Below are 53465 nucleotides of genomic sequence, written 5' to 3'. Positions count from 1 at the left end.
GGCAGTCGAACCCGCGTCCGCTCCGACACGAGATCGGCTCGGTGCATCACCTCTCGTTCTCGGTCGATCCGGAGCGGTTCGTCGAGACGAAAGAAGCGCTCGAGGAGGCGGGACGCGGCTACAACGAGTTCGATCGCGGCATCTTCCACTCGCTGTACACGCGCGACCACAACGGGCTGACGATCGAGCTCTCGACGGACAAGTTCTCGATCCCGGACGATCGCCGCGGCGAGGTGCTGGCGACGGCCCAGCGGCTCCGCGAGGAGGACGGCGTCGAGTTCGCCGAAGAGCGCCACCTCGAGGCCGCGCTCGAGGAACTCGGCATCGAGGTCGAAAAACACGAGTTGCCGGACGCGCCGACCGGAAGCGGCGTCTGAGGCCGTGCGGATCGGTTCCATCGTCGAGGCGGCCGCGCGCGACCCGATGGGGAAGCCGTCACCCGGCCGCGGGAACGATCGGCGTCGACGCGGTATCGCCGGCGCGCCGCGCGACGGTCGATCGGCTTGATCCGGCCGTCCGATAGATCCGCTTTTCTACCGATCGTATTTGTTCGGAACCACGAGTTCGGGGCCGTTTTCGACGGTCTGTCTCCCTATCTTCCTATTTTGTCCCATCCGACTCCGAAAGCGGGTCCGAGGGCCAAGCCGACGGCAATGCCTATCGCCAGGTTGTCCATCAAGACGCCGATCGCAATCCCGACGGAGAGTCCGATCGCAACGCCGTATCCCATCGAATCTCGGGTATCGTCGTTCGCTATCCTACTGTGCATTGCTACGTATTCGCCGTATCAGGTGATAAGTCTTTCAGCGGTCCTGATTCGCACGCCGACACCGCCGGCGCGTGCGGACCGGTGTACGACGGCTTCACGCGATCTACGACGCGGCCGGTCGCAGTTCGCCCGGGTTCGCGGGCTCCCCGATCGCGGCCGCCCGTCCCGGGGCGCGAGTCGATTCGGCGGTCGGAGGCTCCGAGTCGGACCGGGAGGCGTTCTCCGGCGTTTCCTCGATGACATACCGCTGTCCCAGCATCGGATCGAGTAAGCTATCCACCTCCCCCCGATCGTCCGTCAGCAGGGGCGCGTCGGCCGTGTTCGGCTCCGAGAGCTTGTTGTCGATCGCGGCCGAGAGGTCGACCCCCAGGTTGCGCTCTTCGTTCCGGGCTTCGAACTCGGCCTGCGAGAGGTCGGTCTCGTCGTTCGTCGCCACCAGTTGGATGTTCTGGATCTCGGTCGAGTCGGACGTGCGGAAGGCGTACACGTCGGGGAAGACCTCGTTCATCGTCTTGTACTGGGCGCGGTAGAATTCGGCGGCCGGGCCGTTCGGGGACGAGATGACGTTCGCGTGGACGACGCCGTCCTCGCTCAGCCGATCGGAGAGGAGTTCCATGAACTCGACCGTCGTCAGGTGGAACGGGACCTGCTCCTTCTTGTAGGCGTCGAGGACGATCACGTCGTAGGTCTCGTCGGTTCGCTGGAGGAACTGCCGGCCGTCTTCGGTGTGGACGTTGACCTCCCCGCGATCGAGTCCGAAGTACGTCCTGGCCGCGTCCGTCACCTCGGGGTCGATCTCGACGACGTCGACCGTCGCGTCGTAGCGCTCGGCGTAGTCCTGCGGCCCGGTGTAGCCGCCTCCGCCGATGAACAGGACCCGATCGACGTCCTCGTGATCGTCGGTCGCGAGCATCGGCAGGTGGAAGTACTTCGTGTAGGTGAAGACGTGGCGGTCGGGATCGTCGAGATCGATCGCGCTGTGACGCGCGCCGTCGAGGTACATGACCCGCTCGTCGCCGTTGTCGATGACCTCGAGTTGCTGGTAGGGCGTCTGGGTCTCGTAGACGACGTCACCGCGGTGGTCGAAGTCGACGGGGCTGCCCACGACGGCGCCGACGAGCAACGCGGCGACGATCGCGCTCGCGATCGCCGGTCTCGCGGACACGTCGGGAAGCGTCAGCGCGAGCGCCGTTCCGACCAGGGTGAATCCGAAGAGGGCACCGATGACCGAGATGGTCAGCGCGGGGACGAGGACGAACGTGGTCAGCGCGGAGCCCAGGATGCTGCCGATCGTGCCGAGCGCGTAGACGCGACCGGACGCTTTCCCGGTGCTCTCCGCCGCCGACAGCTCCGCGGCGTACGGACTGATGAATCCGAGCAGGTACGTCGGCGGGCCGAACAGAACGATCACCGACGGCAGCGAGGCGTACCGCGCCGGCAGCGGCAACGTCGACGTGGCGGTGAGCAAGATGTCGCTCGCGTAGACGACGACCGCGACGTAGGCGGCCGTCGCGAGCAGAAGCCGACTCATCTGGCGGTTCGTCGCGTACCGCGCCCGGTCGCCGCCCTGCCAGTAGCCGAGACTCAACCCCGCGAGGAAGACCGTCAGGATGCCGCCGACCGTGTAGATGTGGCTCCCAAACTGCGGCGCGACGATCCGCACCGCGAGGATCTCCAGCCCCATACTGACGACGCCCGAGACGAAGACGGCGAGTTCGGGTTTCGTGAGCCGATCGGTCGAAAACGATCGCACGCCCATTCGTATCGGCACTGAGTCGATCCACCGGTGAGTACCTATCGGCTTCGGCAGGCGAGGGATCGAACGCACATTCATCCGTTCGGACGTTGGACAGTCGATCGATGTCGAACTCCTCGACCGATCGCGTTCGCGTCTGGCTCGTCGAGCGGACCTACTCCGATGACGAGCAGAACCTGATCATCCTCACGTATGCCACCCCGGATGGCGAGCGGTACTTCCGCAAGGAACGGGCGCTCACATCGTTCACCGACGTCCGCGACACGACCGCCGCGATCGATGCCGATCCCGGAAATCTAGGAACCGTCGACGATCCCGACCTGCGCGAGCAGTACGCCGCTGAGGCGAGCCGAATGGCCGACGTTCACGATCCGGACGACGTCATCTGATCCGCCGCTGCGTCTCGAAACCCCGACCGGTCGGCGATCGAAACCGGCTGACCGGATCGACGGTCCGGCGGCGGTCAGTTTGTCGTGATGACTTCGATCACGTCCCGCGGCTCGACCTCGTAGTCCTTCCCGAGTTGGCGGTTGGTCCGGCAGTCGATCGCGTGCAGGAAGCCGTCGCCGATGTCGGAGTGGAGGCTGTAGGCGAAGTCCTCGGCGGTCGCGTTCGGCGGGATCAGGTAACAGTCGGGGAGGACCTCGCCGCGCTCGTTGCCGAGGCCGTTCGCGCCGCCGGGGAACACCGGCGTGACGCCGAGGACGTCGAACAGGGCGGTTTCGAGGGCCGCCTGGACGCCCGTCGCGCCGTACTCGCCGAGGAAGTCGCGGATCTGCTCGAGCCCTTGCTCCTGGTCGTCCGAGACGTCGCCCGTGATTTCGAAATCGTCGTCCCCCGGCCGGTACTCCACGGCGCCGGCCTTGTCCGCCGACTTGAGCGCCTTCTCGGCGTGCGCGCTGCAGGGGACGATCGTCAGGTGGTCGTAGTCGGGATCGTTCGCGATCTCCTCGTAATTGGCCTGCCCCTCGGGCGTGTCCAGTTTGTTCGCCGCGATCACCATCGGCTTGGTCTCCGTGCGGATCTCGCGGGCGAGTTCGAGTTTGTCGTCGTCCTCCCACGCCTCGGGGTCGAAGCCGATGCCGACCCGCCGGATGAGCAGCTTGATCTCGTCCTCGTTCGTCTTGAACGCGCTCATCTGCTCCGCGAGTTCCGCTTCGATCGCGTCGTCTTCGGTGGTGTAGCCCGACTCGTAGCGTTCGATACCCTTCTCTAAGATGTCGAGGTACCACTGGTCGAGTTCCTCCTCCAAGAAGGCGATGTCCTCCCGCGGGTCGTGACCCTCGGTCGGTTCGCCCTCGGCGTCCGTCTTACCGGAGAAGTCGACGACGTGGACGAGCACGTCGGTCTCGTTCAGATCGGTGAGAAACTGGTTGCCCAGCCCCGCTCCCTCGTGGGCGCCCGGAATCAGCCCCGCCACGTCGACGAGTTTCGTCGGGACGAACCGCATCCCGTGATCGCAAAAGCCGACGTTTGGCGTGCACTCCTCGTCGAACTCCGGCGCGGCGCACTCGACGCGGACGTAGGCCTCGCCGACGCTCGGATCGATCGTCGTGAACGGGTAGGCACCCTCGGGCACGTCGTTCATGGTGGCAGCATTGAAAAAACTGGATTTACCGACTGATGGTTTTCCGACCAGTCCGATTCGGTAACTCATTGCTCGCTCTGGGGAGGCACGGCCTAAACTGGTTTCTCTTCGGGCGTACAGTGGCCCCTGCGTACATATCTCATAGAGAACGCACGTCGGAACCGGACGCCGACTATGGACGTTCGAACCGGCCCGGCGGGGTCCCCGACCGATCGAAATCCGTACAGCGATCGCCTTCGGACGATCAGACGTGCGTTGGGGCTTCGACGCTCGTCTCGATGTCGAGTTCGTCGGCGACGTCCGACAGGAGATCGCCCTTGACCTCAGCGACCCGCCAGCCGATCTCGGCCACCAGCGGCGGGTCGAACTCCTCGCGGATGGTTTCGAGATGCGCCCGTTCGGTCTCGACCCGGTCACGGAGGTAGCGCGCGCCGCGGCCGTTCTCGTCGGGATCAGGCGAGGGGGTGAGTTTGTTGGCGACGAGGCCGCGGACGGCGAACTCCTTCTCCCGGAGGTCGGCGATCGACCGCTCGGTCTCGTTCAGCGAGAGTTCGTCGGGGTTCAGGACGATGAAGAAGGCGGCGTCGTCCTGGAGCGCCTTGCCGGCGAAGTCGAAGAACTCCTTGCGCTCTTCGAGACGCGCGAGGACGGGGTCGCCCTCCATGACGCGCCGGGGTTCGTTGTTTCCGATCGCGGCCTTCTCGAAGAGGTCGATGCTGGTCCGGCGCTTGTACATCAGGCGGTCGATCCAGCTTTCGAGCAGGTCGGGGAGGCCGAGCAGGCGCAGCGTGCTTCCGGAGGGCGCGGTGTCGAAGACGACCCGATCGTACGACTCCGAGTTGCGCATCACGTCGACGAACCGATCGAACAGGGCCGACTCGTAGGCGCCAGGCGTACCGTGGGCCATCTCGAGCTGGCGGTTGATCTCGTTGACCATCGCCGCCGAAACCTGTTCGGAGAGGTCCTGGCGGATTTCGTCTAAGTGGCGCGTGACCTCGTCCTCGGGATCGAGTTGCATCGCGTCGAGCCGATCGATTCCCGCGACCGGCTCGGGGGTGTCGTCGAACGGTTGATCGAACACGTCGGTGACGGAGTGGGCGGGGTCGGTCGAGACGACGAGCGTCCGGTGACCGTCGCGGGCGCAGCGGAGTCCGTAGGCACACGAGACGGTGGTCTTGCCGACGCCGCCCTTGCCGCCGAAGAAGACGAAGGGTTCCATGTCAGAAGTGGTACTGCTGACCCTTTCGTTCGAGGTAGGTGCCGCGATCCCACAGTCGCCGCTCCCAGGCCTCGAACTCGTCTTCGAGGTACGGCAGCAGTTCGGCCGTGTAGTACGACACGGGCGAGGGGATTCCGAACGCGTCCGGGAAACACGCGAGCAGGAACGCGTCCTCGGCGTCCTCGGCTTCCTTTTCGATCTTCTCGTAGGCCGGATGCGAGATCATGCCGTGATAGAGCCCCCTGAGCCACTCCGAAAGCGTTCGGCGGAACGCCTCGATCCGATCGGCCAGTTCCATGGCCGTATGTTCGGTTCAAACGGGTAAAAGCTGTCGAGGGGACCGATGCGACGACCGGCTCGCCCCGTCGCCGTTCCCCGTCGAGGGTCGCTTTCAAGGGCACTCGATTCCAGTATCGCACATGAACGCCGACGGGACCATCCCGGTGACCATCCTCTCCGGAAGCCTGGGCGCCGGCAAGACGACGCTGCTCAACCACCTGCTCTCGAACGCCGGCGATCGAACCCTCGCCGTCCTCGTCAACGACATGGGCGAGGTGAACGTCGACGCGGAACTCGTCGCCGAGGGCTCCGAACTGGAACTCGACGACGGCGTCGCGGAGCTCTCGAACGGCTGCATCTGCTGTGAACTGCAGGACGACCTCGAAACGGCCGTGGTCAGGCTGGCTCGCGATCGGGCGTTCGACCACCTCGTCGTCGAGTCCTCGGGCATCTCCGAGCCCGCGCCCGTCGCGCGGCTGTTCACGACGAAATCCCGCGTCGCCGCCCGGTACGATGTCGACACGCTCGTGACCGTCCTCGACACGCCCGCGTTCCTGGAGTCCTTCGCCGGCGAGGAGATCCCGGAACGGCGCGGCGACGAGGCCGATCGGCCCCTCTCCGACCTGCTCGTCGAACAGGTCGAGGTGTCGAACGTCGTCCTGCTCAACAAGGCGGACCTGTGCAGCGAAGCCCAACTCGCGGAGGCCGAAGAACTTGTCCGGGCGCTCCAGCCCGACGCCGAGACCGTCCGGACGGAGTTCTCGGCGATCGACCCCGATCGACTGCTCGGCCGCGATCGGTTCGACGCCGACCGACTCGCCGACCTGCCGGGGTGGAAACGCGCGCTGGAGGAGGATAACGGCCACGGTCACGCCGATACGGGCGGGCGCGGAGACGGCGATCACGGCCACCGCGATCGCCATGACCACGACGACCACGATCACGACGAGCACGACCACCGCCATCCCGACGAAGTCTACGGCGTCACCTCGTTCGTCTTCCGCCGCCGGCGGCCGTTCCACCCCGATCGGTTCGCGTCGTTTCTCCGCGATCTCCCGTCCGAAATCGTCCGCGCCAAGGGAACCGCGTGGCTCGCGGGTAACGAAATGCGCGTCGCGATCGCGCAGGCCGGGCCGTCCATCAGAGCCGCCGCGAAGGGGCCGTGGATCGCGAGCCTGCCCGAGATCGAACGCGACATGTACCGGTCGAACCGGCCGAACCTCGAGTGGAACGACGAGCACGGCGATCGGCTGACCGAACTCGTCTTCATCGGGACGGAGTACGACGAATCGGCGCTCCGAGAGCGCCTCCGAGAGGCGCTCGTGACGGACGAGGAGTGGTCCGGCGACGGAGACGCCGGCTCGAGCGACGGACCGTTCCCCGACGAGCAGGGCGACGAGACGGTCGTTCGCGGGCCGTGAGTTCGAGCGATCGGGCGCGAGGGGACGATCGATCGTCGGGGATGTCACCGGCGGGGATGCCGCGACGCGAGCCGATCGCTACCGCACCAACAGCGGGACCGCGAGGCCGACGCTGATCGCCGCGAGGACGAGCATGAGGTGGAACAGCCGTTCGGCGCGCACGCCCGCCGGGACGACCGCGAGCTCCGAGCGCGCGGTCCACACCTGTCGGTAGTAGGCGACGACGGCGGCGAGAAGGGAGAGGCCGAGAGACGCGCCGATCGAGACGTCGAGAGGGGCGCCCAGCGCCTGCGCGTACAGCGGTCCGAACGAGAGCAGCAGCATGACCGTCAGTCCGGAGACGACGACGAAGGGAACGGGGTCGACGGGGGATCCGTGGCGGTTACGAGGCCGCATAAAGATCGTATCGCGGCGAGCGGCAAAGAGCTAAGTGTTGCACGGACAGTGTGTCCGCCATGAGCGAGGGTGACCGTCCGAGCGAGCAGGATCCGGAGACCGGCGGATTCGAAGCGGGCGTCTCCTCCTCGACGGGTGATCCTCGCGTCATCCTCGCGATGAACGCCGTCCTGTCGACGCTGTTCGGCTGGACGATCGTCTGGGGCCTGTCCTTTCTGGGCGTCGTCGAGTTCGGATGGATAAACGTCGCCACGGCGGCGGTACTCCTGTTTACGGTGACCTACGCCGTGACCATGACCTGATCGACGGGGCGTCGAGTCGCGGTCCGGCCGATCACGGGAGACGCGGCCTCCCCGAACCGGCGGTCCGAACCCCCGATAGCCGGCGCCTACCGGCCGTAGACGAACCGGTTCACCAGCGCGTCGAGCCGCGCCGTCGCTCGACCGGCCCAGGCACTCGGCGACAGCCGTCGGAGCGTCTCGTCGTCGACCTCGATCGCGACCCGTTCGACGGCGGCGCGATCGTCGGGTTCGTCGTCGGACCGCGCGACGTCGACGACCGACGACATCGAACAGCGGCCGCAGGATTCGGTGTTCTTCCCACCCATGAGAGTCGTTCGCACGACACTTCGGCCACCAGCGGCTAAAACGTGTCGCCTCGACGTTCGTCGCCGCTCGGATCGGCCGTCGCGGATCGAACCCGAGGCGACACAATCCTGCGCGATCGCTGCTCCTGAACGGAGCCGCACGTAACTCGCACCACTCTCGGATGCGTCACGATCCGGGATCGCGCGTCGGTCGAGACTCCCGTCGATCGCCCGTGCTCGCACGTCCTGCGAGGAGGACGACCGGCGGGTGAAGTCCGACGGCTTCGCCCACCGACGCCTATTTGCCGTCCCGGCCGGTTATCGGGTGATATGGGATACCGACTCATCGATCCGGACGAGATCGAACCGGCGCCGGATCGGCCCAGCGAGTGTCGAAAACTCGCCGGCGCCGCGGGTCTCGAGAGCATGGCGATCAACCGGTTCCGGGCCGAACCGGGCGAGGACCTCCCGCTCGCCTACCACTACCACGATACCCAGCAGGAGGCGTTCTACGTCCTCTCCGGGACGCTGGCCGTCGAGACGCCGGCCGAAACATACGAGGTGCCCGCCGAGCGCCTGTTCGTCGTCGACCCCGAGCACCCCCAACGCGCGTACAACCCCGAAGACGCCGGCGAGGCGGTGACGGTGTTGGCGATCGGTGCCCCGCCCGCCGCCGACGACGCCCACGTCTACGAGCCGGAGGAATGAGCGGACGCGAAGCGCCGAAACCCGAGGACCTGCCCGCCGAGATCCGCGAGGCGGTCCCCGACTGGGAGGACGAGTACCTCGATCGGGTCTCCGACCGGCTGATGTACAGCTACGACCTCGAGAAGGACTATCGGCTCGACGGGGAGCGGTGGGACCTCTACGGCGAGATGCGCGTGACCACCCAGAAACAGTTCTTCCATCCGGCGCTCTCCTACGCCGACCACGAGGCCGAGGAGTATCTCTTCGCCCGCCGGGAGCCGCGGCCGACCGTCGCGGAACTCGATCGCCTCGTCGCCCTGGGTCACGAGGTCGCCGACGAGCGGATCGTCGCCGACGAGGAGCACTTCGGTACGGACGTCAGCTTCGTGCTCGTCGCCGACGAGCTCCCCGACGACGTCCGCGAGTACGTCTCCGGATTCCGCGATCGGACGCTGCTGAAGTTCGGCTACTACGGCCACTACGACGTGAACCTCGTGATCGTCGTTCCCGACGCCGAGGACCACGTCGCCAGCGAAGTCGCGGACGTCGTCGAGGCCTTCACCCTCTGGGACGACGTAAGCAAATCCGAGGAGGGCGTCCTCTCGCGGTTCGCGAAGCGGTTCTGGCGATAACGATCGACCCGTTCTGCGGCTCGGACGGCGCGGTTTCGGTGTCGAAAGTCGTCACCGAGGGGTGTGAGACGGTCGCTATCGCCACGAAAAACGGAAAATCGATTCGGACGGACCGCGTCAGTCGTCGCCCGGCTCGGCCGCGGGCGTTTCGGGTCCGCGACGGACTTCGCGGATGTTGTTGTAGCCCAGTCTGACGAGCGCGAGTGCCAGCCCGATCAGGACGAGCCCGATGATCATCTGTACGATCGCGGAGATGATCGCTTCGGTCGTCTCCGCGCCGCCGTTCAGCAGGTTGACGTAGAGGTTCTCGTAGAACACCAGCCACGACAGCCCGAGCACGGTGATCGTCACCATCAGCGCCATCGGGACGCCGGTCGAGATGAGCTGCTTGCTGTCGTCCCAGTTGGCCAGCCAGACGGTCGCGGTCAGCAGCGCGAGCGCGGCGAGCAGCTGGTTCGCGCCGCCGAACAGCTGCCAGAGGACGACCCACTGGCCGGAGACGACCAGCAGGTACGCCGGTACGGCCTGCACGATCGGGTTCGTGTAGCGACCGCGGGCGATCGAGCCGATATCGGCGTTCAGCCCCGTGTCGGTCCGCCCGGCGGGCGTGCCGACGATCTCCTCCATCATGTAGCGGCCGAGGCGGACGGCCGTGTCGGTCGAGGTCAGCAGGAAGCTACAGAGGACCAGCGCCATGAACACGGCGCCGACCGTCTGCGGGATGCCGAAACTGGTGAGGATGACGCCGCCGCCCGAGGCGAAGTTCGGCAACGCGGCGCCGATACCGCCGGCCACGTCGGGGGCGCCCCACACCGCGAGCGTCGAGAGCGCGACCGCGGCGAGCAGCCCTTCGCCGAGCATGCCGCCGTAGCCGATCAGACGGGCGTCGCTCTCGTTGTTGAGCTGCTTGGCGGTCGTCCCCGAGGAGACCAGCGAGTGGAACCCGCTGATCGTCCCGCACGCGATCGTGATGAAAAGCAGCGGGAACAACGGCGCGTAATCGGCCGCCCCGACGCCCCAGAACCCCTCGAAGGCGCCGAGGCTCTCGTCGATGACGAGCGGCTGCGAGGAGGTTTCGAAAAACGTTCCGACGATGATCGCGAGGACCGCCCCGCCGACGCCGGCGTACAGCAGGAATGACGAGAGGTAGTCGCGCGGCTGCAACAGGACCCACACCGGCAGCGCGCTCGCGATCGCGGCGTACACCAGGACGACGGGGATCCACGCCGCGGTATTTCCGCCGCCGAGCCCTTCGAGCTGGGCCGCACCCGGGACCCAGTCGCCGGCGCCGCCGAGCAGGACGATCGTTCCGGACGGGTAGTCGCCGGCGAACAGGGCGACCGGGTACTCGATGCCAACCCGGACGGCGGCGAACACGCCCACGACGAACACCACCGTTCCCAGGATGAACGGCCCGTTGAACTGGTACAGGTACACCCCGAACGCCAGCGCCAGCAGAATGTAGATGAACGACGCCGTCGCCACCTGCGGGAAGGCGTGGAACACGATCGCGACGACGAGCGCGAACACCGCGACGACCAGCACGATCGTCAGGAACGCGAACCACAGCAGCATGTTCTTCCCCTGCTCGCCGACGTACTCGCCGATCATGTACCCGATCGACTTCCCCTCGTGGCGCAGGCTGCCCGACAACGAGATGAAGTCGTGGACCGCTCCCATCAGCGGGTTCCCGATCGCGATCCACAGCAAGGCGGGAACCCATCCCCAGATGGCGCCGGCCGTGATCGGGCCGACGATCGGTGCTCCGCCCGCGATACTCGAATAGTGATGCCCCAACAGCACCGGTTTCTTGGACGGGACGTACTCCTGCCCGTCCTCGTACTTGTGCGCCGGCGTCTCCCGATCCGGATCGAGATCGACGAACTGGGCGAGGTACCGCGAGTACCCCACGTACCCCGCGGTGAACGTTACGAGCACCGCCGCCACGATCCATATCACCTGTGTCATGCTAGATCTACTCGAACCAACTGTGTGCGAGAACCTTAATAGTTAATTATTTTTCACGGATTTGTACTTCGTATATTTTGGAGGCAACGCTCTCGCTTCACGAATATAAGAATTATCCGCGTCGGATACTGTACATCAAAGGGAACTCCCCGACCGGACGATGATGGGGCCGATCGAGCGGTCCGATCGCGCACGGAGCGGTCGCCGGTCGAAGACGCAGCGCCCGCGACCTGGTTGCGGAGTCAGTTCGAAACGGACGGCGGCACCGACCCGGATACCGGGAGTCGTTCAGCCGGCGATCGCCTTCCAGCTCCAGCCGGCCAGCGCGACCCAGACGAGAACGAGAACGCCGAACGCGGCCCACTGCCCGGTCTGGGTGTCCGCGATCGGTCCGAACACGTCCACGAGGCCGGTCGCCTGCATCGCCCCGATCACGAGCAGCCACAGCCCGAGTATCGAAACGACGGCGACCCCGATCCAGTTTCGGATGATCCACTGGTCTTCCTCCTTGGCCTCCCGTTTGGTGTTGGTGGGCTTTTCCGTCGGCTCGCGATCGGGCTCGGACATACGTGGTGGTTACAGCGTTGCGGGGGAAACGGTTCCACCTGCAGGTTCCGGGCCGTCGCGGACGACCGTCCGTCTTCGAAAACGGCGCCGAGAAGCGACGAAAGCGGCGCCGCCAGCAACGACGGCGGCGTCCGGATCAGTCGAGAACGGCCGCCAGCGCGTCCATCGTCCGATCGACTCGGTCGAGCCGAGCGTTGTGGCCCATGTGTCCGATCCGGAGGATATCGTCCTCGAGGTCGCCGAGGCCGGTCGCGAGGACGATGCCGCGATCCTCGCGCATCGCTCGCTGCAACTCGCCGGCCCGGCCCTCGACCCACAGCGCGGTCACGGTCGGCGAGACGTCGGCGTCGGCGGTCGGGTACGTCTCCAGGCCGAGGTCGGCGGCCCGCTCGCGACACCGCGTCGCGGCCGCCTCGTGCCGATCGAAGGCGGCTTCGACCCCCTCGTCGAGGAGGAGATCGGCGGCGGCGTCGAGGCCGTACAGGTTCGCGGTGAGGTGGGTGTACGGGAACCACTCGTCCTCGGCCGCCGTTCGCCACGGTTCGAGGTCGGCGTAGTAGGTCCGGTTCTCGACCGATTCGATGCGATCCCAGGCCCGGTCGCTGATCGCGCAGGTCGTCAGCCCCGGCGGCGCGCTGAAACACTTCTGGCTCGCGCCGAGACAGACGTCGATCTTCCCGGTCGGGACGGGCGTCCCGCCGAGCGAAGAGACGGCGTCGACGACGGTGACGATTCCGCGCTCGTCGAGCGCGTCGAGGATCGGATCGAGGTCGTTCAGTGTCCCCGTCGGCGTCTCGCAGTGGACCATCGTCGCGACGTCGAACTCCTCGGCCGCCCCGTCGAGCCGTTCCTCGACGGTCTCCCGATCGAGCGTCTGATCCCAGGGGACGTCGCAGACGACGGCCTCGCCGCCGTACGCTTCGACGAAGTCGGCGAATCCGTCGCCGTACAGCCCGTTCGAGAGACACAGCACCCGATCGCCGGGCTCGACCAGCGAGGCGACGGCGGCCTCGAGGCCGAGGATGCCCTCGCCGCCGAGGACGACGACGTCGCGGCCCCACTCTCCCTCGGTTCCCGATCGGAAAATCGCCTCGAGTTTGTCCGTCAGCTCCCGGTAGAACGCGAAGAACTCGGGTTCGACGTCGGGATTCGGCGTCGGTTCGGCCATCCGCCGCCGGACCGCCTCGGGAACCTCGGTCGGCCCCGGCGTCATGCGCAGTTTGTCCGCGGGTGATGCGCTCATAGACTGATCGGGAACTCGCTGGGTGATAAACCCCGGGTCCCGGCGGCGTTTCGCGGCGCGCGCGATCGTCCTTCCGCGACGCGGTCGACGTCGCCCGGTGCGACGCGATCACCCGCCCGGCGCTACCGCATGGTGTCCGGAATTCGATCGATCACGTCGGTCGCGAGCACGCCGGGGCCGTACTCGGCCGTGGCGAGTTCGCCGGTCTTGCCGAGGATCCAGGCGCCGAGTTCGGCGGCCTCCCGGCGAGCCATCCCCTGGCCGAGCAGCGAGGCGACGATGCCGACCATCGTGTCGCCGGTCCCCGCGACGGTGAGCGCCGACGTGCCCGTCTCGTTTTCGATCTGCTCGCCGTCGGCGACGATCTCGTCCACGTCGCCGGTCAGCGCGACGACCGCACTCGTTTCTTTCGAGAACTCCGAGAGCGATCCGTACGACTCCCGAATCGGATCCACTTCGGTGTCGCTCGGCGTGAGCACTGCGTTCGAGAGGTCGGCGTCCAGCCCGGGTTCGACCGCGAGCGCGTCGACGACCGTCGGGACGTCGACGGTGTCGATCGCCTCTGTCATGGCGTCGGGATCCGCGTCGACGAGGCCGGGTCCGATCACGAGCGCGTCGGCCCAGTCGCTCAGTTCGCGGGTGCCCTCGACGGCGCTCCTCTCGAACCGGTCGCCCGCGTAGCGATCGACCAGCAGGTTCGGCTCGTGGCCCGCGACGATCGCGTAGATCGGGTCGGCGACGAACGCCCGCACGTGATCCGATCCCGTTCGAAGCGCCGCTCGCCCGACGAGCGCGGGCTGGTTCGGGTACTCGATCGCGCCGGCGACGATGCCGACGCGGCCGTTGTCGTTGCCGCCCTCGGAGACGTTCGAGAGCGTCCGTTGGAGGCGTGCCATATCTTCCTTCGAGATCGCTCGACGGGTAGCCGTTCGGCACGCGAAAGCCGGTATCCACTACGGTTCGGACCGGCCACCCTGCGATAGCGAGACTCGATGGCCGACGTGAGCTGATCCGTTTTTTCGTTCGAATTCACCGCACGAAACCGGTTGACAATACCACGAGAATCAGAGGTTTTTCCGCGACAGCGACCGCCCCCTAGCCCGACGTGTGCCAGGTCAAGTCATAGTAGGTGGGCGTCGTACCGGGACCCATGTTCCACGATCGAACCGACGCCGGCGAACGGCTCGCAGCGGAGCTCGATCGCCGCGGTCTCGACGCCGATATCGTCCTCGGCATTCCGCGCGGGGCGTTGCCCGTCGCCAGACCGGTCGCGGACGCGCTCGACGCCGATCTGGACGTGGTCGTCGCGCGAAAGCTGGGCGCCCCGGGGAACCCGGAGCTGGCGATCGGCGCGGTCGCGAGTTCGGGCAGCGTCTGGTACAACGACGACCTCATCGATCGGCTGGGCGTCGACGAGGAGTACCTCGAGAGCGTTCGTCGGGAGGAGGCCGAGAACGCGAAGGCGAAGGCCGATCGCTACCGCGATCGCCCCGGATTGCCGGCCCTCGAGGGGAAGCACGTGGTCGTCGTCGACGACGGCGTGGCGACGGGCGCGACCGCGAGGGCCTGCCTGCGACAGGTCCGGGACGCGAACGCCGCGTCCGTTGCGCTCGCGGTGCCCGTCGGCTCGCCCCGATCGGTCGACGACCTCGAGCGCGAGGCCGACGACGTGATCGCGCTCGAGGCGCCCCGGAACTTCCAGGCCGTCGGGCAGTTCTACCGAGATTTCGGGCAAGTCACCGACGAGGAAGCGATCGAGTACCTCGAGGAGTAGCGATCGGACGGAGCCGCGGGTCGGGGTCGCAAGACTTCGATGCGGCCCCGGATCTGACGCCGCGAGGCCGCGTTAGGGCCAGAGGCCGCGCATCTCGTGGGCCTCCGTGATCCGCGAGAGGGCGACAGCGTACGCGGCGTCCCGCCAGGGCACGTCGCGACGTTCGACTTCTTCTCGCACGCCGTTCCAGGCCGCCACCATCTCGGTCTCGAGTTCCTCCTGAACCCGTTCGAGGCTCCACTTGCGGCGGTTGATGTCCTGGAGCCACTCGAAGTAACTGACCGTGACCCCACCCGCGTTCGCGAGGATGTCGGGGATCACCGGCACGCCGCGCTTGGCGAGGATCGCGTCGCCGCCGAACGTAGTCGGGCCGTTAGCCCCCTCGACGACGACGTCCGCCCGAACCGCGTCGGCGTTCTCCTCGGTGATGACGTTTCCGACGGCCGCCGGGACGAGCACGTCGACGTCGAGTTCGAGCAGGTCGTCGTTCGAGAGACGGGTTCCCCGCGTCACGCCGGTGACGGCCTCGGGCTCCTCGTCGTGGGAGGGGATCGCGGCCACGTCGATGCCGTCGGGATCGTACACCGCGCCGTTGACGTCGCTGACGGCGACGACGGACGCGCCCCACTCGTCCAGGAGTCGAGCAGCGTTCGCGCCGACGCTGCCGAAGCCCTGGACGGCGACGGTCGTCTCCTCGATCGGGTGGTCGTAGTAGTCCAGGGTCTCGCGGGTGACGATCGCGACGCTGCGGCCGGGGGCTTCCTCGCGACCGTAACTGCCGCCGACCGAGGGCGGCTTGCCGGTGACGACGCCGGGGGTGGTTTCGCCCTCCTGCATGCTGTAGGCGTCCATCAACCACGCCATCGTCTCCGGGTCGGTCCCCATGTCGGGCGCCGGAATGTCCGCGTTCGGCCCGATCACCTCGCGGATCTCCTGGGTGAACCGACGCGTGAGCCGCTCGCGCTCGTCGTCGCTCAGTGACTTGGGGTCGACGATGATCCCGCCTTTCGCGCCGCCGAAGGGGAGGTCCATGACGGCGCACTTCCAGGTCATCCACATTGCCAGTCCGACGCACTCGTCGCGGGTCACGTCGGGGTGGTACCGGAGTCCGCCCTTGTACGGCCCGCGAACACTGTCGTGCTGGGCGCGGTATCCGGTGAAGACGTCGACCGATCCGTCGTCGCGCTCGAGCGGGACGGTTACCTCGTGGACCTTCTTCGGACGCTTGAGCCGTTCGAGGATGGTCTCGTCGATGTCGAGCCGCTGGGCGGCCCGATCGAGCTGTCGACGAGCGGTTTCGAGCGCCGGCTCCGGTTCGCCGTCGGAGCACCGCGGCTCGGAAGTCGATGTCGAACGGTGGTGCGACGCCATCGTTACTCGATCGGCGTCCGTCGATTACGCATGTCAGAGCCGCAGTCCGGACACGTGCCCGGCGCCGACGCTCTGACGGTCGTTCCACAATCGAAACACTCGTAGGTCGAGTCCTCTTCGGGATCGAATTTGACGTCTTTCATGGTTGTGCGACGATAGGTGTCGCATTGCGGCGGTCGTCGCGTTAGTATTCTATAAGGGATATTAGGATGAGTGTGATTATTGGATACTGAACGTCACTCTAACCAGGGGGTTCACTATTCAACCGGTTTCGAGAGGTTTGCCGGAAGTCCGAGCTCCTCGAAGAGGACGTCGAAGAGCTTCCGCTGAACAGTCCGGGTGTGACGGTAGAACGCGGCCGGCGAGATGCCGAGCGTCTCCGCGACGTCCTCGCCGGACTTCGCCCGCGGCGATTCGAAGTATCCGCCGTAATAGGCCACCTGGACGACCTCGAGCTGTCGGTCGGTCACCCGATCGAGCAGCGTCGATCGGAGGTCGTGTGCGGACGCTCGATCGACGCTGCGTTTCGACCGCAACTCGACCCGCGAAAAGGCGTTGGACACGACGTTCGCGCTGCTGCGTTCGTCGACGGTGCTGGGGACGTCGACGACGATGCGCGTCCGGTCCGGCGTCGCCTCGACGCTGCGCAACACGGCGCCGTGATCCGCGAGCCGGAGCGCGAGAAACGGCCGGGAGAGGTCGAGGAGGAGGGCGCCGCCGTCGGCCGATTCGTCGTCGCCGTTGACGGTGATCACCCGTACGTCCTCGACGGCGACGAGTTCCGCGGCGGCGGACGCGACGATCGACGGAGGCGTCCCGTCGACGGTTACGAATACGGACGCGCCGTCCTCTCGCTGCCGGACGCCGCCGTCGAACGAGAGCCTGGCATCGACCTCGCGCGCGAGTCGGGCAAAGACGAACCCGTCGTCAGCCACGTCGAACTCGAGGCGCGTCCGGGAGTCGGTCAGGAGGGCGTGTTTGCGCTCGCACGCCGCGATCGCGGAGGCGATCGTCTCGCCGAGTTCCGCGAGGACGGCGCACATCGTCTCGTCGAACGCGTCGGGCCGATCGGCGTAGACCGTCAGGACGCCGTAGGTAAACTCGTCGTACGCGAGGGGGACGCTCACGATCGACTGGTAATCCCGCGCGAGCGCCGCCTCGCGCCACGGCTCCTCGTGGAGTCGATCGACCACGTTCGAGACGACCGTGACCTCGCGGTCGATCGCGGTCGCGACCGACGGCTCGCCGCCGGCCGCGTCACCGTCCGCGAGCGCGAGCGAGACGGCGTCGAGGTAGTCCTGTCCCCGTTCCGTTCCGCTGTGGGCGCTCGACTCGAGGCGATCGGCCGCGGTATCGAGCGCGCCGATCCAGGCGAACGAGAACCGATCGGCCGACGTGAGCCGCTCGCAGACGGCCGTCTCGATCTCCTCGCGGGTTTCGGCGCCGACCAGCGCCTGGTCGATCTCGCGGATGATCTCGTTCATCCGGTCCAGGCGGCTCAGCTGGCGGTTCTGTCGCTTGAGTTCCCGATCGCGTTCGCGCAGCGTCCGCTCGCGGGCGACCCGGTCGAGCGCCGCCTCCGCCGTCGCCGCGAGCAGGTCCGTCACCTCTCGCGTCACCTCGTCGAAGGCGTCGATCTCGGGCGAGCCGGCGACGAAGACCCCGTGATCGCCGAGCGGGACGAACCCAGCGCTTCGCACGTCCGTCGTCGGATCCGACAGCGCCGGCGCGTCGCGAACGTCGCCGAAGAACCGGTGTCCTCCCTCGACGAAGACCCGGCCGGCGATCGTCTCCGCGTTGGCCCGTCTGGACGACAGCGGGCCGTGCAACCGGTCCATCGCCGTCGAGGCGGCGGCCGGCCGCAACACGTTCTCGTCGGTGTCGAAGAGGAACGCGGCGCTGGCCGGGACGTCGAGCACGTCCGTGGTATCCTCGACGATCCGATCGGCGATCTCACGGTCGGTCTCGGCGTAGAGCAGTTCGCGAGCGGTCCGGTGCAACGCGGTCAGCGCCTCCTCGCGGCGCTTTCGCTTCGTGATATCGCGACAGCTGTAGAGGAGCGTCCCGCCCTGGATCGAGACCTCGCGGACGTTGACCAGGAGCGTGTGCTCCCGGCCCGCCTTGTCGGTCGCCGTGCACTCGATGTTGGTGAGCACGCCCGCCGCGGCGAGGCGCTCGCGATCGAACAGGTCCGACGCGAGCAACTCGTCGATCGTCCCCATCTCGCGGATCTCGTCGTCGGTGTAGCCGAAGATGAAGTGGACGTTCGGACAGACGTAGGTGAACTCGCCCTCGTCGTTCGTGATGAGGACGGTGTCGGTCATGTTGTTCAGCGTCACCCGGTGGAGTTCCTCGGATTCGCGGAGTTCCGCCTCGAGGCGGACCCGTTCGGTGACGTCGGTGGCCTGCGCCAGCAGCGACACGATCGCGCCCGATCCGTCTCGAACCGGACGGATCGTCACTTCGAAGGCACGCGGGTCTTCTTCTTCGCCGGATCCGGCGTGGGTCAGTTCCCGGTGAGCGACCGTCCCGTCGGCCGCGCACTCGACCGCGCTCCGGATCGCCGATCGCCCGTCTCTGCTCTCGGGACCGTCCCACCACGGCACGGCCCAGAACCGTCGCCCCTGAACGTCGTCGTCGGTGGCGTCGATCGCCTCGAGCGCGCTCTCGCTGGCCCGGCGAACCCGCCCGTCGGGCTCGAGCACCCACGAGTACGTCTCCGGGTCCGCGAAGATCGCCTCGAGCTGGCGGGCCCGTGCCCTCCGCCGCCGGCGATCGCGACCGCGATCCAGCGCCCGATCGACGGCGGCCGCGAGCGCTTCGAGCCCCTCGTCGCGGGGGACGTACTCGGTGACGTTCGCGGCGACCGCGTCGCTCGCGAGCGACTCGCTCCCGTCGGCTGGCGAGAGCACAACAGGGAGGTCCGGATCGCGCTCGCGGACCGAGTCGAGCACCTCCAGTCCGGTTCCGTCCGGCAATTCGTGTGCGGTCACGAGGCAGTCGATCGATCGCCTGTCGACCGTCTCGATCGCCGCGGCCGCCGTCGGGACGGCGTCGATCGCGTCCGCGGCGTCGGCTTCGAAAGCGCGCTCGCCGTCCCTTCCGAGTCCGACGACGAGGAGCCGGGTCCCGTCGCGGGTCCGTGCGGAAACCATTCGACGTACCTACAGAATGATCCGGATAGAATGCATCGGTTTGCGCCCGCCCGCAATCGAATACCGACAGCCGTTCCCCGTTCGACGCTGTAGGACCCCGTATGCGCGTCGCCGTCACGGTCGACGATCGGGAACCCGCCGGCGTCGCCGCGGCCGTTCGGGCGCATCCCGACGTGTCGGGGGTCGCCGTCGATCGGCTCTCGGCCGGCGACCTCGCCGTCGACGCCGTCGGGATCGAGCGCAAGACGCTTCGGGACTTCGTCAACGGAGTGATGGCCCGGTCCGGCCCCGACCTCTACGATCAGGCCGCCCGACTCGGCGAGGCCTACGACCACGCCTACGTCCTCGTCGAAGGGGACTTCGACGACCTCGAGGCACTGAACACGGGGGTCGATCCGGCGGCGATCCGCGGTTCGATGGCCTCGATCACGGCGCGGCTCTCGATTCCGGTGATCCCCTGTACCGATCGCGCGCGCCTGGTCGACTACGCGATCCGCCTGGCTCGAAAACACGTTGAGGAGCCGTCGGCACGCCGCCTTCCCGTCGGCGCGGTTCCGAGCAAGCGGGAACCGACGACGAAGCGGATGTACGGCTGCATCGACGGAATCGGCCCCGAACTCGCCGCGGCGCTGTACGAGGCGTACCCGACGATCGAGGCCCTGCTCGAGGCGACCCCCGAGGACCTGACGGCGATCGACGGGATCGGCGAGACGCGGGCGCGGACGGTCTACGACGCGGTTCGAACCGCCGGGGCGGAGCGCTGACGGTTCCGGCGATCGCCGACGACCTCGCGTCAGTCGTCCGCCAGCACCGTTCGCATCGGAACCCACTGCGCTTCGGGTTCGACCCGGTCGGCGAGGACGGCGTTCAGGACGGCGCCCAGCAGCAGGCAAAGGCCGCCGAGGTAGACCCACGTGAGGATCAGTAGGATCGCGCCGGCGATCCCGAACAGCGCGACGCTCTCGGAGGTCGCGACGTAGATTCGGAACCCGATCGCCAGCGCGGTCCACGAGAGCGCGGCGAACGCCGTCCCGGGGAGCACCTCCCGGATCGAGACGTCGGACTGGGGAAAGAGGTAGTACATCGGGAGGAACAGTCCGCACAGGAGCGCCGCGAGGAGCAGGCTGCTGGCCGCGGCGGCCGGCACGCCGCTGCTGAGGACCGAGAGGCTCACGCCGACGATGCCGACCAGCGCGACGCCGACCGCGAGCGTCGTCGCGACGAGCGCGGCGTTGAGAACGGTCACGATCGTGACCGTCACGGCGTTGGTAACGTAGGATTGCTCCTCTCTGGCGCCGTAGACGTCGGTGAAGGCGCTGTTGACCGCCTGAAACAGACGAATCGCGCTCCACAGCAAGATGAGGAGTGCCAGGACGGCCGCCCGAATCAAGGCGGCGCTCCCGTCGCCAGTCATCCCCTCTAGCCCGTCGTCCGTCGCCGCGCCCTCGAATCCCGTCGCCGACTCGATCGCTCGGACGAGAGGGTCGAACGCGTCGACGAGCGCGGCGCCGACGAGCAGCAGGATGACGATCGGAACGAGCGTGTTGAACGCGTGGTAGGCGAGGCCCGCGGACGTGACGCTGATCTGGCGTTCGCGGGCGACCGCCGTGACGTCTCGGACGAGCGTGACCAACCCGGGGTCGGCCATATCGGGGTGACGACGGCTCGGCGGAAATCGCTTCGGCCGGCAGTAGTACTCGATTTACCACGCCGCCGAAGTGGAGCGTGCCGGTCGACTCGCACTCACCCCCGCGTCGACGACTCGTCGTGGACGATCGACTGGACGTGGCCGACCACGCCGCTTTTCAGTTCGACTTGCGGTCCCTCGGGCTCGTCCCCGTAGATCGTCCCGATCTCGCCGATGATCGGCTCTCGATCCGTCGATTCGACGTCCTGGTCGCCCTGAACGATCTCGACGGTGAGTCCCTGGCGCAGTTCGTCGGCCGTCGGTCGGTCGTTGGACATGTCCGGTGGTGTGGCGCTGGCGTCGAAAAGGGTGCTGCCTGCAACCGCGTCGATCGCCGTCGCGGCGCGATCGCCGCCGCTCTCGCCGACGATCGCTGCCGATGCTGGCGGAGGAGTCGACCGGTACCGGCGCACGCGACTACCGTTGCGTGATCACGTCGGTGCTCTCGCAGTTGGGACACTGGGTCATCCGACCCAGTTTCGGCACGTCGATCCGCTGCCACTCGTCCGCCCCTCCCGGCGCTTCGAAACCGCAGTTTCGACAGCGCGAGCACCCGATCGTGGCTGATTCGCCTGCCATATCCGGTCTTATGCTATTGAGTCGCATATAAGTTCGTCCTCGACGCAGTCGGTGCAGCGGCCGACCGGCGCAGCGGGCGGCCGGTGCGGTCACTCGTCGGCCGCGGATCGCCCGATCGCGGTTACGCGTCGCTCATCGGTACTCGACCGCCGATCGGGCCGCGATCGGGCGTGACAGGGTTGCGCGTGACATCGGAACGGATCAGTTCGACCCGGGCGACGGCGGTCGGGGGCCGTCGGTCGACGGCCGCGTCCGGTCGGAGATCGCTTCCTCGCGGTGTCGCTTCTCCTCGTACGTGACAACCGGATCCACCGCCTCGCCGCGTTCGAGGGCGTCGAGACGGTCGAAGACGTCGATCGTTCGCTCGCCATCGCGACAGGGCGCGACGTGGACGAGTTCGTCGTCGACGAACTCCGCGAGCGCGATCGTCGGGAGCCGGCGAACGTCGCGTCGCTCGCCCGTGATCGCGGATTCGACGCGGCGCCGTCGGAAAAACGGCTGCAGACTGCGGCCGGTTCGGGCCGCCCACGATTCGAACGTCCGAACCCGGTCCTCGATCTTGCGCAGCTGGGGAATCCGTCGGACGTGCTCGGTCCGTTCGAACTCCGGCCCCCAGCCGTCGACCGTTACCGCGTCGATCGACGGGGCCGACTCGAGGGAGTCGAGCCGCTCGAGTGCGCGTTCGCGAGTCGGTCCCGCGGACGCAGGCGCGAACGACCGGATCCACAACTCCGCCGTCTTCGAACTGGATTGGTGTCCCGACACAGGTGATCTCCGTGGTGGTTGTCTACGAACGCCGTAAAAAGTGTTACGTGAATTATCATTTTCATCGGCGATCGGTTCGTGTCGACCGACCGAGGGCGGACCCGCAGCGATCGGGGAGACGACGCGCTTCGCCGGCGGAGAACGCACACATTCACGGTCGTCGGTCGCCAACCACCGCCGATGACAGTTTCGCGCACCGTCGAACTCGAGGGCCACATCATCGATTCGGGGACGATGGGCGAGTGTTTCGGGATCGTGATGGACATGGGCGGCGAGTTCGAGGTCGAGGAGTTCGAGGTCGGCCGCCACAAACACGCGGAGACGTACTGTCGGATGCGGGTGCTGGCCGACACCGAGGAAACCCTGCGGACGATCGTCCACGAACTCAACCAGCAGGGGGCGACCGTGGCCGATCCCCGCGACGCCACGCTCGAGGCCGCCCCGGAGGACCAGGTCGTGCCCGTCGATTTCTACTCGACGACGAACCACCCGACCTACGTCCGCGTCGAGGGCCGGTGGGTCGAAGTCGAGGACATCGAGATGGACTGCGCCCTGGTGGTCGAACCGAGCGGCGAGGGCGGGGACGATCCCCGCGTCTTCACGAAAGTCCTCAACGCCGTCGAGGAGGGCGATCTCGTCGTCACCGGCGAAACGGGCATTCGCGTCGAACCGCCGGAACGACCGCGCAACGGCAGCGGGTCGTTCGGCTTCATGCAGGGCGGCGTTTCGAGCGAACGCCCGTCGGCCTCGCTGATCGAGGAGATTGCCGACGAGATGCGCGAGGTTCGGAAGGGCGAGGGGACCGTGCTCGTCGTCTGCGGCCCGGCGATCGTCCACTCCGGCGGTCGCGACGCCCTCGCGGAGCTCGTCGGCGCGGGCTACGTCGACGCGCTGTCCGCCGGCAACGGGTTCGCCGTCCACGACCTGGAGCGGGACCTGTACGGCACGTCGCTCGGCGTCGACACCGAGTCGCTCGAACACCCGCGGAAGGGGCACAAACACCACATTTACACGATCAGCGAGATCGTCCGCGTCGGCGGCATCGCGGAGGCCGTCGAGGCGGGCATCGTCGACGAGGGGGTGATGTACGAGTGCGTCCGAAACGACGTTCCGTACGTCCTCGCGGGCTCGATCCGCGACGACGGCCCGCTTCCAGACACGATCACCGACGCGATCGAGGCCCAGAACGCGATCCGCGAACAAGCCCACGAGGCGGACCTCGTGCTCATGCTCTCGACGCTGTTGCACTCGGTCGCCGTCGGCAACTGTCTGCCGTCGACGACGAAGACCGTCTGCGTCGACATCAACCCCGCCACCGTCACCCAGTTGCTCGACCGGGGGAGCGCGCAGGCGATCGGGCTTGTCACCGACATTGGAACGTTCATCCCGATGCTGCGCGACGAACTGCTCGCGTAGCGGGGCCGCGATCGACTGCGGGCGGCGGAACTCGTTCGACGGCGAGAGAGTTACCCACACTAGTGAGGGGGAGGCCTTTTATATACAATTGTCGTAGCACCGACATCCCGCCGTCGACGGTGGTGAGGTCGAGAATGGAACAGGAACACATCGACGCAGGCAAGGCGATCCAGAAACGGACCGGGAGGACCTTCTACCTCGCGACCCGGTTCCTTCCGGAGCGGGTCCGCAACGCGACCCACGTCCTCTACGCGTTTTTTCGCATCGCGGACGAAATAGTCGACGACCCCGCCGGGCGCTCGCCTGCGGAGCAGCGGGCAGAGCTCGAGCGCCTCCGCGCCGAGGCATTCGGAGAGGCCGAGCCGAACGACCCCGTCCTCGACGCGTTCCAGGAACTCCGAGAGCGGTACGGCATCGCCGACGCGGAGGTCGACGCGTTCGTCGACGCGATGGCGGCCGACATCGACACGCACCGGTACGAAACCTACGACGAACTCGAGTCGTACATGCGCGGCTCGGCCGCGGCCGTCGGCGTGATGATGACCGCGATCATGGAACCGGCGGCGAAGGAGGCGGCGCTCCCCCACGCCGTTAAACTCGGCGAAGCCTTCCAGATGACGAACTTCCTGCGGGACGTCCGCGAGGACGTCGTCGATCGCGATCGGATCTACCTCCCCCGAGAGACGTTGCGCGCCCACGGCGTCCCGGACGACCAGATCGAGCGCCTCGAGTACTCGGAGTCGTTCGCAGCGGCGATGGCCGACGAACTCGGTCGGACCGAGGACCTCTACCGGGAGGGCGTCGCGGGAATCCGGTACCTACCCGAAGACTGTCAGCTTCCGGTTCTGCTCGCGGCCGTCCTCTACGCCGAACACCACTCGCTTATCCGCGACCGCGACTACGACGTGCTCTCCTCGGAGCCGTCGCTGTCGACGACGCGGAAACTCCGATGTCTCGTGAAAACCCGCTGGCGCTGGCACTGGAACCGCGACCCCGAGGCGGTGTTCCGACGCGTCTCCGCCGTTCCGACGGCCGACGATCTGGACCGCCACAGCCCCAGTCCGGGCGAGCGCGTGCCGACCCGGTAGCGCAGGCGTCGCGATCGGCCGCCGGTTCGATCTGCCTCACCTCCGGTCGACCCTCGGTGCTGTGACCCCTGCGGCTATGGCCCCCCGCGATATCGTGGACATCGGTTCCTCGACTCTGAGCGACAGTCACTGATGACGCGAAGTACGAACCACAGCGGCTGCTCGCTTCAATCGCCGTGGCCGAATAGCCGAGGGACGACTCAGTTCCGCCGCCCGGTTCCCGGAAGCGCCGCCGAGAGCAGATCGCGATCGTACCGATCCGTGCTGAACAGGGCGAGACAGAGCAGGCCGGCGACGCCAGCGGCGAGCCAGTTCCCGTACAGGACGTTGATCGTCCCCCACAGCAGGACGAAGCTCACCAGGTCGTCGAGGACGAACTCGCAGCTTCGAACGCGTTCGACCAGCGCCGTCCGATCGAACGTGAGGTCGATGAGGACGACGGCGACCGTTCCCGAGAGCAGCCAGCCGAAATAGTTCGAGAGGGGAACGCCGTAGTACCCGCCTGGCGGGACGTACGCCCAGAAGCCGATCGCGACGGCCGCGGGATCGAGGACGAGGTCGATCCCGACGACGGCGACGATCGCGCTCGCGAGGCGAACCGCGGGGTTGGCCGCCCGCTCTCGCAGCACGAGCAGCGTGAGCAGGTAGGCGTTCACCGCCAGCGGAACGAAAAACAGCGGCAGCGCCAGCGGCACCTCGCCGAACAGCATCGGACCCAGCTGGATCCCGTACTCGAACGCGCCGTAGGGCCAGCCCGTCCGCACGCCGACGACCTCGATCGCGTACGTGTAGACCGTCAGCGCGGCGAGCCAGCCCAGGACCCGCCGATCGATTCGCGGCAACAGGCCGACGATCAGCGGCGAGCGCATGACCAGCGTCCCGAACAGGATCACCAGCGGGTTGTAGGCGAGCGGCGCCGGCAGCAGGCTCTCGGCGCTCGCCACCAGCGATACCGCACCGACGATCGGGAACACCACGGCGATCGTGAACCGATTCTCGCGGACGAGCGCCTCCAGGTCCCGCTGAACGGCGGTTCGCGACCACTCGCGGGATCGTACGGTCGGTAGGTTATCCATAGACCAGCCTCCAGAGGCCGCCCATCGTCAGCGCCGCGCCGACGACCGCGTTGATCGCCGGGAACCACCAGTAGGCCCGATCGACGGCCACGTTCGCCGCCGCGATCGCCGCCACGAGAACGGGGTAGACGAGCATGAGCGCGCCCAGCCGGTAATCGAGCGCGCCGAAGGCGGCGGCGCTGGCGAGCCAGCACGCGCCGCAGTAGGCGTATGTCCGTCGCTCGCCGAGCACCGTCGCGGTCGTCCGGATTCCCGTCTCTCGATCGGGGTCGATGTCGGGGATCGCCGAGAACGTGTGCATCCCCATCGCCCACAGCCAGCCGCCCGCGATCGCGAGCGGCGGCGGCTGTGCGCCCGCCACGGCTGCGAAGGCCGCCGCGCCGGGCGTGATGTACAGCCCGTTCGAGACCGAATCGAGCGGCGGCCTCGTCTTGAATCGGACCGGCGGGGCGCTGTAGGCGGCGCCGAGGACGAGAAACGCCGCGAGCCAGGGCCACGCCGGCGCCGGGATGGCGGGAAGGACCAGCAGCGGCAGCAGTGCGCAGATTGCGACGGCGACGGGAACCGATCGCTGTCCCCGGTACCGGGCCTCTCGCTCCTCCTTCTTGGGGTTTGCCGCGTCGATCTCGCGGTCGAAGACGTCGTTGATCCCGTAGAGGAAGACGTTCGCCGGGAGGAGGAAGTACGCGAACAGGAGGATCGCCGCCGGCGCGAACAGGTCGCCGACGCTGTCGGCGGCGTACGCGACGCCGACGAGGACGGGTCCAGCCAGGTAGAGCCAGAATCGAGGCCGCGAGAGGGCCAGGAGGTATGAGAGCCGTTGGATCGGGCGCGATTCGCCCCTGCTCGCGGGCCGCGCTTCCGGCCCTGTCCCCGACTCCGATCCCGGTCCGGGGTCCGAACGCCCGTCGGAGCGCGACTCCGAGTTCTCGGTCATGGCGATCGCTCACCGGCGACCGATCGCCGGTTCGGGTTTCCCGTAGTCCTCGAGGACCTTCTCGGCGGTCAACTCGCCGCTGATGAGACACATCGGCACACCGATTCCGGGTGTCGTGTACGACCCCGTGAAGTAGAGTCCGTCGACCGCCTTCGATCGGTGGGGTGGCCGGAAGAGGGAGGTCTGCCGGAGCGTGTGCGCCATGCCGAGTGCGGTCCCCCGGAAGCTGTTGTACCGATCGGCGAAGTCCTCGATGCAGAACGTCTCCTCGACGACGATCCGATCGCGCAGATCGGTGCCGGTGTGTTCGGCGATATCCTTGAGGATCTGTTCCCGGTACTCGCGGCGCTGCTCGGGCGTGTCCTCGAGGCCGGGCGCGATCGGAACCAGAACGAACAGGTTGCTGTGGCCCTCGGGCGCCACCGAATCGTCGGTTTCGGAGGGGACACAGAGGTAGTAGGCCGGGTCGTCGGGCCACTGCGGATCTTCGAAGATCTGATCGAAGTGCTCCTCCCAGTCGGTCGGGAGGACGAGCGTGTGGTGTGCCAGATTCTCGACGTCGCCCTCGACGCCGAAGTAGAGCAGGAACGCGGAGGGGGCGTACGTTCGGGACTCCCAGTAGTCGGCGTCGTAGCCGCGGCGTTCGGGCGGCAGCAGCTCCTGTTCCGTGTGGGCGTAGTCGGCGTTGCTGACCACGAGATCCGACCGGAGCGGGCCGTCCGTCGTCTCGACGAGAAACGCCCCCTGGCGGCCCTTGATCGCGGTCGCCGGCCGATCCGTATTGTACTCGACGCCGAGTTCGCGGCCGAGATCGGCGATGCCGTCGATGACGCCGGCCAGTCCGTTCTCGGGGTACCAGACGCCGAGGTTGAAGTCGACGTGGCTCATCAGGTTGTACAGCGCCGGCGTGTTCGTCGGGGAGCCCCCGAGGAAGACCAGCGTATACTGCATTATCTGCTGCAACTTGGGGTGGTCGAAGTAATTCTCCACGTGTCCCTGCATCGACCCGAGCAACGAGAGACCGCGGGCCTGCCTCGCCACGTCCGGATCGAGGTAGTCCCGCAGTCGGGTCCGGTCCTCGTAGACGAAGTGCTGCATCCCGACCTCGTAGTTCTCCCGCGACTTCGCGAGATACCGCTCAAGGGCCTCGCCCGCGCCCGCTTCGTACTGCTCGAAGAGTTCTTTCGTCCGATCGAGGTCGGGCGTGATATCGACCCTGTCCCCGTGTGTTCGCGGGCCGTCTCGCGGCCCTGCCGTCTCGTTCGCAGAACTCCGTCCCGCGCTATCTTTGAAGAAGATCCGGTAGTGCGGATCGAGGTGCGTGAGGCCGTAGTACTCGGTCGGCGTCCGATCGAACTCGGCGAAGAACCGCTCGAAGACGTCGGGCATCAGGTACCACGACGGGCCCATATCGAAGCGGAACCCGTCCCGTTCGAGCCGACTCGCGCGGCCGCCCAGCTGTTCGTTCTTCTCGATCACCCGCACGTCGGCACCCGCGTCGGCGAGGTAACAGGCCGTCGAGAGCCCGCCGACCCCGGCGCCGATCACCACGACCGACGCTCCGGCCAGCGATTGCATACCCGAACCAACGTGGCGGACCATTGAAAAACATGTGACGTACTTACGTAGGGTTCCGGGGTGCAGCGGCCGCCGATCGCTCGATCGGTCGCCCGGTGTAGGGCCGAGACCGAGCGGCTCCGCCCCTCCAGGTCGCATCGCCCTCAAAGCCAAACGCTTAGTCCGTTCCGCGTTTCGGTCCCGACAATGAGCGATCAGGAGCAGCCCGAACGCGTCGGCGCGGACGCCGCCGAGCGGGAGTCCGACGGACCGCCCGACCAGGCCGAGGCGGTCCGTGAGGCGGTCGAGCGATCGCGCCACGGCGCGCCCGCGGTCGGATCTGTCGTCCCCGATCGGTTCTCCTCCGACGAAGTCTTTCAGCGAATCATCGCGGACGCGGACGAGGAGGTGACCTCGGGAAACCGGGAGCTATTCTTCAGCGGCCTCGCCGCCGGCTTCGCGATTACGATCACGTTCCTGCTGTACGCGTCGCTGTACGGGTCGACCGACGGCCATCCGATCTTGAGTTACCTGCTGTATCCGCTCGGGTTCATCTACATCATCATCGGCGGCTACCAGCTGTACACCGAGAACACGCTCCCGCCGGTCGCCCTGACGATCGAGCGGCTGGTCAGCCTTCCCGCGCTGCTCCGTCACTGGGTCATCGTGCTCGCGGGGAACTTCACCGGCGGCGCCCTCGGCGCGATCGCGCTCACCTGGGGCGGCGTGTTTGACCAATCGGCCGAGGAGGCGGCGCTGTCGATCGCCCGGCACGGCATCGAGACGCCGTGGTGGGACCTGTTCTTTAAGGGCGCGTTCGCCGGCCTGATCGTCGCCGGCGTCGTCTGGGTCACCTTCGCCTCTCGGGATACGGTCTCCCGGCTCCTCGTCGTCTACCTCGCGTTCCTCGCGATCCCGGTCGGGAACCTCTTTCACGTCGTCGTCTCGTTCACCGAGATGGTCTATCTCGTCCTCGGTGACAACCTGAACCCGTTCGTCGGGATGACCGAGTTCGTCCTCCCCGTACTGCTCGGGAACACGCTCGGGGGAGTCATCCTCGTAACGGTCGTCAACTACTACCAGACGAGCGAGGAGCGACTCGAAGCCGCGCGCTTCGGCGGGGTCGAACGGAAACTCTCGATCAGCGAGTGGCTGTTCGGGGGGTTCGTCGGTCGCTCTTACGTCCCGCTGGTCGATACCGCCGAGCGAACCGCGGCCGCGGCCGAAGAAGGCGCCTACCGGGTGCTGGTTCCGATCGCCAACCCGCGAACCGAGTCGCGGCTCGTGCAGTTGGCGGCGACGCTCGCGAGCGAACGCGAAGACGCGGTGATCCACGTCGTCCACATCGTGCAGGTTCCCGATCGGCCGTCGGCCGCCGGCCCCGGGCAGCGCGGTCGAATCGTCGCGGAGTCCGAGAACCTGCTGGAGGACGTCGCGGAATCGATCGCCGACTACGACGTCGAGACCGAGACCTCGACGGTGGTCTCCCACCGATCGTTCGAGGACATCTTCACGACCGCCGAGCGGCAACACGCCGACCTCGTCGTCATCGGCTGGGACGCGAATCACCTGTGGGGGGCCGCTCGCGCCGAACGCCCGATCAACGAACTCACCAGTCAACTCCCCTGTGACTTCCTGGTGTTCAAGGATCGCGGCATGGACGCCTCGCGGATTCTCCTGCCGACCGCCGGGGGGCCGGATTCCGATCTGAGCGCCGAAGTCGCCCGGACCCTTCGCACGATGCACGGCTCGGACGTCTCGCTCCTGCACGTCGTCGACGGGCCCGACGAGCGCGCGGCCGGCAAACGCTTCCTCGCCGACTGGGCCGCCGATCACGACCTGGAGAACGCCGACCTCATCGTCGACGACTCGGGCGACGTCGAAGGAGCGATCTGTCGCGCGGCGGGCGACCACACGCTGATGCTGATCGGCGCGAGCGAGCGCGGGTTGCTCTCGCGACTCGTCACCGGCTCGCTGCACCTGGACGTCATCACCGACGTCGACTGTTCCGTCCTGCTCGCCGAACGCCCGAGCAAGCGCAGCCTGTTCCGACGGCTGTTCGGGCGTCGGTAGCGGTCCGCCGGTTCCCGAGGTTTCTGGTTCCCACCCTGCAATAAGGGGCGTATGGATCAGCGGACAGTCGTCGTAACCGGCGGGACGCGCGGCATCGGACGGGCGGTCGCGGACGCGTTCGCGGGCGAGGGCGCGACGGTCGTCGTCGGCTCGCGGGACGGCGACGCGATCGAGGAGACCGTTTCAGATCTCGAAGCGAGCAGCGCTAACGGAAGCGGGACCGTCGCAGGCCTCCGGACCGACGTCCGCGACGAGTTCGACGTCGAACGCCTCGTCGAGACGGCCTCGCGAACCGGCGATCGCGGCGGCCTCGACGTGGTCGTCCCCGCCGCGGGCGTCTACCACGGGACGCCCGGACGGACGCCCACCGACCGAGAGTCGTACGCGGCGTTCGACGACCACTGGCGGACGAACGCGCGCGGCGTCTTCGCGACGATCCACGAGGCCCTGCCCCACCTGAACGAGGGGGCGCGCGTGCTCGTTCCGACGGGCGCGGTCGCCCGCTCGGGGAGCCCGGGCTACGGGTCGTACGCGATCTCGAAGGCCGCCGCCGAGGCGATCGTCCGAGGGTTCGCGGCCGACACCGATTACGCGATCGGCTGTCTGGACCCCGGGCAGGTCGCGACCGATCTCGCCGGCGATTCGGGCCGCGATCCCGCGGAAATCGCGGGCATGTTCGTTTGGGCGGCGACCGACGCCGATCGGGACGCCGTCGACGGCGAGGTGCTCGGCCTGGAGGAGTGGAAACGCGCGACCCGGTGATAGCCAGCCGCCACAGGAGCCACGGTCTCGATCGAACGTCGCGTCCCTCCGGGCGCCGCGGTTCCCGTTGCAAAGGAAAGTCCAACCGTTACCTCCGCTCCGTCCCACGTCTCGCGTGATGAGCGAATCCGATCGACAGCCACTCGACGGGACGAGAGTGGGGATCTTCCTCGCCCCGGAAGGCACCGAAGAGGTAGAGTTCACCGAATCGAAACGGGCCGTTTCCGACGCCGGCGCGAGCGTCGACGTTCTCGGAAGCGAGCGCGACGAGGGGCAGACCGTCAACAACGACCTCGAGTGGAGCGAGTCCTACGAGATCGATCGCACGTTCGACGAGGTCTCCGCGGACGAGTACGACGCGCTGATCGTCCCCGGCGGAACGGTCGGCGCGGACACGCTCCGGACCGACGAGGACGCGGTCGCCCTCTTGCGCGAGCACCGCTCGGAGGGTAGGCCCGTCGGCGTCATCTGCCACGGCCTGTGGACGCTGATCGAGGCGGACGTCGTCGAGGGTCGAACCCTGACGTCGTACCCCAGCCTGCAGACCGACGTTCGCAACGCCGGCGGGGAGTGGGTCGACGAGGAGGTTGTCGTCGACGCCGGGCTCGTCACCAGTCGGAATCCGGACGACCTCGACGCGTTCTGCGACGCGATCGTCGAGGAGTTCGCGGCCGCGGAGTAACCGTCCTCCGCCGGAGATTTCCTGCTTCCCGTCGGCCTCGATCGCCTCGAGACGCCGTTCGACCCTCGAGATCTCCTCGCGGAGTCGTTCGATCTCCTGTCTGAGTCCCCGTCGGACGTGAACGGGTGGATCGCTCGCGGCCTGCATACAACTACTTGCTAGAACAGTTGGAACGTTGCTATCAGAGCCCGACTCCGTTTCTGTGCTCCCTTCCAGCGGCGTCGCTCGCCGATCGTCGGAGCGGCTCCGATCGGAAACGCGTTTCTACTCGGGAGAAGCGGCGTCGTGGACGGGCCGAGAGTATCAGTCGATGTGGCCTTCGCGGCGGAGTTGGTCGGCGTCCTGGCTGGTGTATCGCCACTCGATCGTGGCCTTCTCGTCCTGCCAGTCCCAGGGTTCGGCGACGACGATGTCGTCCTGTTCGATCCAGGTTCGGTACTTCATCCGACCGGGAATGCGACCGAGGCGTTCCTTGCCGTCTTCGCACCGAAGCTGCACGTGGTTGCCGCCGAGGTGTTCCGTAACGACGGCGAATACTTCGTCGTTGTTGGGCATCCGAAGGTTACGTCGCCCTGTTTCTTCTGTCACAAGGGTACTACGAGCGGGGGACGTTTAAATCATTGGAGGGGCGTGGTACCACACGCCGCGCTCCTGAAAATTCGTTCACTGCGCCTCGACAGTCGTCGATACGCGATTGTCGATTCGCGGTTAGAGTTCACGATCGGAATCCGGATTTTCGAGTTCCCACAGCAGTTCCGGCAGGAAGGCGTCGAGGTGGTCGATAACCGATCGATCGCTGACGTTCAGCCCCTCACAGTGATCGTGCGCCGAGTCGCGGATGTCCACGTGGAGGTCGCCGCCTTCGAGCCAGACCCCGAGCGGAAAGACCGAACACCGCGTCGGCTTCCAGTCCGCTTCGAGGTGCAGGCTACAGAGACCGTCCTCCCGCAGGAAGGCGCAAGCGTGGCCGTCCTCGGCGACGTGCTCCCCGCGCTCTTTCGGCTCGCGGGTGACGAACTTCTCGCCGCGAAAGTCGGTCGTCGTCTCCGCGAGGTTCGCCCGCTGGGCGAGTTCGAGTAAGTCCCGATCGTAGAGCAACACGCCGTGGTGGCAACACCAGGTGCAGTCGTCGACGCACTCGAAGGTCAGGTCGGGATCGAACTCGACGACGACCTCCCGATCGGGATAGACTTCCACGCGGCGCGGGGCGTCGGCGCTCACGATCGAGTCGAGGAGCCGCGATCGGAAGTGCCTTTCTTCCCGTCTCGATTCGCATCCTGACGATTCGACCGAGCCGTCGATCGAGCCCGATGGCTCCGAAATGCCGCGTTTCGATCGCCGTCCAGTCTTCGAGGCGAACGGGATGGACGGTCGAAACGAATCGGTCCGTCGACGCACCGGGGCGGGGTCCGCGAGGGAGTTAACACTCGGCGGACGAACACTCAGCCGTCGTCGATAACACCGACGACCGGATTTCTTCGTCATCGAGCGCTCCGATCCGCGTGACGGAACTGTTACAATCGAAGAAGTGACACGGCACTCGCAACGTGTGCCGGGTCTCGGCGGCCGGAACGCGCACCTCGACGAGGTATGCCGACGGCTGCAGAAGCGAGACGACGAGCGCAGTGTCGTCCGGTATCGCGTACGTTTCGCGGTGAACCACCGATTCCGCCGCCGAGTCGATAATTCGGAGGTCGATTTCGGGCTCAGCCGCCGCGTTCCACACGGCCACGTCGTGGGGTCTGTACTCGTCGGCTACCCCCCTACGACTTCCGATCGCTACTTCTTCGTACGTCGCTGTCGGGCTGAACTCGTCCAGACCCCCGGAGTTGACCGGATACTCCGACGGGGAGTCGGGGATGTCGACGTCGGCCGCGTCGCCGCCGTCGTCGGACTCTCCGGCGGCGACGCCGTCGAGACACGCCGCGAACGGGATGGTGAGGGCCACTCCGGCGCCAGCGAGGAGGGTTCGGCGATTCATTGGCGGACGATTCCGAACCCGCACGAATAACTATTCGGGAAGCTCAAACCGTGATTTTACCGAACCGCGCCCCCAGGGTGCGACACGGGGTCGAATCGATCGGGTCAGTCCGTCACCTCCAGTTGCAACTCGTCCGATCGGCAGAGTTCGACGATTCGATCTTCCAGCTCCTTCGTTTGCGTTCGATGCGATCCGAGATTGATCTGCAAGAGCCCGGCGCCGCCGCCACCGGCAAGAATCGTGATCCGTAACGTCCCTTCCTCCTCGGCGTCGAAGATCACCGTCGCCTGTTGATCCGAGTTGTTCCGGAGGTAGTAGCGTTCGACGGCGATCACGTCGAATCCGTCGCCGTCGTACCACTCCACGGCACCCTTTCGCTCCCGTCGCAACTCCTCGTAGAGCGCGCCCGGCAGTTCGGTCACCGACGATCCGTGAACGCTGAACTCCCGTTTGTTCATCTACGCTATCGTGTTTCACCGGTGATAAATACCGTTACTGATCGGTTCGAGTCGGACAATCGGCGAAATATTGCCTCGATTTACCGCAGTATTTTTACACGATCGCCGAGATTCGAAGGGACGGTGAACGGGATTTCGTCCGTGTTACTTCCGAGTATGATCGGATTTGGGGTCGGATACCTGCTCGCGGGACCACTGGGGATCGTCCTCGGGTGGTTTTCCGTCATGATCCTCGCGACGATACTGTACCGGATCGACGAACTCGAACGCCGTGTCGAGGAACTCGAATCACCGCCGTCGGGTTCGAACGACGGGGAATAAGGACCGGTAGCGAACGGCCAGGTCTCGGAGTAGTATTCCACGGAATCGCCTGTGAGATCGGATATCGGGACTTGGGAATCGATAGTAGACGATCCGCCGCTCAAGATGCCGTTTTCGGACGCGGACACCACGAAGGGGCTAGCGCTGTCCCGGATTGAATAGGTTGACGGCTCGGGCGGCGTTCACGGTTCTCGGCGATTCGGGCACCGATCGCCCCTATTCGATCGACTCGACCACGGTGTTCCGCAGGGTTCCGAGCCCCTCGTACGTGATCTCGACGGCGTCGCCGTGTTCGATCAGGCCGGGGTTCGCCGGACTGCCGAACGCGACGACGTCGCCCGATCGGAACGTGAACCGCTTCGAGAGGTACGAGACGATTTCGTACGGATCGAACAGCATCAGTTCGGTGTTCGCTTCCTGTCGCCGCTCGCCGGCGACGTCGGTTCGCATCTCGATCGCCGTCGGATCGACGTCGGTTTCGATCCAGGGGCCGAGCGGACCGGAGCCGTCGAAGGCCTTTCGTGCGGTGCGACCCTGCTGGTCGAGCGCGTCCACGTCGTTCATGATCGTGTAGCCGCGGACGACGTCGGTAACCTCGTCTTCGGGGACGTCGTGACAAGGTTCGTCGATGACGGCCGCGAGTTCGCCGGCGTAGGTCAGTTCGTCGGTAAAGTTCGGGTAGGGGATCGGGTCGCCGTGGCCGAGCAACGAGGCCGGCGGCTTGATGAAGAAGTCGGGTTCCTCCGGTCGCTCGTACGCCATCTGGTCGAGTGTCGCCGCGTAGTTCCGGCCGACGCAGTACAGCGCCGAGGGTTCGCAGGGCGGCAGAAGACGGCTCTCGTCGATCTCGTACGTTCCATCGTCGGCGTGAACGACGCCGTCTTCGTACCGACCGACGACCGGGCCGTCGTCAGTCGCGATTCTCGCCAGTCGCATGGCCGGCACTGGGGATGCCGACGGATTAGTCCTACCGGTGTCGGACCGAATTGAGATTCAATCCTCGGCGTTCTCGACCTCCCAGCCGAGTGAGAGCGTGATCTCCTCGCGATCGCCGCCGAGCATCGGCGATCGTTCCTCGACCTCGATGCCGTACTCGACGATCGACGCGGGCAACAGGCGCAGCGTCTTGTTTCCGACGTGAACGTCCGCCGGTCCCTCGCCGCGGAGTTCGCGCGCGACCTCTTGCAGGAGATCCGCCGCTTCGTCGCGGGTGACCTCGTCCGTGGTGCTGGTGGTATCGGCCATGGGGAACCTGGCACCGAGAAGGCAAAAATAGGTTGGCGCGGAACAGGCAGGGCCGGCGCCGACGGTTTCGACGGCGCAGCGCGAGCTCACCGATGGGTGCGATCGAGGTACCGGCACCGGGTATTCGCCTACGCCGACCCGTCGAGGTCGAACCGATCGAACATCGCCATCTGTAGGATTTTCTGGCCCAGGTACGCGAGCGCGCTCTCGAGTCCCACAACGGCGTCGTGAAAACGTTGGAGGAACCGATCGGCGAACCCCCCATTTTCGGGATCGACGCCGAGCGGGTTCGATCGGATCGGCGAGTCGATCGCGTTGCTCGTCCGTCGGATCGAGACTATCACCGGTCTCGGCGCTCGCACACCGGATCGCCTTCGGGGTCCTCGGCGGACTCACGTTCTGGGCGACCGGCAGCCTTCCTTGCGTTCGGGATCAGCGCCGCCAGTCTGATCTTCCTGAACCTGAGCATCACCGAAGATTACGCCATCTTTCAGGTGCCGGTTCCTGTCACGCACCACGTCATGCTCCCGGCGGCCACGGCACCGATGGCCTACGCTGGACTCACGCTAGCCGACGCGACCCCGAGCACCGCCCAGGCCGAACTTCTGTTGCTCGAAGCGATCGCCCTGGGCGCCGTCTTCGGCATCCTCGGCGGCCTGCTCGGCGAGCTGTCCCAGCGGATCTTCTACATGCACGGCGACACCCACTGGGACCCACCCGCGACTAGCATCGTGATGACGACGTTCCTCATCGCCCTCCTCGCCCTGGTCGGCGTCTTCCCGTCGTCAGGCTGGATACCGCTCCCGGTCTGAGCCGATCGTCGGGCCTGCACCGCTCCTCTCGGTCGCCGTTGTTACGAGCAAACGTTATCTTGCTATGTGACCACACCTCAGTTGGGAACATGAAGAAGCTCATTAACGATCCCGAGAACGTCGTCGACGAGATGCTAGAGGGGATGCTCACGGCTCACGATCTGCGACGACTCGACGGCACTGAGGTCGTCGTACGGAGCGACGCGCCGGTCGAGGGGAAAGTCGGCATCGTCTCGGGCGGCGGCAGCGGCCACGAGCCGACCCACGCCGGCTACATCGGCGACGGAATGCTCGACGGCGCGGCCGCCGGAGCGGTGTTCACGTCGCCCACCGCCGACCAGTTGAGCGAGATGGTCCAGGCCTGCGACGGCGGCGAGGGCGTCTTCTGCGTCGTCAAGAACTACGAGGGAGACGTGATGAACTTCGAGACGGCCATGGAGATGGCCGAGATGGAGGCCGACACCGAGGTCGAGTACGTCGTCACCAACGACGACGTCGCGGTCGAGGACTCGCTGTACACCTCCGGCCGTCGCGGCGTCGCCGGGACGGTCTTCGTCCACAAGATCGCCGGCGCGATGGCCCACCGGGGCGGCGACCTGGCGGAGGTAAAACGCGTCGCCGAGAAGGCGAACGAGAACGTCGGCACGATGGGAATGGCGCTGACGTCCTGTGTCACCCCCGACAAAGGAGAGCCGACGTTCGACCTCGGCGACGACGAGATCGAACTCGGGATCGGCATCCACGGCGAGCCGGGGACCCAGCGCACCGAGCACATGTCCGCGGACGAGATCACCGACCACCTCACCGAGGCCGTCCTCGAGGACCTCGACCTCGACGCGGGGACGGAGGTCGCGACCATGGTCAACGGCATGGGCGGCACCCCGCTGATGGAACTGTACGTCGTCAACCGCCGCCTTCAGGAGATTCTCGACGATCGCGGCCTCGAGACGTGGGACGCTCGGGTCGGCGATTACATGACGTCGCTCGACATGATGGGCTGTTCGATCACGGTGCTCGAACTCGACGACGAACTCAAGGAACTCCTCGCGTACCCGGCGGAGACGCCCGGCCTAACGGTGGTCGACTGATAGATGAGCGACGACAGGCAGGACCTTGAGACCCAGTCCGAGGCCGTCCGCGAGGCGGTCGCGACGATCGCGAATCGACTCGCCGACGAGAAGACGCACCTGACCGATCTCGACTCCGCGATCGGCGACGCGGACCACGGCGCCAACATGGATCGAGGCTTCCAGACCGCGCTCGAGCGCGTCGAGGAGACCGACGGCGGCCCCGCGACGCTCGTCAAGACGACCGGAACCGCGCTCGTCTCCGCGGTCGGCGGCGCCTCCGGGCCGCTCTACGGCGGGTCGCTGATGAAGGCGAGCCAGGAACTCGAAGACGGGATCACCGCCGAGTCGACGGTTGCGTTCGCCGAACGCTACCTCGAGACGGTCGAAGAGCGGGGCAAAGCCTCGGTGGGCGACAAGACGATGCTCGACGCGCTCACCCCTGCCGTCCACACCTACAAGAAGTCGATCGAAGTCGACGACTGTGAGCCGGTCGAGGCGCTCGGCAAGGCCGTCGACGCCGCCCGCCGCGGCGTCGAGTTCACGACGCCGCTTCGCGCGCGAAAGGGCCGCGCCTCCTACCTCGGCTGGCGATCGGTCGGTCACCAGGACCCGGGAGCGACGAGCACGCTGTACCTGCTCGAGGAACTGCTCGACGTAGCGACGGAGTACGCCGATGCGACGGTCGAGATCGACGCCGAAGCGAACGTCGATCCCGGGGCGGTAGACGACCCGGAGGGCGACATCGAAGACGCCCGTGCGGACGGGGACGAATGATGGTCGGGATCGTTATCGTCTCGCACAGCCAACGGGCTGCCGAAGGTATCCGTGAGATCGCCCAGGAAATGGGTGCCGACGCCAGTATCGAAGCCGTCGGCGGCACCGAGGACGGCCGCATCGGCACGACCTCGGAGCCGATTCGCGAGGCGATCGAACGGCTCGCCAGCGGTGACGGCGCCGGCGACGCTGAGGACGGGGCTGCCGACCGCGACGGCGTCGTCGTCCTCGTCGATCTCGGCAGCGCCGTCATGAACGCCGAACTCGCGATCGAGGAAACGGACGTCGACGCGGTCATCGCCGACGCGCCGGTGCTGGAGGGAGCGCTCAACGCCGCCGTCGCGGCGACCTCGGCGAACGCGACCGTCGAGTCGGTTCGCGAGGCCGCCGAGGACGCCGGCGACATCTCGAAGGTGTAGCGTCGCCACTTCGGGGATCGGGTTCGCGACGAACGCGGCGGGAATCGGCGTCGCGGCATCGGTTCGCGTCCGTACGGTCCGGTCACGCCAGTTGCTGCTACTCCTCCAGGACGAGATACGTCCGCGCACCGCGCTGTTCGAGCGATACTCGATCGGTATCGACGTTCGATCGGACGAACGACTCGATGCCCGCCGCGTGCAGGTCAGTGACGTCGATCCGCCGCTGTTGGCGTCCGCTGTCCGCCGTCACTCGTTCGTCCGTCGATCGGCGCTCGCCGGTTCCGTCCACGATCAGTGCCATACCGTTCACTCGGAGCGACAGTACGTCAAACCGATCCGTCCGGAGTGAAAGTGAAAGTACTGGACTGACCCGGTCTGGCGCCGACCTCTCAGCGTCCGTCCCCGATCTGCCGTGACGATCTAGCCGAGCGGCTTGACCTCGACCTGGTGGGTGGCACCGTCGGCTTGGATCGTCACGACGTCGACGATCGATTCGCGGGCGCGGGCCCGCCACGCCTCGATCGCCTGCGCGTACCGCTCTCGGATGCGTTCGGCGTCCTCGTCCTCGGCTTCGAGCGTCTCCTCGAACCGAGGGTACGCCGCCACGACGTCGTCCGCGATGACGGCTTCGGGGGAGACGTGAACCGCGCCGGTCAGTTCGGCGTCGTCGACGCGATAGACGTGAATCCGAGCCCGCATCCGGCCGTGAAACGGGGGCGTCACTCGAAGAACGGCGTCGCCGGGGTTCTCCCGGCCGTATACGTACGCGTTTACGGCGTCGTCAGGGGATACTGCGAGCGAACGGATCGCCGTCGGATCGTCCTCGGCCATCCCGTGGCCCTAGGGCTCGCAGGAGGTTAGCTACGGTGGTCGCCCAGGTCGCGAGGCGCTCCTCGCCGCAGGGTCGCGACCGGCTTACCGATCGCCCGCCTCCTCGATCGGGGGTCGGAACACCTCGGTCCGGACGTCGGTCGTGACGCCGTAGCCCGCGTTCGCGACCGATGCCGGCGGGTCCGCGTCGGCTCCGGCGTAGTGCGCTCGCAGCGACGTTCGGACGGCGTCGCGGACGCAGGCGCGGGTCGCCGCGCCGACTTCGGTGGCGCTTCCCGAGAACGCGGCGCGCTCCCCCGTCGGATCGTGACCGACGACGATCGCGTCCGTCGTCGTCCCGGGAAACCCGGTCTCAGCGAGCAGCGTCGCCGCCTTCGCCTCCGCGGCCACCGCGATCACGTTGGCGAGCGCGCCGTCGGCCAGCGACCGGGTCGCGCCGACGAGGACGTTGACGGTCCCCACCGTCGGATCGGTTTCGTCCGCCTCGATAGCGCGGTCGAGGGCCGTCCCGTCCGACGGCTCGATCGGCAGCGCCGCCGGGTTCGAGAGTCCGGCCGTCGCGTAGGCCGTGACGGGACCGCAGCGCGCGCCGCGGGCGTCGGCGACGTCGACGCCGGTGAACAACGCGGGCCCGCCGTCCGCGTCGTCGAATCCGGCGCCCGAGAGCCGATCGGCCGCGTAAACACCGAGATCCGTTTCGCCCCAGCCGTCCGGAACCGAGACGTTGTACGCGGCGTCGGCGGCGATGCGGCCGCCGCTCCACCCGGTCGACAGCCACTCCGTTCCGGGGCGACGAACCCGGAGGACGCCGGCGCGACAACACGCCTCGTACGCGTCCTCGGTTACCGCCGGCACCCGGTCGCCGTCAGCCTCCTCGGGCATGGTCGTCGAGGCCGAGCGCGGCGAGCAGTCGATCGTTCGCGTCGCCGTCCTTGACCGCGACGCGGACGTGCGAGTCGAGCCCCCGGAACGTCGTCGCGTCGCGGATCGCGACCCCCGCGTCGCGCGCCCACGCGATCGCGGTCGAGACGTCGCGATCGCCGACGTCGCACAGGAGGTACGGCGCGTCCGACGGGCGAACGTCGAACGCTCGTTCGAGCGCCGCTCGCAGCCGACTGCGCTCGCTTGCGACCCGCTCGCGGGTCTCCCGGACGAACGCCCCCTGCCGGAGACAGTACGCGCCGACGCGGGCCGCGGGGGTTCCCAGCGACCACGCCCGACGGCCGGTCTCGAGCGCGTCACGGCGATCGCCCGACGTGACGGCGAATCCCGCGCGGAGCCCCGGCAAGCCGAACAGCTTGGTGAGCGATCGGGCGACGATCACGTTCGGCGCGTCGAGACGGGCCGCCGACGGCAGGTCGGTGAACCCGAGAAACGCCTCGTCGACCAGCAGCGCCGTTTCCGACTCCCCGCAGCGATCGGCGAAGGCCGCCAGCGCGTCGGGGTCGGCCGCCTCGCCGGTGGGGTTGTTCGGCGTGCAGACGATCGCCGCCGCGCAGTCGTCGAGGACGTCGCGCCCCGTCGCCAGCGCGTCCTCGTGGTGGACGAACAGCGGCGTCGCTCCCTGGAGGCGGACTTCGCGGGCGTACTCGCCGAAACTCGGGTACGGCACGAGCGCTCGATCGCCGGGCCCGAGGACGCTCTCCAGGGCCAGCCTGATCGCCGCCAGACCGCCGGGAGTCGGGATCACCCGATCGGGATCGCAGCCGACGAACGCGGCCGCGGCCTCGCGGAACGCCGCGTAGTCGTCGTCGGGGTAGCGCCGGGAGGCGTCGAGCGCCGCCGCGTAGACGTCCCCGACGCCGTCGGGCGTCTCGGGGTTCGTGTTCGCCGAGAAGTCGAGCAGGTCCCGATCGGGCTCGCCGCCGTGGGGAACGCGCTCGACGGCCCGGATCGCGTCAGGATCCACGATCGGCCTCCGGGTTCGCGTCCGCCGCTCCCTCGGAGTCGATTCCGAGTCGCGCGCACACGGTCTCGACGCGGTCCCTGACCGCGCCCATCCCACCCTCGGGAACGAGCGAGAGCGCGCCGCCCATCGCGACCCCTTCCTTGGCTTCGCCCGCGCCGTAGCGCCGCATCGCGACGTGATCGCGACCGTCGAAGCCGGGGTCGGTCACGACGAGGTCGCAGTCGAGCCGATCGCAGGCCGCCGCGAGGTCGTCGCCCCGCTCGTCCGCGACGAAGGACGTGGTCGCGATCGACAGCGGCGCGTCGATCCCGGCGTGGCGCAGCAGGGCGGCGACGGCAACCATCTGGGTGCCGCCGGCGAGGGTCACGTCGGCGCCGGACTCGAGCGCGCCGGCCGCGATCCCCATCGCGGTCGGCTGGACGGGATCGCCGACCGCTTCGATCGCGCCGATCGGCGCTCCGTCGCACGCGCCCGGCTCGAGGTCGCTCGCCGCGAGCGCCTCGTCGACGACCCGCCGCTTGCGTTCGATCGGGTTCTCGGGCAGCGACGACGAGACGCCCGCCGGTTCGCCGAGCGCGGTGAGAACGCCGAGCGCGGTCGTGGTTCCGCCGGGAACCGTCTCGCCGACCACGACCTCGTCGTCCGGGAGGCGCGATCCGTAGCCGCGCGCTCGATCGTAAACCACGGCCGCGTCGGTAACGGCCGTCTCCTCGCGAACGTCGGCCCCAGGCGCGACGCCGAGGTCGACCGTCGGCGCGGCCGTCGGCTTCGCCAGGCCCGCGTCGATAACGGTGACGTCGAAGCCGACCGCCTCGCGGACGGCGCGCGTGATCGCCGCCGGTGTCGGGCAGCCGTTCGGACTCACGGGGGTGACGGGCGCGGCCGTCGGCTCCCCGTAGACGAGGATCTCGACGTCCGCCGAGGGCGTGTGTTCCATCAGTTCCGGGGCGGCGCCGGCGGCACTGATGCCGTCGATCAGCGCCGTCTCGGTCGTTCCCGCGGGGAGGATCACGCGCACCGATCGTCACCTCCGCGAGCCGGGTCGATCGCGTCGCCGCGAGCGAGGGCGGCCGCGACGGCGGCGTCCGTTCGTCGGTTCACGTTCACTGCGAGCCGTGGGTCGTAAGAGGCGTGCGTCATGGTTCGATCAGTACTGCCGACGACGTTGACCCCGGTCGGCACGAGGTGGGTTTCGGGTTCCAGGCGAGAATCGACGCTGACGCCGAGTCGACGCTTGAGCGCGACAGGGACGGAGACGGTCAGAGACGGCGCGTATGCGCCCCCGTCGCGCCCGTCTCCGTGGCGGTCGAGCGCGCGATCGATCACCGGTGCCGCGAGCAGCGGCAGGTCCGCCGCGACGGTGAGGACCGGCGGCTCGATCGCCGGCCGATCGAGGACCGTCAGGAGGTCGTCGACGTACCCGTCGCCGGGCGTCTCGATCGTCGGGACGGGAGCCGGGACCGCGGCCCCGCTATCGACACGGGCCCGCGTCTCCGGCGCGTTCGGCGAGACGGCGGCGTACACGGTTTCCGCGCGGCTCTCCGCGAGCGCCGCCAGGACCCGATCGATCATGGGGACGCCGTCGATCGGGTGCAGCGGCTTCTCGTGGGAGCTTTCGAGGCGCGTACCCGCGCCGCCGCACATCACAACAGCGTCCACGCGATCACCCCCGCGTGCGCGCCCGCGACGCGCCCGATCTCGTTGGCCGCGCCGAAGATGTCACCGCTGATCCCCCCGAGATTTCGGTTCGCCCACGTCCAGGGCGCGCCGATCCCCGCGACGGCGCCGCCCAGCGCGATCGCGGCCGCCGGATGCGGCCACGTGAGCGCAATCGCCGGCAGGGCGACGATCGCGGGCGCGACGAACGATCCGGAGGAAACGGCCGCGGTAAACTGTCGCCCCATCCCCTCGTAGCCCGCGGTCCCGAAACAGGCCAGCGCGGCCGTCCCGAGTTTCGTCCCCACCTCGGCCGCGAGCGCGGTCCCGACCGCCGCGCGGACGGGGAGGCCGGCGAGGCCGAGCCCCGCGAGCGCGAGCGCGACGATCGTCAGCGAGACGGCGAGCAGCGCGCCGACGCCGGTCGTCGTGTCCTTCAGCACCTCGCGGCGCCGATCGACGTCCCCGTGGACGACGAGCGCGTCGCCGAGGTCCGCGACGCCGTCGAGGTGGTGGATCCCCGTCACGGCGTAGACCGCGAGGACGTATCCCAGCGCGACGGTCGCCGCGGACAGCGTCTCCGCGGCCAGGAACGGGACCGCGGCGATCGCACCCGCGACGAACCCGACGATCGGAAACGCGACTGGAGTCTCGCGGAACGCTTCCCAGTCGCCCTCGCGGTAGGGAACGGGGAGTCGCGTCAGGAAGCCGGTCGCCCCGCGTACGGCGCCGAGCCAGCGTCGAATCACGGTCGCCGCGCCACCTCCGGCCGAGCGGCGGACTGGATCCACGCGGGTGACCGGCCGTCGATCGCGAGGGCGACGCCGATCGCGAGAGCGACGCCGATCGCGACCGCCGCGATGGCCGCCACCCCCACGAGCGCGACGGCCCGTTCGCCGTCGTCGATCGTCGGCAGCGGCCGATCGGGGTTGAGGTCGTAGACGTCGGGCTTGTGCAGTCGCACCGCGAGCGCGCAGGCGAGCGTCGCCATCGGCCACCCGGAGTTGGGCGACGGCGGCGCTCGCGCCCACTCGCTCGCGCGAACGAGCGCCGCGGGGTCGGCCGCGGCGACGGCGATCGCGACCGCGGCGACCCGGGCGGGGAGCCACATGACCGCGTCGTCGAGGCGGGCGCTTCCGGTCCCGATCGGCTTCGAGGGGTAGCCGAGCATCGAGTCCAGCGTGTTGACGCCCTTCACCCACGCGGCGGCGGCGGCCGCGGCCGGCAACGATATCGGGGCGAGGACGGCGAACGGGAGCAGGGTCGCGACCAGCCCGTCCGCGAGGTTCTCGCCGGCGCTCTCGATCGCCGCGCTGCGGATCTCGGCCGCCGACAGCGCCGACGCGTCCCGGCCGACGAGGCCGCGAACTCGCTCTCGGGCCGTCTCGAGGTCGGTCGCGGTCGCGACGACGACCTCCTCGGTGAGTTCGAGCAGCGCTCGCAGGCTGCTCGTCAGGTAGAGGACGAGTCCCGCGGCGACCGCGCCCGCGGTCGGATCTGCGATCGCCGCCGCGAGGACGACGCCGCCCGCGGCGCCCGCGGGGACCAGCGGCGCGATCAGGGCGATCGCGATCCCGATCGCGCGCTGGACGCGCTCGTCGTCGTGCCACGCCCGATCGAGCGCGTCGACGAGCCGACCGAACCACGCGACCGGGTGGGCGACGTTCGGCGGCTCGCCGAGCAGGAGATCCAGGCTGAACGCGAGGGCGACGACGGCGAGCGTCACGATCGTCACGGGCGCAGCCCCCTCCGATCGGTCGGACCGGGCGGCGCGGTCATGGCCCGTCTCCGGACTCCAGCGCCGCCAGTCGGTCCGGGATCGCGTCGATCGCGCCCGTCTCGAGCAGCAGCGCCGTTCCGCCGACGGCTTCGACGCCGCCGTCGGTCGTCGGATCGTCGCCGACGTGGACGAGCGCGTCGGGCTCGACGCCGAGCCGGGATGCCGTCACCTCGAAGATTTCGGGCGCGGGTTTGCGCCAGCCACAGCCGACGCTCGTGACGATGGCGTCGAAGTCGTCGCGATCGAACGCGGATCTGACGAGCGTCCGACCGACCAGTTCCGGGGCGCTGCAGTTCGAACAGATCGCGATCGGACCTCGCTCCCGGGCGGCGTCGACCGCCCGGCGCGCGCCCGGTCTCGTTTCGACGGCGGGATCGAACGCGGCGACGACGGCCCGTCTCGCGACGCCGTGATCGTGGTCGACGTCGCGGCTCGCGAGCGCGCGCGAGACGTGCGCCGGGAGCGGAACCTCCGCTCCCGTCGGGGCGTCGATGTGCGATTCGCCGTAGGCGTCGTGCCAGTCGTCGGGCACGGCGACGCCGCGGGCGTCGAGTTCCGTCGCGATCGTCGCGGCCGGATCGGTCGGCCGATCGGCGATCACGAGCGTTCCGAAGAGATCGAACGATACTCCCACGTCCGTGTGACTACCGCAATCTGACTTTAATTTCGCGGTCCGAGCGGACCGGGTCCGACAGGCGACGGAGTCGCTCGGGTACGGCCGCCGCTACGACGGTATCGGCCGTGCGCTCGCGAGTCGAAGAACCGACGTCGATCAGGCGAGTCGAGCGAACGCGAGGTTGCCGGAGATGTTTTTGATGTAAATCTCGACCACGTCGCCCTCTTCGGCGCCGGGGACGAAGATCGTGTACTCGCCCTTCTCGGCGACGCCGTCGCCCTTGCGGCCGGTGCCGGTGATCTCGACGGTGTAGGTCTTGCCTTCCTCGACCGCCTCCTGTTGCTGTTGCTGCTGGCTGCTCGTCGAGCGCTTGGTGACCGGTCGGAACGCACCGCAGGCGTCACAGCGCAGCATCGGCGTGCGGTCCTCGCGGACGAGGCGGGTGTCCGGCAGGCCGCACTCCGAACAGAGGACGTACTCGTCGACGTAGGCGTCGATCGCCGCGTCGAAGTCCTGCTGGGAGAACGTCCCGTTGTACCGGCCGCGGCCGTCCTCCAGTTTGCCGCTGGTCCCCAGTTCGCGCTGGATGAACCGGTGGAGGTGTTCGTCCTCCCGCGAGAGGGTGTCGGCGACGTCACCGAGGTTCGTAAACCTGGTGAAGGCGCCGTCTTTCTGCGCCTGCGGGTCGGGAATCTGTAACCGCTCCTCGTCGCCCCCGATGTCGGGGACTTCGTCCATCGCTCGGTCGAGACTCGACTCGTAATCCATGTTCGAACGGAGTGGCCCGCGACGTAAATCCGTTCTGCTATCGTCGTTCTCGGATCCGCGAGCGCCGGTCGAGTCCCGGACGACCGGTCCCTTAGAACTGGTCGTTTCCGCTGTCGCTGATCGATCCCTGCTTTTCCTCGTCCAGTCGATCGAGGTCGCGCTCGGGGTTCGCCTCCTCGCGGCCGCCCGCTTGGCCGCTCAACTCCCCGTACACTGCCTCACGGACCTCCTCGGGGGATTCGAACTCCTCGCCGGCCAGCCGGTCGAAGACGCTGCCCAGCGACTCCGTCTCGTTCGGCATGTCAATCGTCTCGTTGCCGTACTCCGAGGCGAGCTCCTCGCTCGTGACCGGATACTCGAGTTCTCCGAGGTGACTCTCGACGTCCCGGAGGATCGATTCGCTGTGTTCCGCTCGCCGCGACTTGCGCCGCTCGGCCCGATCCTGCGCGCGATCGACGTCGGGTTCCTCGCTCATGGTCGACAGTATCACCACGCCGGGCAAAAGCCGCGGGCCGGCGATCGCGTGCCCGACGGCTCGCGGGGCCAGCGCTCACAGCTCCGTCTCCCGGACGATCCGCGCCGTTCGCTGGTCCGAGTCGATGATCGTTTCGGCGGTGACGTTGCCGCCGTCTTCGATCGCCATGGCCTCCCCGACGCCGACCTCGACCCGTTTCGTGCGGGTGACGCTGGCGCCCGCCGGGAGCCGCCCGACGGCTTCGTCGGTCTCCCAGATCGGCTTGCCGTCGGCGAAGAGCGTGACGAGCACGCGGACGTCGGTCGCGTCGTCGGACCCGACGTTCGTGACGGTCGTCGTCGCCTCGCGACACGCGAGTCCGCACTCGGAAATTTCGTAAGGTGCGAGTTCGAACGCGACGTCCGCTCCCTCGGCGCCCGGGCCGGCGGACTCGGCGGTTCGATCGGCGCGCTCGCCCGTTCGCCCGTCTCCGTTGGATCGGTCTCCGCCACCAGTCGCGGGCGTCTCGCCGATCCGCTCCCCGCTCTCGTCGGCGGTGGAACCGGCGAGGACCGCGACCGTAGTGCTCGCGAGCGCGACGACGACGGTTCGTCGGTACATTCTCGATCGTCGCAACTCGCCGCTCGCCGGTCTAGTGGCCGATCGCGTCGGCGGCCCCGCCGGAACGGACGGGTGACGGACGCGGGACGACCGCAGACCGCGCGGTGCGAGTCGCGCTGGCACGTTCTGCGGCGAGAAGCGGGATAGTGCTTCGCCCTACGTGTCCCGACCCGCTAAGTACCGTCTCGGCGACGATTCGGCGGTTGTGACGGTATCCGTACCGCGGACGCGGTCGTCCGCAACCGTCGTCGTCGCGGACGACTCGGAGGTCACCTCGGCGAGGGTGCGATCGGTCTCGCGAGGATCGACACGGTCCTTCGGAGCGCCCGCCCGGGCTTCGATCCGGAGTCCGATAAACCCGTCCGACCCCGGCTCCCGGGCTGCGATCGTCGCCGAACGCGGCCGGTCAGGAACTAATACCGTGGATCCCATACTCGTTCCATGGCCGTCATCGCCGAAATTTCGATTCGAGCCGACGAGTTTCTCCTCGGCCAGATCATCGCCGAACACCCCGGTCTGTCGGTCGAACTCGAACGCGTCGTGCCGGCGGAGAAGCGAATCATGCCGTACATCTGGGGGTACGGGTCCGACCTGGACGAGTTCGAGGCCGCGATGAGCGAGAGCCAGAACGTGAAATCGATCGCCGTCCTCGACGAGTACGACGATCGCGCGCTGTACAAGATCGAGTGGGAAGATCCGGCCGAGCAGCTGATCACCGGCATCGTCGACACGGACGCGACGATCCTCGAGGCCCACAGCGACGACGAGTGGCTGTTCCGGATCCGATTCGAGGATCACACCGGCCTCGCGCGGTTCAACCGCTACTGCATCGATCAGGACGTCACGTACCAGCTCAACCGCGTCTCGTCCCTCGCCGAGACCGACCCGAACGGCCCCGATTACGGGCTTACGGAGGCGCAGTACGAGGCGCTCTCGCTCGCCGTCGAACGGGGCTACTTCAAAGTTCCCCGCGAGGTCGAGTACGAGGAGCTCGCCGACGAGCTCGGCGTGTCGGTGCAGGCGCTCTCCGAGCGGGTGCGCCGAGGCGCGGACAAAGTCCTCGAAACGGCTTTACGTCAACCGGAGTCATGAAGCACGTAATACCGATACTCAGAGAAACCATTATTACTGAGATAAAGGCCATGAGTAGCCCGGAGTTCAGGTTTTCCCGTCCTGAGACCACCGATCGCGTATGGTCGAACAACTCCGGCTCGAGCAGGTAGAGACCCCCGAATTCGTCGACACGATTTACACTCTCTTGGCTAGTTCGCAGCGGCGAAACGTGCTTCAGTTTTTGATCGCCCGCCGCGATTCCGTGTCGATCCACCGATTGGCCGTCGAACTCGCCGCGATTGACCTGGACGTCCCCGTCGAGGACGTCACGAGCGAGCAACAGGAGAACGCGTTTCTGTCCCTGAGTCACATCCACCTGCCGTTGCTCCGCGACACCGGCGTGATCAGCTGGGATCAGGAAACGGAACAGATCGAGCTGACGTCGCTCCTGAGCCACCTGTCGGTGACGATCCCGGAATCGGGCGGACTCCTCGATGTATCCTTGTCGGATCGATCGGACCCGAGCTAGCGAGGTCACTTTCGGAAACGCGTTCAGGAAGCGCCGTAGCCGACGAGTCGGCGCTCGGGTGGCCGGTATAAACAATTATGGTGACCGCCGAGAAGCGAACCGTATGGACGTACTCCTTCACACAGGCGCCGAGCATCCGAACCTGATCTGGATCGTCGTAGCCGCCGTCCTCTCGTTCGCAGCGGGGACCGGTTTCGGAGCGTATCTGCTCAAACCGCGACTCCGGTCCAAGGGCGACTCCGACACCGCGCCGTCGAAGAACTGATCGCGCAGTACCGTTCATCGCCGTTCGTCCGTCGATCGTGACGCCGCCGGATTCTCCGACCGACCTCTCTCGAACGGACGACCGGCCTTGTTCCAGCGTCCGTCGAACCGCGTCGGACTCTCGATCGGACCCGATCGCGTACCGTTCGTATTCGGCCCTCTCGATCGCTACTCCGCGTTTACGTGTCACACCCGGGACGGTGATGTGTGCCGTCTGTCTCGGTAGCAGATGGGCATCTGCTACGACGTTCGACGTAGCGCGATCTGCGCTCTGAGACGCGTAATACGGCCGCACAAGAAATGGGATGTTATGCGACCGATCCCCTTTATCGGTCCTGCGCTACCGCTTCGTCGATCGAGACGTGTGGAAGAGCGGGATCAGCAGCACCAGAAAGATTACTCCCATCGCGGCGATCGCGAGCCAGATCGTCGAGAGCCACGCTTCGGGGATAATCCCGGCGAGTTCCGCGATCCAGAGCGCGCTGTACGCGCCAGTCACGAGCAGGCTGACGATGTATACGCGCAGCCCCCAGCGAACGGCATGGTAGAGCGTGGTCTTTGTCGCCTGGTTCGGAAGGTAGTGTTCGAGCGGCCCGATCATATTCTGTACTCTCGATCGAAAATCAGCGCCGAATCGTCCCCGTATTCGGCGATCGCGACGATTGAGACGTCGACATCGCCCTCGTGATCGCTATCCTGTCTGATCGTTACGGAGCCTCCGACTGTCCGAATCTCGTCGGCGAGCACAGAAGCACCACCTTCGAGTCGATCCGCGCCGTCAACATCGGTCGCCGTGATAGTGATCCGGTCAGCGCGCTGCATCGATACCGATGAGATGGTGATAAATCCGTCATCGGGGTCTTGGACACTATGTGATACTTCGACTGCCCCCTGTGCACCTCCACTCAGATCGTTGGCCATCCCGATAAGAAAGGTCCCGATCGACGCCGAGAGTATGACTGCAACCCCGATCAAGAGCACAGTCCCGATAACGGGATTTACAGCGCGATCGCGATCGGTACACCGAACCATGAATACGTTCTACTGGTTATCAAGTTGTCTTGAATATTGTTGCCGATCATTGAACCGCTATTTTGTCGGCATCTTTCGTCAACTGTATCGCCAGCAAGTCGACACGCGTTGGCGCGCACCGTCGGCGGCCGGTACGACACGGATGCACGGGACGCGAATCGAACGCCCTCCCTCGCGACCGATCCCTGCGACGAACTGACCGCGATCGTCGAGGACGGTCGGCGGTCGCGTGAGCCCGGCGATCGAACTGTGACGATCGTCGCCTCGAGCCTGCCCGCGCTGCGGTACGCGGCGTCGATTATCGGGACCGAGCGGGCGAGAACGGCGATTTCCGGCGCGTTTGACCGTCTGGAACCGATCGCTTATGATGCTCTCCTTCCAATACAGTCCCCATGACCGAATGCAGCGTTTGCGGAGACGAGACGGACATGCCCTACACCTGTAACTACTGCGGTCGGAAACACTGTACGAGCCACAAACTCCCCGAGAAACACGATTGTCCGAACGTCGCTGCAGCGAACACGCTCGGGCCGGAGTTGCGGCGCGAACACCAACCGACTGAGAGTAACTCCCGCAGTCGCACGAAAACGATCGCCGTCGTGGCTTGTATTCTCGTCCTGGCGGTGGTGGCAGCCCTGTTGCTAGTTTGAACCCGATCGCGGGTCGAACCCTCGAGTTGCCGTCTCGAGCGTATCGAACGCGCCTCTTCGTTCGTCCGAGCAATTACCGCCGATCCGACGGCGAACGCGACCGCTCGCGTGTGCAGCGTCTCGACGATCTCCCTGCGTTACTGAAGCGTCAGGTCGCCGCGCTTCGGGACGCGACGGCCCGCAGCCACAGATTCGGATGTCCGTCGTCACCCTCGAGTTCGGCGGCGGTCTGGACGACCGCGGCCAGGATCTCGCCGGTGCCGGCGTTCGGACGCTTGCGGGATGCCGTCCACGAACTCGTAGCGGCCCGCGTGACGCGCGTACGACCACTCTACGACGAAAGCCGGTGCACTGCCACGAAAGCCGGTGCGATCGCCGCAGCGTTCCGCTCGTCGGATTCGACGAGGCGGCCCGCCGGCCACCCCTTCGCTTCTCGTGGAGTTCTCAGAATCTGAACTCGAGCGCCCGGTTCCCGGCCAACGTGAGCGCCGGTCGACAGTTTTCCCGATAGAAACCTTAATTCGAGACGTAGCGCGTCTACGGCGCTGAGGCATGGCAAATAGGGATGACGTGAACAGAGAACTAGCTAAGTGTGCCGAATGTGGATCTGTCTATGCGGCTCGCCAGTGGCCTACCGGTGACATCCAGCCGATCGGAAGCGACAGCTGCGACTGCGGGTCGACCGAGTTCCTGTTAATCAATGATCTCGACGACGAATCCTCCCCTGGCGGCCTGACCGGGGAATGAGCGGCACCGCTCGCGGAGCGATCGTCGCCGAAAACGCGCCGGGACCGATGTTGAGGCGGGCGCAGTGACGATATTGGGGCGAAGGATACTAGCCAGCGATAGAATGGTTCCATCGTAGTAACCGCTGCCGAAAGACGACCTTCTGTGAGACGGTCTGGTGGACGGCCGTGGTGAGATCAAAAACGTTCATCTCCCGGTTGATCGCCTTGACGGCGGTGAGAACCGACTCGAAACATCGATCTGGAACTATCCTACTGATCTCGTTGAAATTCGAGATTGATTGTCGCTTTTAGAAGCTCTGCTAAGTACAGAGCGCTTAGTTCGCGCGCTCTCTGTTATCATTCCAGTAGTCACAATACCGATTTATAAGTCGAACGCGTAAACACGATAATGGTCTGTGATGCGTGTGGGCAGGAGATAAAGGGAGTGCGATTGTACCAATCAAGCGGGGTGAATAAACACAATCTTAGCGTATTTCACCCAGAGTGTGCTCCGTAAGCGCCTGTAGATTTAGGACTCTGTTCGCCCGTTTCTTTCTTATATAGGATCTAGCATTCACTTGATCCGATTTGTCTCAAAGGACACCGATCGTTACGTAACGATGTCCACAGAACGCTGCGACCGGATTAGTACGACGGTTGAACGGATTCTCGAGGGCGCGTGCGCGTACGCCCGCGACGAAGATCAGAAAAGGCCGCTCCGGGCCCGGAGTCGCACAGGACAACACGACTTCGTCGCTTCGGCACTGATAGCCCTGCGACCGAACGTAGTCACGGCCGCGGTCTTCGAGGATCGATCGCGGTCGGCCTCAGTGAGCCGACGAACCGGGACCTCTCAATGCCTTCCGTGTGCTCGAACTTCGTCGAGCAGACCGAACAGGCGATTTCCCGGACCTGGTTTCTTGTCACCTCTCGAAGTGACTCGGCGCGCGACGAACTGTTCGAGACTCACCGCTGCTCATCCCCGTTATTTCGCGTAGAGTTCTCAGAATGTGAGATCGACTGATCGGTATCCGCGTGTATTGACCGACGATCGCGACGAGAATCAGAATATGTATTACTGAGATACTGTTCGATAGTAAATATGAACACGGAATCCCGTCGATTACGAAATCTGCTGCTGATGGTTTTCGCAGTACAGTTTTCCCTATTCGCGGTGATAGCGTCTGAACCCTTTCCACTATTACACTTCAGCGCGCTGATCACTCTATACGTGATCGGTAACGAGGCCTTCTGGTTGTTCGGCCTTGACCAGAGAGCCGACCTGTAAGTACCGCTCGCACAGTGGTCACTCACCGCTTCTCACCACCGTCGCGACCCCACCAGAATTACCTTGACGACCGCTTTGACGTGAGACGGAAGATCCTCGTAGCACTCGTTAAACCGAGCGGGGTCCTCAAGAGGGTCAGCTATCGGAACGTCCTTTCCAGCGGCACTACCGTC

64 protein-coding genes (1 of these 64 running past the window's edge) are annotated in these 53465 nt (G+C 67.0%); 22 read left to right on the top strand and 42 right to left on the bottom strand.

Annotated elements, in window-relative coordinates; all coding sequences use genetic code 11:
* Positions 1-377, top strand: partial view of a VOC family protein gene (locus tag MUH00_RS03420; protein ID WP_247002367.1) — the 3' portion only. 235 nt of this gene lie to the left of the window's left edge; the window shows 377 of its 612 coding nt (coding positions 236-612); the start codon falls outside the window, past its left edge; the stop codon is at positions 375-377.
* 215 nt (positions 378-592) lie between these two features.
* Here MUH00_RS03420 and MUH00_RS03415 read toward each other — a convergent pair whose 3' ends face one another.
* Both MUH00_RS03415 and MUH00_RS03410 read right to left on the bottom strand, forming a co-directional pair.
* Positions 593-769 carry a glycine zipper domain-containing protein gene (locus tag MUH00_RS03415; RefSeq protein ID WP_247002366.1) on the bottom strand — a complete coding sequence of 59 codons (177 nt, stop codon included), beginning with the start codon at positions 767-769 and terminating at the stop codon, positions 593-595.
* 103 nt (positions 770-872) lie between these two features.
* Positions 873-2528, bottom strand: a complete 1656-nt coding sequence (locus MUH00_RS03410) for a spermidine synthase (protein ID WP_247004067.1) — start codon at positions 2526-2528, stop codon at positions 873-875.
* Positions 2529-2629: 101 nt separating this feature from the next.
* Here MUH00_RS03410 and MUH00_RS03405 point away from each other — a divergent pair, with 101 nt between their 5' ends.
* A complete protein-coding gene (locus MUH00_RS03405) occupies positions 2630-2914 on the top strand; it encodes a DUF7967 family protein (RefSeq protein WP_247002365.1) in 285 nt (94 codons plus the stop codon).
* Positions 2915-2988: 74 nt separating this feature from the next.
* Here MUH00_RS03405 and MUH00_RS03400 read toward each other — a convergent pair whose 3' ends face one another.
* The 3 genes from MUH00_RS03400 to MUH00_RS03390 form a co-directional block, all read right to left on the bottom strand.
* The gene (locus MUH00_RS03400) at positions 2989-4182 is read right to left on the bottom strand and encodes a redox-regulated ATPase YchF (RefSeq protein WP_247002364.1); all 1194 of its coding nucleotides are present in this window, start codon (positions 4180-4182) and stop codon (positions 2989-2991) included.
* A gap of 175 nt (positions 4183-4357) precedes the next feature.
* The gene (locus MUH00_RS03395; RefSeq protein WP_247002363.1) at positions 4358-5332 is read right to left on the bottom strand and encodes an ArsA family ATPase; all 975 of its coding nucleotides are present in this window, start codon (positions 5330-5332) and stop codon (positions 4358-4360) included.
* Between the two features lies 1 nt (position 5333).
* Positions 5334-5630 (bottom strand): DUF7990 family protein, encoded by a 297-nt coding sequence (locus tag MUH00_RS03390; RefSeq protein WP_247002362.1) that lies wholly within the window; start codon positions 5628-5630, stop codon positions 5334-5336.
* Between the two features lie 121 nt (positions 5631-5751).
* Between MUH00_RS03390 and MUH00_RS03385 the strand changes: the two genes are divergently transcribed.
* Positions 5752-7032, top strand: a complete 1281-nt coding sequence (locus tag MUH00_RS03385) for a CobW family GTP-binding protein (protein ID WP_247002361.1) — start codon at positions 5752-5754, stop codon at positions 7030-7032.
* Between the two features lie 78 nt (positions 7033-7110).
* On the opposite strand, the gene MUH00_RS03380 is transcribed toward MUH00_RS03385, so the two are convergent.
* Complete coding sequence (locus MUH00_RS03380; protein WP_247002360.1) at positions 7111-7428, bottom strand: hypothetical protein; 318 nt, start codon at positions 7426-7428, stop codon at positions 7111-7113.
* A 59-nt stretch (positions 7429-7487) separates the two neighbouring features.
* On the opposite strand from MUH00_RS03380, the gene MUH00_RS03375 reads away from it, so the two are divergent.
* Entirely contained in the window at positions 7488-7730 is a 243-nt protein-coding gene (locus MUH00_RS03375; protein ID WP_247002359.1) for a DUF8107 family protein, read from the top strand.
* Between the two features lie 86 nt (positions 7731-7816).
* On the opposite strand, the gene MUH00_RS03370 is transcribed toward MUH00_RS03375, so the two are convergent.
* Positions 7817-8050: a DUF8007 family protein gene (locus MUH00_RS03370; protein WP_321576088.1), complete on the bottom strand. Its 234-nt coding sequence runs from the start codon at positions 8048-8050 to the stop codon at positions 7817-7819.
* Between the two features lie 294 nt (positions 8051-8344).
* Between MUH00_RS03370 and MUH00_RS03365 the strand changes: the two genes are divergently transcribed.
* Both MUH00_RS03365 and MUH00_RS03360 read left to right on the top strand, forming a co-directional pair.
* A complete protein-coding gene (locus tag MUH00_RS03365) occupies positions 8345-8722 on the top strand; it encodes a cupin domain-containing protein (protein WP_247002358.1) in 378 nt (125 codons plus the stop codon).
* The gene (locus MUH00_RS03360) at positions 8719-9333 is read left to right on the top strand and encodes a DUF8052 family protein (RefSeq protein ID WP_247002357.1); all 615 of its coding nucleotides are present in this window, start codon (positions 8719-8721) and stop codon (positions 9331-9333) included. The genes MUH00_RS03365 and MUH00_RS03360 overlap by 4 nt, the downstream gene beginning before the upstream one ends.
* Positions 9334-9450: 117 nt before the next feature.
* Here the strand turns inward: MUH00_RS03360 and MUH00_RS03355 are convergent, their stop codons facing one another.
* The 4 genes from MUH00_RS03355 to MUH00_RS03340 form a co-directional block, all read right to left on the bottom strand.
* The gene (locus tag MUH00_RS03355; RefSeq protein ID WP_247002356.1) at positions 9451-11301 is read right to left on the bottom strand and encodes a carbon starvation CstA family protein; all 1851 of its coding nucleotides are present in this window, start codon (positions 11299-11301) and stop codon (positions 9451-9453) included.
* Between the two features lie 288 nt (positions 11302-11589).
* Positions 11590-11868 (bottom strand): hypothetical protein, encoded by a 279-nt coding sequence (locus MUH00_RS03350; RefSeq protein ID WP_247002355.1) that lies wholly within the window; start codon positions 11866-11868, stop codon positions 11590-11592.
* A gap of 136 nt (positions 11869-12004) precedes the next feature.
* Complete coding sequence (locus tag MUH00_RS03345; RefSeq protein ID WP_247002354.1) at positions 12005-13111, bottom strand: pyridoxal-phosphate-dependent aminotransferase family protein; 1107 nt, start codon at positions 13109-13111, stop codon at positions 12005-12007.
* Positions 13112-13233: 122 nt separating this feature from the next.
* Positions 13234-14007, bottom strand: coding sequence for an NAD(P)H-hydrate dehydratase (locus MUH00_RS03340; protein WP_247002353.1), 774 nt, complete (start codon positions 14005-14007; stop codon positions 13234-13236).
* Positions 14008-14261: 254 nt separating this feature from the next.
* Between MUH00_RS03340 and MUH00_RS03335 the strand changes: the two genes are divergently transcribed.
* A complete protein-coding gene (locus tag MUH00_RS03335) occupies positions 14262-14885 on the top strand; it encodes a phosphoribosyltransferase (RefSeq protein ID WP_247002352.1) in 624 nt (207 codons plus the stop codon).
* A 72-nt stretch (positions 14886-14957) separates the two neighbouring features.
* On the opposite strand, the gene gdhB is transcribed toward MUH00_RS03335, so the two are convergent.
* The 3 genes from gdhB to MUH00_RS03320 form a co-directional block, all read right to left on the bottom strand.
* Positions 14958-16256, bottom strand: a complete 1299-nt coding sequence (gene gdhB / locus MUH00_RS03330) for a glutamate dehydrogenase GdhB (RefSeq protein ID WP_247002351.1) — start codon at positions 16254-16256, stop codon at positions 14958-14960.
* Between the two features lie 2 nt (positions 16257-16258).
* Complete coding sequence (locus MUH00_RS03325; protein ID WP_247002350.1) at positions 16259-16399, bottom strand: rubrerythrin-like domain-containing protein; 141 nt, start codon at positions 16397-16399, stop codon at positions 16259-16261.
* 114 nt (positions 16400-16513) lie between these two features.
* Complete coding sequence (locus tag MUH00_RS03320; protein WP_247002349.1) at positions 16514-19411, bottom strand: bacterio-opsin activator domain-containing protein; 2898 nt, start codon at positions 19409-19411, stop codon at positions 16514-16516.
* 101 nt (positions 19412-19512) lie between these two features.
* Here MUH00_RS03320 and MUH00_RS03315 point away from each other — a divergent pair, with 101 nt between their 5' ends.
* Positions 19513-20175 (top strand): ERCC4 domain-containing protein, encoded by a 663-nt coding sequence (locus MUH00_RS03315; protein ID WP_247002348.1) that lies wholly within the window; start codon positions 19513-19515, stop codon positions 20173-20175.
* A gap of 29 nt (positions 20176-20204) precedes the next feature.
* On the opposite strand, the gene MUH00_RS03310 is transcribed toward MUH00_RS03315, so the two are convergent.
* The 4 genes from MUH00_RS03310 to MUH00_RS03295 form a co-directional block, all read right to left on the bottom strand.
* Positions 20205-21059: a YihY/virulence factor BrkB family protein gene (locus tag MUH00_RS03310; RefSeq protein WP_247002347.1), complete on the bottom strand. Its 855-nt coding sequence runs from the start codon at positions 21057-21059 to the stop codon at positions 20205-20207.
* A gap of 95 nt (positions 21060-21154) precedes the next feature.
* On the bottom strand, positions 21155-21376 hold the full coding sequence (locus MUH00_RS03305; protein ID WP_247002346.1) for a DUF2196 domain-containing protein: 222 nt from the start codon (positions 21374-21376) through the stop codon (positions 21155-21157).
* A 139-nt stretch (positions 21377-21515) separates the two neighbouring features.
* Positions 21516-21677 (bottom strand): hypothetical protein, encoded by a 162-nt coding sequence (locus tag MUH00_RS03300; protein ID WP_247002345.1) that lies wholly within the window; start codon positions 21675-21677, stop codon positions 21516-21518.
* 201 nt (positions 21678-21878) lie between these two features.
* A complete protein-coding gene (locus tag MUH00_RS03295; protein WP_247002344.1) occupies positions 21879-22442 on the bottom strand; it encodes an HTH domain-containing protein in 564 nt (187 codons plus the stop codon).
* A 180-nt stretch (positions 22443-22622) separates the two neighbouring features.
* Here MUH00_RS03295 and MUH00_RS03290 point away from each other — a divergent pair, with 180 nt between their 5' ends.
* Together MUH00_RS03290 and MUH00_RS03285 are read left to right on the top strand one after the other, a co-directional pair.
* Positions 22623-23858, top strand: coding sequence for an ornithine cyclodeaminase, nickel-pincer nucleotide-dependent (locus MUH00_RS03290; RefSeq protein WP_247002343.1), 1236 nt, complete (start codon positions 22623-22625; stop codon positions 23856-23858).
* A 134-nt stretch (positions 23859-23992) separates the two neighbouring features.
* Complete coding sequence (locus MUH00_RS03285; RefSeq protein ID WP_247002342.1) at positions 23993-24946, top strand: phytoene/squalene synthase family protein; 954 nt, start codon at positions 23993-23995, stop codon at positions 24944-24946.
* 200 nt (positions 24947-25146) lie between these two features.
* On the opposite strand, the gene cruF is transcribed toward MUH00_RS03285, so the two are convergent.
* Genes cruF through MUH00_RS03270 form a run of 3 tightly spaced genes read right to left on the bottom strand, consistent with a single transcriptional unit; the run spans position 25147 to position 28561 of the window.
* Positions 25147-26022: a bisanhydrobacterioruberin hydratase gene (gene cruF, locus MUH00_RS03280; RefSeq protein WP_247002341.1), complete on the bottom strand. Its 876-nt coding sequence runs from the start codon at positions 26020-26022 to the stop codon at positions 25147-25149.
* Positions 26015-26959, bottom strand: a complete 945-nt coding sequence (locus tag MUH00_RS03275) for a prenyltransferase (protein WP_425603038.1) — start codon at positions 26957-26959, stop codon at positions 26015-26017. The genes cruF and MUH00_RS03275 overlap by 8 nt, the downstream gene beginning before the upstream one ends.
* A 9-nt stretch (positions 26960-26968) precedes the next feature.
* Entirely contained in the window at positions 26969-28561 is a 1593-nt protein-coding gene (locus tag MUH00_RS03270) for a phytoene desaturase family protein (protein WP_345780921.1), read from the bottom strand.
* Positions 28562-28723: 162 nt separating this feature from the next.
* On the opposite strand from MUH00_RS03270, the gene MUH00_RS03265 reads away from it, so the two are divergent.
* From MUH00_RS03265 to MUH00_RS03255, 3 genes are all read left to right on the top strand, one after another.
* The gene (locus MUH00_RS03265) at positions 28724-30589 is read left to right on the top strand and encodes a formate/nitrite transporter family protein (RefSeq protein ID WP_247002339.1); all 1866 of its coding nucleotides are present in this window, start codon (positions 28724-28726) and stop codon (positions 30587-30589) included.
* 51 nt (positions 30590-30640) lie between these two features.
* Positions 30641-31351, top strand: coding sequence for an SDR family NAD(P)-dependent oxidoreductase (locus MUH00_RS03260; RefSeq protein ID WP_247002338.1), 711 nt, complete (start codon positions 30641-30643; stop codon positions 31349-31351).
* Positions 31352-31469: 118 nt separating this feature from the next.
* Positions 31470-32033, top strand: coding sequence for a type 1 glutamine amidotransferase domain-containing protein (locus MUH00_RS03255; RefSeq protein ID WP_247002337.1), 564 nt, complete (start codon positions 31470-31472; stop codon positions 32031-32033).
* A gap of 303 nt (positions 32034-32336) precedes the next feature.
* Here the strand turns inward: MUH00_RS03255 and MUH00_RS03250 are convergent, their stop codons facing one another.
* From MUH00_RS03250 to MUH00_RS03235, 4 genes are all read right to left on the bottom strand, one after another.
* A complete protein-coding gene (locus tag MUH00_RS03250; RefSeq protein ID WP_247004061.1) occupies positions 32337-32588 on the bottom strand; it encodes a translation initiation factor eIF-1A in 252 nt (83 codons plus the stop codon).
* A 153-nt stretch (positions 32589-32741) separates the two neighbouring features.
* Positions 32742-33254, bottom strand: a complete 513-nt coding sequence (locus tag MUH00_RS03245; protein WP_247002336.1) for a YkgJ family cysteine cluster protein — start codon at positions 33252-33254, stop codon at positions 32742-32744.
* 199 nt (positions 33255-33453) lie between these two features.
* The gene (locus MUH00_RS03240) at positions 33454-34014 is read right to left on the bottom strand and encodes a hypothetical protein (RefSeq protein WP_247002335.1); all 561 of its coding nucleotides are present in this window, start codon (positions 34012-34014) and stop codon (positions 33454-33456) included.
* 104 nt (positions 34015-34118) lie between these two features.
* Positions 34119-34472, bottom strand: a complete 354-nt coding sequence (locus MUH00_RS03235) for a hypothetical protein (RefSeq protein WP_247002334.1) — start codon at positions 34470-34472, stop codon at positions 34119-34121.
* Positions 34473-34628: 156 nt separating this feature from the next.
* Between MUH00_RS03235 and MUH00_RS03230 the strand changes: the two genes are divergently transcribed.
* Positions 34629-34793 (top strand): hypothetical protein, encoded by a 165-nt coding sequence (locus tag MUH00_RS03230; protein ID WP_247002333.1) that lies wholly within the window; start codon positions 34629-34631, stop codon positions 34791-34793.
* A gap of 216 nt (positions 34794-35009) precedes the next feature.
* Here the strand turns inward: MUH00_RS03230 and MUH00_RS03225 are convergent, their stop codons facing one another.
* The 3 genes from MUH00_RS03225 to MUH00_RS03215 all read right to left on the bottom strand — a co-directional run bounded on the left by MUH00_RS03225 (position 35010) and on the right by MUH00_RS03215 (position 36382).
* Positions 35010-35729 (bottom strand): fumarylacetoacetate hydrolase family protein, encoded by a 720-nt coding sequence (locus tag MUH00_RS03225; protein WP_247002332.1) that lies wholly within the window; start codon positions 35727-35729, stop codon positions 35010-35012.
* 57 nt (positions 35730-35786) lie between these two features.
* Positions 35787-36038, bottom strand: coding sequence for an amphi-Trp domain-containing protein (locus MUH00_RS03220; protein ID WP_247002331.1), 252 nt, complete (start codon positions 36036-36038; stop codon positions 35787-35789).
* Between the two features lie 128 nt (positions 36039-36166).
* Positions 36167-36382 (bottom strand): hypothetical protein, encoded by a 216-nt coding sequence (locus MUH00_RS03215; protein WP_247002330.1) that lies wholly within the window; start codon positions 36380-36382, stop codon positions 36167-36169.
* On the opposite strand from MUH00_RS03215, the gene MUH00_RS23310 reads away from it, so the two are divergent.
* From MUH00_RS23310 to MUH00_RS03195, 4 genes are all read left to right on the top strand, one after another.
* The gene (locus tag MUH00_RS23310) at positions 36287-36850 is read left to right on the top strand and encodes a DUF7973 family transport facilitator (RefSeq protein WP_486606287.1); all 564 of its coding nucleotides are present in this window, start codon (positions 36287-36289) and stop codon (positions 36848-36850) included. The two genes, MUH00_RS03215 and MUH00_RS23310, sit on opposite strands and share 96 nt — an antisense overlap.
* Before the next feature lie 89 nt (positions 36851-36939).
* The gene (gene dhaK, locus MUH00_RS03205) at positions 36940-37938 is read left to right on the top strand and encodes a dihydroxyacetone kinase subunit DhaK (protein WP_247002328.1); all 999 of its coding nucleotides are present in this window, start codon (positions 36940-36942) and stop codon (positions 37936-37938) included.
* 3 nt (positions 37939-37941) lie between these two features.
* A complete protein-coding gene (gene dhaL, locus MUH00_RS03200; protein WP_247002327.1) occupies positions 37942-38694 on the top strand; it encodes a dihydroxyacetone kinase subunit DhaL in 753 nt (250 codons plus the stop codon).
* Positions 38694-39113: a PTS-dependent dihydroxyacetone kinase phosphotransferase subunit DhaM gene (locus MUH00_RS03195; protein WP_247002326.1), complete on the top strand. Its 420-nt coding sequence runs from the start codon at positions 38694-38696 to the stop codon at positions 39111-39113. Before dhaL ends, MUH00_RS03195 begins: the two co-directional genes overlap by 1 nt.
* A 97-nt stretch (positions 39114-39210) precedes the next feature.
* Here MUH00_RS03195 and MUH00_RS03190 read toward each other — a convergent pair whose 3' ends face one another.
* The 12 genes from MUH00_RS03190 to MUH00_RS03135 all read right to left on the bottom strand — a co-directional run bounded on the left by MUH00_RS03190 (position 39211) and on the right by MUH00_RS03135 (position 47748).
* A complete protein-coding gene (locus MUH00_RS03190; protein WP_247002325.1) occupies positions 39211-39414 on the bottom strand; it encodes a hypothetical protein in 204 nt (67 codons plus the stop codon).
* 119 nt (positions 39415-39533) lie between these two features.
* The gene (locus MUH00_RS03185) at positions 39534-39944 is read right to left on the bottom strand and encodes a DUF8009 family protein (RefSeq protein WP_247002324.1); all 411 of its coding nucleotides are present in this window, start codon (positions 39942-39944) and stop codon (positions 39534-39536) included.
* An 84-nt stretch (positions 39945-40028) separates the two neighbouring features.
* Positions 40029-40826, bottom strand: coding sequence for an adenosylcobinamide amidohydrolase (locus tag MUH00_RS03180; protein WP_247002323.1), 798 nt, complete (start codon positions 40824-40826; stop codon positions 40029-40031).
* Entirely contained in the window at positions 40810-41853 is a 1044-nt protein-coding gene (locus MUH00_RS03175) for an aminotransferase class I/II-fold pyridoxal phosphate-dependent enzyme (protein WP_247002322.1), read from the bottom strand. The genes MUH00_RS03180 and MUH00_RS03175 overlap by 17 nt, the downstream gene beginning before the upstream one ends.
* Entirely contained in the window at positions 41843-42871 is a 1029-nt protein-coding gene (cobT, locus tag MUH00_RS03170; protein WP_247002321.1) for a nicotinate mononucleotide-dependent phosphoribosyltransferase CobT, read from the bottom strand. The genes MUH00_RS03175 and cobT overlap by 11 nt, the downstream gene beginning before the upstream one ends.
* Positions 42862-43497 (bottom strand): NTP transferase domain-containing protein, encoded by a 636-nt coding sequence (locus tag MUH00_RS03165; RefSeq protein ID WP_247004059.1) that lies wholly within the window; start codon positions 43495-43497, stop codon positions 42862-42864. Before MUH00_RS03165 ends, cobT begins: the two co-directional genes overlap by 10 nt.
* The gene (cobS, locus tag MUH00_RS03160; protein WP_247002320.1) at positions 43497-44258 is read right to left on the bottom strand and encodes an adenosylcobinamide-GDP ribazoletransferase; all 762 of its coding nucleotides are present in this window, start codon (positions 44256-44258) and stop codon (positions 43497-43499) included. Before cobS ends, MUH00_RS03165 begins: the two co-directional genes overlap by 1 nt.
* Complete coding sequence (cbiB, locus tag MUH00_RS03155; protein ID WP_247002319.1) at positions 44255-45244, bottom strand: adenosylcobinamide-phosphate synthase CbiB; 990 nt, start codon at positions 45242-45244, stop codon at positions 44255-44257. Before cbiB ends, cobS begins: the two co-directional genes overlap by 4 nt.
* A 40-nt stretch (positions 45245-45284) precedes the next feature.
* On the bottom strand, positions 45285-45923 hold the full coding sequence (locus MUH00_RS03150) for an HAD family hydrolase (protein WP_247002318.1): 639 nt from the start codon (positions 45921-45923) through the stop codon (positions 45285-45287).
* 138 nt (positions 45924-46061) lie between these two features.
* Entirely contained in the window at positions 46062-46673 is a 612-nt protein-coding gene (locus tag MUH00_RS03145; protein ID WP_247002317.1) for a translation initiation factor IF-2 subunit beta, read from the bottom strand.
* A 91-nt stretch (positions 46674-46764) separates the two neighbouring features.
* Positions 46765-47148, bottom strand: a complete 384-nt coding sequence (locus tag MUH00_RS03140) for a DUF5789 family protein (RefSeq protein WP_247002316.1) — start codon at positions 47146-47148, stop codon at positions 46765-46767.
* A gap of 75 nt (positions 47149-47223) precedes the next feature.
* Entirely contained in the window at positions 47224-47748 is a 525-nt protein-coding gene (locus tag MUH00_RS03135; RefSeq protein WP_247002315.1) for a hypothetical protein, read from the bottom strand.
* Between the two features lie 441 nt (positions 47749-48189).
* Here MUH00_RS03135 and MUH00_RS03130 point away from each other — a divergent pair, with 441 nt between their 5' ends.
* The 3 genes from MUH00_RS03130 (at position 48190) to MUH00_RS03120 (ending at position 49595) form a co-directional block, all read left to right on the top strand.
* Positions 48190-48840 carry a helix-turn-helix domain-containing protein gene (locus MUH00_RS03130; protein WP_247002314.1) on the top strand — a complete coding sequence of 217 codons (651 nt, stop codon included), beginning with the start codon at positions 48190-48192 and terminating at the stop codon, positions 48838-48840.
* A gap of 100 nt (positions 48841-48940) precedes the next feature.
* Positions 48941-49330: a DUF7344 domain-containing protein gene (locus MUH00_RS03125; RefSeq protein WP_247002313.1), complete on the top strand. Its 390-nt coding sequence runs from the start codon at positions 48941-48943 to the stop codon at positions 49328-49330.
* A 103-nt stretch (positions 49331-49433) separates the two neighbouring features.
* On the top strand, positions 49434-49595 hold the full coding sequence (locus MUH00_RS03120; protein WP_247002312.1) for a hypothetical protein: 162 nt from the start codon (positions 49434-49436) through the stop codon (positions 49593-49595).
* Between the two features lie 339 nt (positions 49596-49934).
* Here MUH00_RS03120 and MUH00_RS03115 read toward each other — a convergent pair whose 3' ends face one another.
* Together MUH00_RS03115 and MUH00_RS03110 are read right to left on the bottom strand one after the other, a co-directional pair.
* Entirely contained in the window at positions 49935-50195 is a 261-nt protein-coding gene (locus MUH00_RS03115; protein ID WP_247002311.1) for a hypothetical protein, read from the bottom strand.
* Complete coding sequence (locus MUH00_RS03110; protein ID WP_247002310.1) at positions 50192-50626, bottom strand: type IV pilin domain-containing protein; 435 nt, start codon at positions 50624-50626, stop codon at positions 50192-50194. Before MUH00_RS03110 ends, MUH00_RS03115 begins: the two co-directional genes overlap by 4 nt.
* 392 nt (positions 50627-51018) lie before the next feature.
* On the opposite strand from MUH00_RS03110, the gene MUH00_RS03105 reads away from it, so the two are divergent.
* Positions 51019-51276, top strand: a complete 258-nt coding sequence (locus tag MUH00_RS03105; protein ID WP_247002309.1) for an AN1-type zinc finger protein — start codon at positions 51019-51021, stop codon at positions 51274-51276.
* Positions 51277-53465: the final 2189 nt, after the last annotated feature.

It is taken from the genome of Halosolutus gelatinilyticus, from assembly GCF_023028105.1.
GTDB lineage: Archaea > Halobacteriota > Halobacteria > Halobacteriales > Natrialbaceae > Halosolutus > Halosolutus gelatinilyticus.
The sequence above is the reverse complement of the archived record's forward strand: the minus strand, read 5'-3'. Positions and strand labels throughout refer to the sequence as shown.

Excerpts from the sequence above, each read along its gene's own strand:
- MUH00_RS03415 (WP_247002366.1), bottom strand. The coding sequence starts at position 769 with ATGCACAGTAGGATAGCGAACGACGATACCCGAGATTCGATGGGATAC.
- MUH00_RS03410 (WP_247004067.1), bottom strand. The coding sequence starts at position 2,528 with ATGGGCGTGCGATCGTTTTCGACCGATCGGCTCACGAAACCCGAACTC.
- MUH00_RS03405 (WP_247002365.1), top strand. The coding sequence starts at position 2,630 with ATGTCGAACTCCTCGACCGATCGCGTTCGCGTCTGGCTCGTCGAGCGG.
- MUH00_RS03400 (WP_247002364.1), bottom strand. The coding sequence starts at position 4,182 with ATGAGTTACCGAATCGGACTGGTCGGAAAACCATCAGTCGGTAAATCC.
- MUH00_RS03395 (WP_247002363.1), bottom strand. The coding sequence starts at position 5,332 with ATGGAACCCTTCGTCTTCTTCGGCGGCAAGGGCGGCGTCGGCAAGACC.
- MUH00_RS03390 (WP_247002362.1), bottom strand. The coding sequence starts at position 5,630 with ATGGAACTGGCCGATCGGATCGAGGCGTTCCGCCGAACGCTTTCGGAG.
- MUH00_RS03385 (WP_247002361.1), top strand. The coding sequence starts at position 5,752 with ATGAACGCCGACGGGACCATCCCGGTGACCATCCTCTCCGGAAGCCTG.
- MUH00_RS03380 (WP_247002360.1), bottom strand. The coding sequence starts at position 7,428 with ATGCGGCCTCGTAACCGCCACGGATCCCCCGTCGACCCCGTTCCCTTC.
- MUH00_RS03375 (WP_247002359.1), top strand. The coding sequence starts at position 7,488 with ATGAGCGAGGGTGACCGTCCGAGCGAGCAGGATCCGGAGACCGGCGGA.
- MUH00_RS03365 (WP_247002358.1), top strand. The coding sequence starts at position 8,345 with ATGGGATACCGACTCATCGATCCGGACGAGATCGAACCGGCGCCGGAT.
- MUH00_RS03360 (WP_247002357.1), top strand. The coding sequence starts at position 8,719 with ATGAGCGGACGCGAAGCGCCGAAACCCGAGGACCTGCCCGCCGAGATC.
- MUH00_RS03355 (WP_247002356.1), bottom strand. The coding sequence starts at position 11,301 with ATGACACAGGTGATATGGATCGTGGCGGCGGTGCTCGTAACGTTCACC.
- MUH00_RS03350 (WP_247002355.1), bottom strand. The coding sequence starts at position 11,868 with ATGTCCGAGCCCGATCGCGAGCCGACGGAAAAGCCCACCAACACCAAA.
- MUH00_RS03345 (WP_247002354.1), bottom strand. The coding sequence starts at position 13,111 with ATGAGCGCATCACCCGCGGACAAACTGCGCATGACGCCGGGGCCGACC.
- MUH00_RS03340 (WP_247002353.1), bottom strand. The coding sequence starts at position 14,007 with ATGGCACGCCTCCAACGGACGCTCTCGAACGTCTCCGAGGGCGGCAAC.
- MUH00_RS03335 (WP_247002352.1), top strand. The coding sequence starts at position 14,262 with ATGTTCCACGATCGAACCGACGCCGGCGAACGGCTCGCAGCGGAGCTC.
- gdhB (WP_247002351.1), bottom strand. The coding sequence starts at position 16,256 with ATGGCGTCGCACCACCGTTCGACATCGACTTCCGAGCCGCGGTGCTCC.
- MUH00_RS03325 (WP_247002350.1), bottom strand. The coding sequence starts at position 16,399 with ATGAAAGACGTCAAATTCGATCCCGAAGAGGACTCGACCTACGAGTGT.
- MUH00_RS03320 (WP_247002349.1), bottom strand. The coding sequence starts at position 19,411 with ATGGTTTCCGCACGGACCCGCGACGGGACCCGGCTCCTCGTCGTCGGA.
- MUH00_RS03315 (WP_247002348.1), top strand. The coding sequence starts at position 19,513 with ATGCGCGTCGCCGTCACGGTCGACGATCGGGAACCCGCCGGCGTCGCC.
- MUH00_RS03310 (WP_247002347.1), bottom strand. The coding sequence starts at position 21,059 with ATGGCCGACCCCGGGTTGGTCACGCTCGTCCGAGACGTCACGGCGGTC.
- MUH00_RS03305 (WP_247002346.1), bottom strand. The coding sequence starts at position 21,376 with ATGTCCAACGACCGACCGACGGCCGACGAACTGCGCCAGGGACTCACC.
- MUH00_RS03300 (WP_247002345.1), bottom strand. The coding sequence starts at position 21,677 with ATGGCAGGCGAATCAGCCACGATCGGGTGCTCGCGCTGTCGAAACTGC.
- MUH00_RS03290 (WP_247002343.1), top strand. The coding sequence starts at position 22,623 with ATGACAGTTTCGCGCACCGTCGAACTCGAGGGCCACATCATCGATTCG.
- MUH00_RS03285 (WP_247002342.1), top strand. The coding sequence starts at position 23,993 with ATGGAACAGGAACACATCGACGCAGGCAAGGCGATCCAGAAACGGACC.
- cruF (WP_247002341.1), bottom strand. The coding sequence starts at position 26,022 with ATGGATAACCTACCGACCGTACGATCCCGCGAGTGGTCGCGAACCGCC.
- MUH00_RS03275 (WP_425603038.1), bottom strand. The coding sequence starts at position 26,959 with ATGACCGAGAACTCGGAGTCGCGCTCCGACGGGCGTTCGGACCCCGGA.
- MUH00_RS03270 (WP_345780921.1), bottom strand. The coding sequence starts at position 28,561 with ATGGTCCGCCACGTTGGTTCGGGTATGCAATCGCTGGCCGGAGCGTCG.
- MUH00_RS03265 (WP_247002339.1), top strand. The coding sequence starts at position 28,724 with ATGAGCGATCAGGAGCAGCCCGAACGCGTCGGCGCGGACGCCGCCGAG.
- MUH00_RS03260 (WP_247002338.1), top strand. The coding sequence starts at position 30,641 with ATGGATCAGCGGACAGTCGTCGTAACCGGCGGGACGCGCGGCATCGGA.
- MUH00_RS03255 (WP_247002337.1), top strand. The coding sequence starts at position 31,470 with ATGAGCGAATCCGATCGACAGCCACTCGACGGGACGAGAGTGGGGATC.
- MUH00_RS03250 (WP_247004061.1), bottom strand. The coding sequence starts at position 32,588 with ATGCCCAACAACGACGAAGTATTCGCCGTCGTTACGGAACACCTCGGC.
- MUH00_RS03240 (WP_247002335.1), bottom strand. The coding sequence starts at position 34,014 with ATGAATCGCCGAACCCTCCTCGCTGGCGCCGGAGTGGCCCTCACCATC.
- MUH00_RS03235 (WP_247002334.1), bottom strand. The coding sequence starts at position 34,472 with ATGAACAAACGGGAGTTCAGCGTTCACGGATCGTCGGTGACCGAACTG.
- MUH00_RS03230 (WP_247002333.1), top strand. The coding sequence starts at position 34,629 with ATGATCGGATTTGGGGTCGGATACCTGCTCGCGGGACCACTGGGGATC.
- MUH00_RS03225 (WP_247002332.1), bottom strand. The coding sequence starts at position 35,729 with ATGCGACTGGCGAGAATCGCGACTGACGACGGCCCGGTCGTCGGTCGG.
- MUH00_RS03220 (WP_247002331.1), bottom strand. The coding sequence starts at position 36,038 with ATGGCCGATACCACCAGCACCACGGACGAGGTCACCCGCGACGAAGCG.
- dhaK (WP_247002328.1), top strand. The coding sequence starts at position 36,940 with ATGAAGAAGCTCATTAACGATCCCGAGAACGTCGTCGACGAGATGCTA.
- dhaL (WP_247002327.1), top strand. The coding sequence starts at position 37,942 with ATGAGCGACGACAGGCAGGACCTTGAGACCCAGTCCGAGGCCGTCCGC.
- MUH00_RS03195 (WP_247002326.1), top strand. The coding sequence starts at position 38,694 with ATGGTCGGGATCGTTATCGTCTCGCACAGCCAACGGGCTGCCGAAGGT.
- MUH00_RS03190 (WP_247002325.1), bottom strand. The coding sequence starts at position 39,414 with ATGGCACTGATCGTGGACGGAACCGGCGAGCGCCGATCGACGGACGAA.
- MUH00_RS03185 (WP_247002324.1), bottom strand. The coding sequence starts at position 39,944 with ATGGCCGAGGACGATCCGACGGCGATCCGTTCGCTCGCAGTATCCCCT.
- MUH00_RS03180 (WP_247002323.1), bottom strand. The coding sequence starts at position 40,826 with ATGCCCGAGGAGGCTGACGGCGACCGGGTGCCGGCGGTAACCGAGGAC.
- MUH00_RS03165 (WP_247004059.1), bottom strand. The coding sequence starts at position 43,497 with ATGTGCGGCGGCGCGGGTACGCGCCTCGAAAGCTCCCACGAGAAGCCG.
- MUH00_RS03145 (WP_247002317.1), bottom strand. The coding sequence starts at position 46,673 with ATGGATTACGAGTCGAGTCTCGACCGAGCGATGGACGAAGTCCCCGAC.
- MUH00_RS03140 (WP_247002316.1), bottom strand. The coding sequence starts at position 47,148 with ATGAGCGAGGAACCCGACGTCGATCGCGCGCAGGATCGGGCCGAGCGG.
- MUH00_RS03135 (WP_247002315.1), bottom strand. The coding sequence starts at position 47,748 with ATGTACCGACGAACCGTCGTCGTCGCGCTCGCGAGCACTACGGTCGCG.
- MUH00_RS03130 (WP_247002314.1), top strand. The coding sequence starts at position 48,190 with ATGGCCGTCATCGCCGAAATTTCGATTCGAGCCGACGAGTTTCTCCTC.
- MUH00_RS03125 (WP_247002313.1), top strand. The coding sequence starts at position 48,941 with ATGGTCGAACAACTCCGGCTCGAGCAGGTAGAGACCCCCGAATTCGTC.
- MUH00_RS03120 (WP_247002312.1), top strand. The coding sequence starts at position 49,434 with ATGGACGTACTCCTTCACACAGGCGCCGAGCATCCGAACCTGATCTGG.
- MUH00_RS03115 (WP_247002311.1), bottom strand. The coding sequence starts at position 50,195 with ATGATCGGGCCGCTCGAACACTACCTTCCGAACCAGGCGACAAAGACC.
- MUH00_RS03110 (WP_247002310.1), bottom strand. The coding sequence starts at position 50,626 with ATGGTTCGGTGTACCGATCGCGATCGCGCTGTAAATCCCGTTATCGGG.
- MUH00_RS03105 (WP_247002309.1), top strand. The coding sequence starts at position 51,019 with ATGACCGAATGCAGCGTTTGCGGAGACGAGACGGACATGCCCTACACC.